The organism is Cerasibacillus quisquiliarum, from assembly GCF_014202495.1.
Lineage (GTDB): Bacteria > Bacillota > Bacilli > Bacillales > Amphibacillaceae > Cerasibacillus > Cerasibacillus quisquiliarum.
Map to the genome: position 1 here is coordinate 57,672 of NZ_JACHHA010000002.1, position 57,671 is coordinate 115,342.

Here is a 57,671-nt window from a genome sequence, read left to right on the forward strand (position 1 = left end):
CACTCAAACGTAGTGGAAATTATGGCGATTATTCAACATTTTTTGTTCCAAGATTCCACATCTGCTTAACTTCCTTAGGTGTAAGCGGTCTATGCTCACCTGGTTGTAGGCCATCTAAAGTTAAAAAGCCATATTTTTCACGTTTGATTTTTAATACGGGATAGCCTATGCCATTCATCATACGACGAATATGACGATTTTTCCCTTCACCTAAAGTGATTTCTAATATAGTTGTCTTTTGTTTTGAATCAACGGATAAGACTTTCCAATGGAGCGCTTTTAATAAGTCTTTTCCATCACGCACCCCTTTTTTCATTTGAAAAAGCTCATGTTTTTGGGGAATACCTTTTACTTTTACTATATAAACCTTTTCAATTCCATGGCGTGGATGCATAACTACGTTAGCAAAATCTCCATCATTCGTTAATAATAATAAGCCTGATGATTGATAATCTAATCGCCCAATAGGAAAAATTCGCTCCTTTATTTCAGGGAAAAAGTCAAGAACAACTTTCCGGTTTTTATCATCTTTCACGCTTGAAATCACTTCACGCGGTTTATAAAACAAAAAATAAACAGGTTCTTCCTTTTCTAATTTTATGCCATTTACTTCAATTTCATCTTTCTTTGATACTTTTGTACCTAATGTTGTTACCGTTACACCATTTACTTTTACTTTACCGTCTACAATTAGCTTTTCTGCTTTTCTCCTTGACGTAACACCGCTTTCGGCGATAGCCTTTTGTAATCTAATTCTTGAATCTGACATATGATCACCACTTTTTCTATACAAAATAAATAGCGCTAACATAAGTTAACGCTGTACGTTCTAAAATATCCATGATACAACGATTACTGAAGCTATTATACCAATCAAATCAGCGAGTAGTCCAACTTTTAGGGCGTAGCGCATTCTTTTTATTCCAACCGCTCCGAAGTATATCGTTAAGATATATAAAGTTGTATCGGTACTTCCTTGCATCGTTGAAGCAAGTCTCCCAATAAATGAATCTGGACCATAGGTTTGGATGAGTTCTGTCATCATCGCTAAGGAAGCAGTTCCTGATACTGGTCGAATGAATCCTAAAGGGACGATTTCAGCTGGAAAACCTAAGCAACTTAAAAGCGGTGTAATGAACTGTATAAAAGCATCTAAAGCACCTGAACTACGTAAAACCGTAATAGCGACTAACATACCTAATAAAAATGGTAAAAGGGAAATGGCAAGCGTTACCCCTTCTTTACCCCCTTCAACAAACAGTTCATATGCTGGCAATTTTTGCCATATGGCTGCTGTTAAGACAACTAAAATAAATAAAGGTATGATAGTAAAACTAATCGACGTTATAACATTCACCGTTATTCCCTCCCGACACTTCTATAATAGAAGAAACGATCTAATAGAAGTGCTGAAATAGTTGAAATAACCGTTGCTATTATGGTTGTCCCAACGATTTCAGTCGGTGCTATAGATTCATATTTCATACGAATAGCAATAACGGTTGTTGGGATTAACGTAAGACCAGATGTGTTTAAGGCAAGAAAAGTAATCATGGATCGTGAGGCTCTATCTTTTAATTGATTTAGCGCTTGCATTTCTTCCATCGCTTTAATTCCCATCGGTGTAGCTGCATTCCCTAGTCCAAATAAATTAGCTGTAATATTTGATAAAATATAACCAATGACTGGATGATCTTTCGGTAATTCTGGAAACAAACGTGCAATAAGTGGACGAAAGAACGATGATAAAGCTTTTAGTATATGGGCTTTTTCAGCAATTTTCATGATTCCTAACCAAAAAATGAGAACACTCATTAATTGAATAACAAGGCCGATTGCTTGATCAGCACTTTCAAAAATCCCTTGAGTGACTTGTTCTAATGTGCCATTAAATAAAGCATAAACGATTCCAATCAATATCATCATAACCCAAATAAGATTTACCATCTTTTTCCCACCTTAATAATTTGTTTGAATATGTTCATCGCATGATTTAAAAACGTATCATCATGTTTATGTTTGAATCCCCATTCATACATTGAAATATGATCATTCCAATCATCTGGTGCATTCAGAGTAACAGCAATCAATTCCATATCTTTTTCTTTAGCACTCGTCACTAATGTTCGTCCTGCTTTTTTTGTAAATCCGGTTTTTCCCCCTGTGCATTTCTCATATAGAGAGGTTAACAATTTATTCTTGTTATACCATGGGTACGTCCGTGTTTGAGCACGATATGTATCCATACCAGAAACAATTCTAAACGTTTCATTTCCCATCGCATATCGCATTAATAGTGCCATATCATATGCCGTTGAATAGTGGTTGTCCGAATGAAGGCCATGGGGATTCTCAAAATGTGTATTCGTCATGCCGATCCAACTTGCCTTTTCATTCATCAAATGAACGAAACCTTCCACACTGCCTCCAATATGTTCACTAATAACAATAGCAGCATCATTTCCAGAACGAAGCATTAATCCATAAACAAGATCTTCTATCGTCATTTTCTCTCCTTGTTCCAAATAAATGGAAGAACCTTCTGTATGTATAGCTCGTCTACTTGCTCTTGCTATTTCATTCATTTTTCCTGACTCAATAGCAATGATAGCTGTCATGATTTTCGTTATACTAGCAATTGGCTTCTTCTCATGGGCATGTTTTTCAAATATAATGTCACCTGTTTCACGCTCCATTAAAATCGCATGTTCAGCTGATAGATTTAAAGGTAAATGGGCATAAACAATGGATGAATAAAATGAAAAAGCTACAACTAAAAGCGGAATAAAACGACACAAAACAGTTGCCCCCTTCGTTATGTCATCTGTATATTTTATGCGCGTTTTATTCGGATATGATATTAAAAAAGCGGATCACTCATAAGAATGATCCGCTTTTCACACTTAATTTATCTTATTCTGATTTGCATCATCCATATTTTTGAAAAATAAATGTGTTTCTTTTTCTATATCTTCCTTCGTCAAGTCTTCAGGTAATGGTGGTAATTCATCTAAAGACGTAAGTCCAAAGTATGTTAGAAAATCCTTCGTTGTAGCAAACAACATTGGTCGTCCAATTGTGTTTTTACGGCCAACTTCCTCTATTAGTCCTCGTGACAATAATGTTTGTACAGGACGATCACTCTTAACGCCTCTTATTTCCTCTATTTCAGTCCTCGTTATCGGTTGCTTATAAGCAATGATAGCTAATGTTTCTAATGCTGCTTGTGACATCTGAGTCGTATGTGGTGTTTCAAGTAATTTTTTATAGTATTCACTGTGCTCTGGCTTTGTCGTTAAATAATAGACCCCTCTAGATTCTGTCAGCATCACGCCACGGTCTGTATGTTCATAATCGTATGCTAATTCATTTAAAATATGCAAAACGGTGGATTCGGTTGTCTCAATGATTTCTGCAATTTGTTTAACAGTTACTCCTTCATCTCCACTCGCAAAAAGTAGTCCTTCAATTACTGCTCTATAACTAGGTATTTCCATAATTTCATTACACCTCTCATAGCAATGCCATCATTTATTATGAATTGGGATAAATATATAAATGAGTGAAATTATCTTCTTGACGACAAAACACTTCATTTTGCTTCATTAATTGCAACAATGCCATAAACGTAATGACAATATGTGATCGTGATGGATATGGAAATAGGTGATCAAATAATATACCATTTCGTGCATGTTTGACAATCATAAGAATCTCTTCCATCCTCTGTTCAATTGGAATATCTTGTTTTTCAACTTTTGTATCAAGTGGACGATTCCATTGCTTACGTTCAAACATATGTTGTAATGCATCTAGCATATCATAGACAGAAGCTTCACCCTCATTTATGGTTGGGCGCTTTTCTTCTATATCAAAACTTTTAGGTGTCCTTGTAAAAGTTTGATTCTGTTCTCTTTCTTTTTCAGATAATACTTTTGCAGCTTCTTTATATTTACGGTATTCAATCAAACGTATAATCAAATCTTCACGTGGGTCTTCTTCGTATGTATCAAGTTCAGGGTCAATTTCTTGCTTTGGTAAGAGCATTTGACTTTTTAATGCTACTAATGTAGCAGCCATAACGAGATATTCACTTGCAATATTCAATTCCAATGTTTGCATCGTATGAACATAGTCCAAGTACTGATCGGCTAGTTCCGCCATTGGAATATCATAAATATCGATTTCGTATTGATTTACTAAATGCAATAATAAATCAAGCGGTCCTTCAAATGTTGACAATTTAACTTTATAAGCGTGACTCATACACCCATACTCCTTTTAAAAATAAAAATTACAAATGCCCATACACGTTTACTTCCATTAACATAATGTATTATGGAAAGACTGAATGTCTCTATTATATCATTGAAACAAAAGGAGGAATATTAAATGAGCGGTGGATACGGATATAACGGGGGTTTCGCACTGATTGTCGTTCTATTTATCCTATTGATTATTGTTGGTGCAGCTTGGTACTAAAACTTCCACTTCAGAATAAAAACCCAGCCCTGTGATGGGCTGGGTTTTATTTTGAATGAGAATCATATTCTAAATCACATTTTTTATAAAAACCATCAATCACTTCTTCAGCACAAATCTGATACTGATTATATTGTTGATGAATTTCACTAATTAACAGTTTGCCAATCCCTTGGTTACGATGTGATGGACTAACTGATAGATGTTGAATCACTGCTTGTTTTTCTTCCTCATTCACTTTAAGACCTATCACACCAATCATATCATCATCATCTTTCCAAAGATAGAGATGCCAATTCGGATCTGTTTCATACTGTTTAATCATATCTTGCAATGTTTTTACATCTTTTACTGTAGGCATAAAAGATAACAAACCCATTGCTATTTTTTCCAAGTTTTTTTTATAACGAATTAACATAGATACCCCTCATTACTAAATGACTTGCTGCAATACGTTATGCGTAAAAACAAAAAAGTTTTACGAAAATCAATAAGTGTGTATCATTTTATCATATTTCTAATTTATAAAACAAAAATGAACCAATAAGCGACACCCCAACCGAGTGCTATGATGAGTAAAATGATAAAAAGTATGATGTTTTTTTTACGTTGGTTCAAATGGATCATCCTCTTCCTAAAAAGCATAACCTAATTACTATTTACATCTATTTGTAACATGTTGTTTTATCGCTTCCATTATGATGTAACCATCAGATTGTTTTTTATTAACTTTATATGGGATGATATTTGTAAGCGCAAGCCAACCATTGAAAAAAAGTAAAAGCAAAATATATTTGCTAGGCATGCTATTATACATAATATAAAATAAAAATACAAAGATAACATTATTGAGAGGACCACAAATCGATATAAAAACGAGTTCCCATGTTTTATACGGGCGATTTCTTTTACTTATCGCTTGACCACTTAGAAAAAAACACAAATGAATCGATATATGCAATTTTTCAGTTGAAAAAGATGCAATTTCCCTTCCATGACCAATTGATAGATGCACATGATTAGAGCCAGTTAAGATTGAACCAATCATGTGGCCAGATTCATGGATTAAAGCACTTAATGGTGCAACAAATAAAATTAAATAGACGACTATATATCCATCCATTGTTCATGTGTACACTTATTCTTCCGTAATTTCTATCTTTGTCATGACATCACCGTTTGTCATCTTTTTTACATACTCCATTCCTGATGTGACTTTTCCAAATACGGTATGTACACCATCTAAATGTGGTTGTTGTTCATGAACAATAAAAAATTGTGAACTTCCAGTGTCTCTTCCTGCGTGTGCCATTGATAAAGAACCTTCAACATGTTTATGTGGGTTGCCATCAGTTTCACACTTAATTGTATATCCTGCATTACCTGTTCCGTTACCAATCGGACATCCACCTTGACTTACAAATCCTGGAATAACACGATGAAATGTTAACCCGTCATAAAAGTTTTCCTTTACCAGTTTAATAAAGTTCTCAACTGTTTTTGGAGCTTCATTAGGATAAAGCTCGAACTCAATTTTATTACCATCTTCCATTAGAATATATCCTTTAGACATATTTATCCACACCTTCTACTTTATAAATTAAACTATTCTCATGGCTCATTTTACCATGTATCACCTTTTATGAAAAGAAAAGGTATCATTTATCCGATATAAGGTAAATCATTCCGTACAACATCTTGATAAGTTTCACGCTTTATGACGAGTCGATGACGCCCATTTTCAACAAAGACGACTGCTGGCTTACTAAAGCGGTTATAATGACTTGCCATCGAATATCCATATGCACCTGTTGAAAAAACAGCTAGTAAATCTCCTGATTCTACATGTGGTAAAGATAAATCCCAAATAAGCATATCACCTGATTCACAACATTTACCTGCTACAGATATCTTCTGAGAAGCTGGGCTGTTCGCTTTATTAGCTAAAATGGCCTCATACTTCGCTCCATATAGAGCTGGCCTTAAATTATCAGTCATTCCGCCATCAACGGAAATATACTTTCGAATATGAGGGATATTCTTTATTGATCCAATTGTATATAACGTTATACCTGCATCGCCAACGATTGAACGACCAGGTTCAATCCATATTTCAGGCATTGGTATTTGAATTTTATTCGCTTGGTCTTCTACAGCTTTTATAAGTGCATTCACATATTGTGAACGGTGAAGTGGTTGGTCTTCTTTCGTATATTGTATACCAAAGCCACCACCTAAATTAATAACTTCTGGTTCATATTGATACATTTTATGCCATTTACTTAATTCGTTAAATAATCGGTTAGTCGCTAAAATAAAACCTTCTGTTTCGAATATTTGCGATCCGATATGACAATGCACACCTTTTAAATTAATGTACGGATGATGTTGGAGTTTTAAAAACGCTGCTTTCGCTTGACCATTTTGTAAATTAAAGCCAAATTTTGAATCCTCGTTACCTGTCATGATATAGTGATGTGTATCCGATTCAATACCAGGTGTGACACGTATTAGAGCATTTACTTTTTTCTTAAATTGACTTAATAACTTATCGAGTAGCTCGATTTCGTAAAAATTGTCAATGACGATACATCCTACACCCGTTTTGATGGCCATTTCTAATTCACTTTCACTTTTATTATTTCCGTGTAGATGAATTCTTTCAGGATCAAATCCTGCTTTTATCGCTGTGTATAATTCTCCTTTTGATACAACATCAACCGATAGACCTTCTTGTTGAATAACTTGTAATATACCAATGGATGAAAAGGCTTTACTCGCATATGCAACTCGTCCTTTAACCTGCTGTTCCTTAAAAGGATCCATAAAATCACGACAATTTTGCCTTACTCTCTCTATATCATAAATATATAGAGGTGTTTCATATTTTTTAGCTAAAAGGGTTGCATCTACCTCTCCAATCATAAGATGGCCGTGTTCATTCACTTTATAATTATGGTGTGTATATAGCATCGTGATTCTCCCCGTTTCATTCAAAATCTTACAAATACATTATCATAACAGAGGGAAAAACAAAAGTAGCTTACTTTTTATTTGATTGTGAAAACTGATTTTTAGGATGAACAATTTCCGGTCTTATGTTTAATAACGGTACTGGTAATCGCATGATGAAATGCCACATACCCCGTAAATCAAATGGAATAAATGGCCACATATATGGTGTCTTAAATGCTTTTAAACGTACAAGATAAATCAACACAAGAAGCGTTCCTATCATAAAGCCAGATACACCAAATAGGGCTGTCGTAATAACTAAAAAGAGCTTAACGATTTTATTTGCAATGCTTAATTCATAGCTTGGTGTTACATAAGATCCAATTGTGCTAATTGCGACATATAAAATAACTTCGGAACTTAATAAACCAACATCAACTGCAATTTGTCCAATCAATACAGCTGCAATTAATCCCATAGCTGTTGCTAAAGGAGTAGGTGTATGAACAGCCGCCATTCGGAGAAACTCAACACCGATATCCGCTAAAATGATTTGTAAAGCAATTGGAACATTCCCTTCTTCTTTTGGTCCTATAAAGCTAAGTTCAGGTGGGAGCAATGATGGTTCCATTGCAAATAATAGCCATAATGGGAGAAGAAAGAGAGATCCTAAAACGGCAAACAGACGAATCCAACGAATAAATGTTCCAGCAGCTGGTGCTTGACGATATTCCTCTGCATGTTCCAAACAGTTAAAATACGTTGTCGGTAAAATAATCACTGTCGGTGATGTATCGACAAAAACGACGACATGACCATCCATTAAATGACGCGCAACAACGTCAGGTCTTTCTGTATAACGCACCATAGGAAATGGGCTCCATTTACCACCTAAAATAAATTCTTCAAGTGTTTTATCCGCCATCGGTATACCATCTGTATCAATTTCATTGATTTTTTGTTTAACGACATCAATAAATGAGTCGTTTGCGATATCTTCAATATAACTGATACAGACATCTGTTTTAGAGCGTTCTCCTATAGCGAACATTTCATTTCTTAAACGTTCATCTTTAATACGACGCCTAGTTAAGCCTGTATTTTCTATAATATTTTCCGTATAACCGTCTCTTGAACCACGAATAACACGTTCTGTATCTGGTTCTTCTGGATTTCTTCCTGGATAATTTCTAACATCAATAATAAAAGCATATTTCTGTCCGTCAATAAAAATAGCGATTAAGCCGGTTAATATCTGATCTACTGCTTCATCCATCGTTTCAACACGTGAAACCTGTTCATGTATTAATCGATTCTCAATAACGTCCACCACATCACGCTTATTATGACGCTCGTCATTATTAAGCGAGACAAGTTCTTCTAATATTCTGCTAATAATTATACTATCAATTAAACCGTTCACAAAGTATAGTTGTAGTTTTTTATTTAATACAATAAAATGTCTGACACCAACGTCAAACGACTTTTCTAGTCCGATACGCTGTTTCATATATTTTTCTACGTCTTTAACATCACGATATATTTTTTTCATGAATTTCTCTCCTGTTTTGATTCATTATGTTTAATCAAAAAATAACCATTGGAATAGTGAGCCAGTTATTTTTCCAAATACGAATGCCATGACGAACCATTTTAGCCAGACTTTTAAATGGAGTCTTCTTAAAAAAATGGGAAATACATTCAGCACTTCAGCTAATGCCGCAATTAAAAGTCCATTAAATACGCCATGAAAACTACCCCATATTATGGATCCAAACAAAGAGTGGTCCCAAGCATTTACCGAAAAAGAAAGATAACCCGCAAATAGAGCACCGATCATAATCGAACTAATATAAAAATGAATTAACGATACCGTTTTTGTTATTTGAGTTAATCTCGGTAAGATTTTCAACATTGTTATTAATGCTACAAAGCCACCACCAACAGCCAAACCACTTGAAAAGCCAATGATAATTTCTAAAAGATTAATCCACATGTTTTTCATGTTTCTTTATATAATCATCAAGTGCATCTTGATATTTAGATATTTCTATTTCAAGTGGACTTGGCTCATTATTAAACCGTTTCTTAAACCAATGATTAAAAAATAGCAGCATACCTACTCCTAAGCCAAGTGAATAAGGAATTTGAATCCATAAAGGGGATTCGGCTACTTTTCCAGTTAACATATAATGAATCTTTTGTTGTGTTTCTTGCATACCGACATCGTAATGAAAATTCATGATGGTCATTGCAGTCCCAATAAATAATATAAACCAGACGATAACAGCTAATAAAATCGATGGAATGTTCTGTCTATGTGATATTTGAACAATTGTTTCACTTACACCGAAAAAATGTACATTTATTTTCGGAAATTCCGTTAATATGCACTTTCGTAAAAAAAATTGATCAATGACTACAACATGATTTTCCCGATTTTTATCATTTGAAATATCATATATTATCAATTCTCCAATATCCTTATCTAAGGGAGTGTTAATAAAAATATCAGCAATTGTACTTAGTTTAAGACTTGTACCACTTTTAACATGAAGCTTCTTTTTCATACGTAGATATACGGTGTGATCCATCAAATGTACCTCTCTTTTTTTATAGTCTCTACTATTATTTGATAAAATAGACATTTTATGAATGACTTTCATATGAGTTCCTTTAAAATACTGAAGCTTTTTTGTATCAGTATTTGTCTATAAACGTTTTTAAACTCTGGCTCTTCTCTGTTGTCTATTTTTTCCTTTAAAGTTTTCAAACGAATATTATTTTATAACAAAGAAAAACCATCCGATTGGATGGTGTTTCTATGTCTTCATCATAGTTTTCATTTCTTTAAGTATCTTTTTTTCTAATCGTGAAACTTGTACTTGTGACACTCCTAAGCGTTTAGCCACTTCAGATTGAGTTTGGTCTTTATAATAACGTAAATATAGAATAAGCCGTTCTCGTTTATCCAAAGTTCGTATGGCTTCTTCTAATATAAGTTTGTCAAACCAATTTTTCTCATCACCTGCTAATTGATCTAATAATGTAATCGGATCACCATCATTTTCAAATACTGTTTCGTGTATAGATTGCGGTGTTTTAAGTGCTTCTTCAGCATGAACGACTTCTTCAGGCGTGATGTCTAATGCTTCAGCAATTTCGTTAATCGTAGGTGTTCGACCAAATTTTTTTGTTAGCATGTCTTTTTTTCTTCGGATTTTATTCGCCATCTCTTTCAGTGAACGGCTAATTTTAACACTTCCATCATCTCGTAAAAAGCGCTGAATCTCACCGATTATCATTGGTACTGCATAAGTTGAAAAACGTACATTATATGATAGATCAAACTTATCGATTGATTTGATTAATCCGATACAGCCGATTTGAAATAGGTCATCTGGGTCATATCCACGGTTCATAAATCGTTGTACAACAGACCACACAAGGCGCGTATTTTTCTCTACTAAATAATCACGTGCTCTCTTATCTCCTTGTTGACTTTTTAATAAATATGCCTTTATCTCTCTATCCGATAATAAACCTTTCTGCCTTACATCCGATTTCTTAACATTGACATTCATTGGCCCCATTCCTATTCATGGACAACTTTCGTTTTTTTTGAGGACAACATTTTGGTCATATGGATAGATGTCCCCTTTCCCACTGATGATTCTATCTCGACAGAATCCATAAAGTTTTCAATGATTGTAAATCCCATACCTGAACGCTCAAGTTCTGGTTTTGATGTGTACATTGGTTCACGAGCCATCTCTATATCTTCAATGCCTTTTCCATAATCTGTAATAATTAAATCAAATTCACCATCATATAATTGACAGGAAATTTCTATTGTATGATTCGGTTCTTCGTTGTATCCGTGAATAATCGAATTCGTAACCACTTCTGATACGACTGTTTTAACTTCCATTAACTCGTCCATTGTTGGATTTAGTTGCGATATAAAGGCTCCCACCGCTACTCGTGCAAAAGATTCATTCTCACTTATACTCGCAATTTCTAAATACATACGATTTCTCATGAAGCCACCCCCAATGTCATTAATGCCTTTAATTCGTTCTCTTCTTGGCGAATAATCTTGAATAATCCCGACATTTCAAATATTTTTCCAATCATTGGGGAAACAGAACAGACAACAAATTCCCCTCCAAGCTGTAGCACTTCTTTATATCGACCTAAAATAACTCCTAAGCCTGAGCTATCCATGAAAGTCACCGCCTCCATATTTAATAGAACGTGCTTAATTGGCTGTGTGTACAGCTTTTCCTTCCAAGTTTCCCGTAAATTTTCTGCTTCATGATGATCAAGTTCACCAGCTAATCTTACAACAAGTACATTTTCTTTAACTGTAAAAGAATAAGATAAACCCATGTCAATCCCCCTTCGCATTAATAGGTATACATACTGTTTCTTTATTCCTATAATTAATTCCTGCTTTTAGACAAAAGAAGTTGTTATTCGCAAAATTAAGCAGTTGATTAACGAGCTTTCGACATATTTCCCAATGTACGTTTCAATAACGTTATAAATGATGCTTCTTTTATGTCTGATGCAACAATTAAAGGGGTTTTTGAAAGTTCTTGATTATTTGCTTTTACGGTTAACACACCGACTTGTTCTCCTTTTTTTAGAGGTAATGATAAATCTTGGTCAATCTCTATATATGTTTTTATATTTTCATATGGTTTCTCCTTCTTATAAATCGTACGAACATTGTGCTCTGTTACAATTTGAATATGTTCTTTTTCTGCTTTCAATAATGGTACAGTCTTTATGACTTCCCCTTTATCAAATAATTGTTCAGTTTCATAATGATTAAACGCATAATCAAGCATTTCTGAAGTTGCATGATTTCGTTTTTTTACTGTATCAGCACCCATTACAACTGTAATCATTCTCATATCATTCTTTTTCGCAGTCGCCGTTAAACAATACTTTGCTTCACTTGTATAACCTGTCTTTAAACCATCGACTCCTGGGTAAAATCTCACGAGTTTATTTGTATTAACGAGCCAGAATTCATTCTTCTTTCCTTTTCGTAGGTAGTCTTCATAGATTGATGTATATGTTGTAATATCATCATACTGTAGTAGTGCTTTAGCTATGATTGCCATATCATGTGCTGTACTATATTGTCCTTTCGCTGGTAATCCAGTAGCATTTTTAAACTGCGTGTTTTTAAGCTGTAATTCAATAGCCTTTTCGTTCATTCTATTCACAAAGTTTTGCTCACTACCACTGATCCGTTCAGCTAAAGCAACACTCGCATCATTCCCTGAAGCAATTGCAACACTTTTAATTAAGTCTTCTACCGACATTTCTTCTCCAGCTTCTAGAAACACTTGTGATCCGCCCATAGATGATGCATTTTCACTGATACGTACCATTTCATTCTTTTTTAAGTTTCCTTTATCTATTTCTTCCATGACGATTAATAATGTCATGATTTTCACCATGCTAGCAGGTGGGAGTTTTTCATTTGCATTCTTTTCAAAAATAATTTTTCCCGTATCCTGTTCCATTAACATGGCTGACTTTGCATCAGCAGCAAGTTCTAATGACTGATTTTCTTCCTGGGCAAATACAGGTGTAATGATAGAAAAAATTAATAATAAACTGATAAACAAATATAATATTGTCCTCATATTCTCTTACCTCCAGCAATCAATATCATATATATCGTTGCCATTTTTTTGCTTTTTTAAACAAAAAAACGCATGTTATACATGCGTCTACGAAATGATATTATGAATTAATCGTGGAGATGTCACATTGTCACCTGAGATTAGGATGCTCTCATAAATCTTAGGCTTTATATCTGATATATCTTCATGATTTGAATGTATAGTAACGAGTGTTTCACCTGCTTTAACAGATTCTCCTATTTTCTTATGTAGAACGATTCCAACCGCTAAGTCAATAACATCGTCCTTCGTCTGTCGACCCGCGCCTAATGACATAGCTATTGTTCCGATATCATCGGCAATGATTTTAGAAACTGTTCCTGATTTTTTCGCTGGGACCTCTATTTTATATTTAGCTTGTGGTAAACGATCAGGGTCATCAACTACTTGTGGATCTCCTCCTTGTGATTCAATAAATAGCTTAAACGTTTGTAAAGCTTTACCATTCTGAAGATTTTCTTCTAGTTTTTTTCTAGCTTCTTTTTCGGTTTGTACCACACCTGATAATACAACCATATAAGTACCTAATGTTAAACAAAGTTCTGTTAAATCTTTTGGCCCGTTTCCTTGTAATGTTTCAATCGCTTCTTTTACTTCAAGTGCATTTCCGACTGCATAACCAAGTGGTTGATTCATATCCGATATGACAGCAATAGTTTTTCGATTTGTTTTATTACCTATTGCTACCATTGATTTAGCCAATTCCTCCGCTTCTGATGCTTGTTTCATGAACGCTCCTTGTCCAGTTTTTACATCTAAAACAATGGCGTCTGAACCGGCTGCTATTTTCTTACTCATTATTGAACTTGCAATAAGCGGAATGGAATTAACTGTAGCTGTGACATCTCTAAGGCTATAAATCTTTTTATCAGCGGGGGTTAAATTACCTGTTTGCCCAATTACAGCCACTTTATTTTGATTCACCCGTTGAATAAATTCATCACGTGTAATTTCAATATGAAACCCTGGGATAGATTCCAGTTTATCTAAAGTTCCTCCCGTATGCCCTAAACCTCTTCCACTCATTTTCGCTACTGGAACTCCTAATGAAGCTACTAAAGGAGCTAAAATCAAGGTCGTCGTATCTCCTACGCCACCTGTTGAATGTTTATCCACTTTGACGCCTTCAATGGCTGATAAATCAATTGTATCCCCTGAGTCTACCATTGCTTTTGTTAAATAAGCTAGTTCTGTCTGATTCATTCCTTGAAAATAAATAGCCATTAAAAGCGCACTTACCTGATAATCAGGGATTGTTCCATTAGTATATCCTGAGATAAAATAACGAATTTCGTCCTCTGATAATATCAATCCATCACGTTTTTTTTCTATAATATCATACATTCTCATATGTGATCACCTTCATTTATTCGGTAAGTGTTTTAATATTTCTTTTACAAATTTGAGAAAATCTTCCTTAACCTTCTCTGTCGTCTCAATGACTTCATCATGTGTTAAAGGTTGATTTAAAATACCTGCTGCCATATTTGATATACATGAAATGCCTAAGACACGAAGTGATGCATGATTAGCTACAATGACTTCTGGTACAGTTGACATGCCTACTGCATCTGCACCTAATGTTCTGAGCATTTTCACTTCAACAGGAGTTTCATAGACGGGACCTTGATTGGCTACATAAACACCTTCTTTAACAAGAAGACCGATTGATTCAGCACAACTTCTTGCGATATCAATATATTGCCGATCATAAGCCGAGGATAAATCAGGGAATCGTGGTCCTAATTGTTCATCATTCGGCCCAATGAGTGGGTTTATCCCCATATTATTTATATGATCTGTTATAATCATCAAGTCTCCTGGGCGAAATGCTTCGTTAATGCCACCTGCGGCATTTGTTACAATAAGAGATTCAATACCTAATTCTTTCATTACTCGTATCGGGAAAGTGACTTGCTGCATCGTATATCCTTCATAATAATGAAAACGCCCTTGCATAGCTACGACATGCTTTCCTTGTAGTGTTCCTATCACAAGGCGACCCTCATGTCCACCTACAGTAGAGCTTGGAAAATGAGGAATATCCTCATAATTAATCATAACTGGTTGTTCAATCTCATCTGCCAAAACACCTAATCCTGAACCTAATACGAGACCTATAGATGGCTTTGTATCTATTTGTTTTTCTATAAATGCACTCGCTTCTTTAATTAAATTTAAGTCCATTTAATCACTCCTCTAATACATATTTTAAAAAGCTTTTCCCGTATTTTGGAAGACTAACATTAAAATTATCAGCAATAGTCGCGCCGATGTCGGCAAATGTTTCTCTAATAGGAAGTGCTTTTCCTTTAGTTATATCACGATGATAAACAATAAGTGGCACGTATTCTCGCGTATGATCTGTCCCATGATGTGTTGGATCATTTCCATGGTCAGCTGTTATGATTAATAAATCATCTGATGTTAATTTATTGAGAACTTTAATGATTTGGCGATCATATGCTTCAAGTGCTTTTCCATACCCGATTGGATCACGACGGTGACCGTATTTCGCATCAAAGTCAACTAAATTTAAAAAACATAATCCATGAAAATCTCGATCAACTGTTTCTATAAGTTTTATCATTCCATCATCATTACTCTTCGTTCTAATCGCTTCTGTAATGCCTTCACCATCATAGATATCTGATATTTTTCCAAGAGCAATGACATCATAATTATTGTCTTTTAATTCATTCATCACAGTACGTCCAAACGGTTTTAATGCATAATCATGACGATTAGCTGTACGTGTAAAATTGCCAATTTCTCCGATAAAAGGTCTAGCAATGACACGTCCCACCATATATTTTTCATCCAATGTTAATTCTCGAGCTATTTCACAAATACGATACAATTCTTCTAAAGGGACAACTTCCTCATGAGCCGCTATTTGCAATACACTATCCGCTGAAGTATATACAATGATGGCACCTGATTCAATATGTTCTTTTCCCAATTCTTCAATAATAGCTGTTCCTGATGCAGGTTTATTACCGATGACTTTTCTTCCTGTCTTTTCCTCCAATTGAGCAATTAATTCGTTCGGAAATCCGTTCGGAAATGTGCGAAACGGTTGCTCAATATGTAAACCCATAATTTCCCAATGACCTGTCATTGTATCTTTACCAACAGATGCTTCTTGCATTTTTGTATAATGAGCTTGTGCTTGTTCGACAGATGCAATTCCTTTTATAGGCCGTATATTGCCAAAACCCAACTTTTCCATATGGGGCATATGTAATCCGCCCATCTCTTCAGCAATATGGCCAATTGTATCTGCACCTTTATCACCATATTGTTCAGCATCTGGAGCTTCACCAAAACCAACTGAATCGAGTACAATGAGAAAGATTCGTTTAAATGTTTTCATAATTGTCAACCTCCTAATATATAATTATAGTTGTATGATGTCAGACAACTATAACACAAAGATTTAAGCACGTGGATGATATTGTTCATACACTTCTTTCATCCGCGTCCTTGTTACATGTGTATAGATTTCTGTTGTTGAAATATCTTCATGACCAAGCATCTCCTGAACAGCCCTTAAATCGGCTCCATTCTCCAATAAATGTGTTGCAAATGAATGGCGTAACATATGTGGTGAGATTCTTTTCTTTATACCAACTTGTTGTGCTAGTTGTTTCATAATTTTCCAAAAGCCTTGTCTTGTTAATGGGCGACCATGATGATTTAGAAATAAGGTGTTTTCAGATTGATTTTGCTTGATTAACTTAGGTCTTGCTTGATCAAGATAATCGTTAACTGCTTGTAAAGCGATATCCCCAACAGGTATAATACGTTCCTTTGATCCTTTACCTATACAACGAACAAAGCCCATCGTTCGATGAAAGTCACTCTGCTTTAATTCGATTAATTCAGTTACACGTAATCCTGTAGCATAAAGCAATTCAATCATCGCTTTATTTCTCATATCTAACGATGTTTTAACGTTAATGGACAAAAGTTTTTCGACTTCAGATGTAGATAACACATTCGGCAATTTACGCGATTTCTTTGGTATATTAATATGTTCACTTATATCTATCTTTACGATACCGTCCTGATATAAAAAGCGATGGAACATCCGTAAAGAGGATATATTTCTCGCTATCGTTGTTGTCGCCTTACCACTTTCTTTTAGTAAATTTAAAAACTGCATCAAATCAAGTCTTGAAACATCAATCCACTTCGATTTCTTTCTTTCCTTCTCTATAAATTCACAATAAGATCTCAAATCTAGCTCATAAGCACTTAATGTATTGGATGCTAGTCCTTTTTCAACTTGTAGATAATGTAAAAAATCATCAATCGCATGTTGTAACATTTGTTTATTCCCCAAATCTAAAGAATAATCGAAAACGATTCATATCATCGTTATGAAACACTTTAATAGCAGGACCTTCAGGTGGTTCATAACGATGGAACTGTTCATATTCTAAATGCATAAAACGGAGTCCAAAATAAAATAGAAGCGTACACGCGATAAAAATAATAAAAACTTTTAATGTGCGCCAAACCATTCTCTTCATCTAGCATACCCACTTTCTTACTTAACTTGTTAAAAGATATGCCAAAATAAAGAGATTTTATACATGTTATGGGTTAAAAGTGAGTATAAACTACTTTGTCATTCGTGATTTTTTCAATTTTGCTTGTTGACACTTTTTACATACTCCATGAAATGTTAAACGATGATCTTGTACTTGAAATCCCCATTCTTCTTCTACTTTCTTTTCAACATCAACTAATAGATTCTCGAATATTTCTTGAATCGATCCACACTCTACACATACGAGATGATGATGAAAATGTTCTAGTCCTTCTTGACGCAAGTCATATCTTGAAACACCATCACCAAAGTTTATCTTCTCAACGATTTGCAATTCTAATAAAAGCTCTAAAGTCCGATAGACGGTTGCCAAGCCTATTTCGGGAGCTTTTTCTTTCACTAATAAATAAATATCTTCTGCACTTAAATGATCCTCTTCACGCTCTAACAAAACTTTAACTGTCGCTTCGCGTTGTGGAGTTAATTTATAGCTTTGTGCATGAAGTTGTTTTTTTATCCGATCTAGACGATGTTCCATGAGCTTCCCTCCTCATATCCCATCTTTATTATATGCACACAAAAAAATCATGTCAAAGTATAATCGATTTTATATAAAACTTATTTTAACAATATGAAGGTCTCTATGCTTTACTTTGATGTATAATAAGTTTTAATCAAAGATTGCATCGCCTCATTTGTAATAAAAGCTTCAATTGTTGCAGCGAGGAACGAAATGACGATTAAAAAAAGAAAAACAACTAAATATTGGGCAAAAGGTCTGAAAATCGGTTGCGAGAATTTTCGTGAGATGAGCTTATTAAATAAGGTTAATGAGAAAATCATCGACAGACTCCCAGCAATTAAATAAATCGGTATGATTAATAGATTTTGTGGTGCAACAGCTATACTTGCAATCAAAAAACCTTTCATACCAAGTTGATTCACAAGAAATCCAACCGTAAACCCAACGACTAATCCTTTTAAAAACAGCAGAATCCAAACAAGTGGTAATCCTATGATGGATAGACCTAGGATAAATATAAAAATGAGATATTTAACATGATAGGCAAAACTACTTTTTAATATATCGATTCGATTTAAAAAATCTTCTGTAGCTAATTGGCCGAAAAATTTTTCTAAATAAAAAAAGAGGTCTTGTTTTTGCACAAAATGCATGCTATTTACGATAAACGCACCGAATATAATGCCAGTTAAAAACAAAATGATTGTAAATACATACGTTGTCGCATGTTCTTTAAAATGAGTCCAAATAGCTTTTTGCGTATACATTGATACCCTCCATTTCTCTAACCTTTTATATGATTAATCTATGAAGGATATCTAGTAAACATGTATGAAACAAGAGATTTATATTTTATTTCTTAACTTGTCCATACTTGCCCCCGCCACCAGGAATAATATCAAGTTTCCCTTCTCGCATTTGAATGATTAGTTTAGCTAAACGTTCAGAAATGACCTGAGTTAATTGCTCGTATGGTACGTAATGGAGAATATTCATTTCTGTATTGAAATAAGTTAATAAACGCTCGTATGTTTTTGGACCTAGCTCTGGGAGAAATTCTAATGGGATTTGATACAAATAAGGTGGACGTTTTAAGCACACGGTATCCGCTTGACCAATTTCTGTTATACGGTCTTTTACCCCTTTAATGATTTTCTTACTGCCACAATGGACACATTGATTAACGCTTGGTTCATTCTGCTGCATACAGTCTTGACAAACTGTCGTATAATATTTGCCAAGCATTGGATTCATACCGAAATTCCTTATCCACTTTCTACCGCCTTCTTGCTTAAGTGCAAGCGAAAACTCTTTAAACGATGGCTCTTTTATAGCGATTTGTTGATATTCTCGAGCTATTTTCTTTAATGAATGGGCATCAGAATTCGTTAAAAACGTATACGCATGAAGTTCTTTTATTTGATCCGCCATCGTTGTATCGGAACTTAGTCCTAGTTCAATACCATCAATTAATTTAGGATCTAATACTTCTTGTAAAGATGTAACCACCCCTTTGCCATATAAGCTTTTAAAAGGCGTAAACACATGTGCTGGAATAAAAAGACCTGCTAACTCTTTCACCTTTTGTTGCAGTTCTTTTGCCGAACCGTAAAAACGTTGTGAGCTTAATGAAATATTGGTCATACGCGTTTTTAACCAATTTGAAAACATTTCCATCGATTTAACAGTAGGAACAAAACATAGGACATGAAGCGGACCTTGACAATTTTTATCATATACTTCGATCTCAGATCCTAATAATACCGTCACTTTTTCAAAACGAATGCCTCCATCCAATAATTCTACTGCAAGATCTGCTTCTAAAAGCTCTTTTAATTCACGTATAACATTTGGCGCATGAGCATCTATTATACCTATTAAATCAATGCCTTTCCGACGACTAGACTCTTTTAATATATTTGTTAACGTTAATTGCTTCGAAGCTGTGATTTTAACAGGTTGATTCATATTATCGCGCCCGATATGGATATGCATATCAGCAAAATATGTTCGTAAAGTCATTTTAATAGCCCCGATGATTCAAGGTATAAAACAGCGTAATTTGTTTTAGCATCATGAATGCGTTCATCTTTTACATATTTTTTCGCTTCATCGAGCGTCAGCTCAATGACTTCGACGAATTCGTCCTCATCGCCTTTGGGTGGATCTTCTAAACGGACAAGATCTTTTGCTAAATAGATGTAAATTAATTCATCTGCAAAACCTGGCGATGTATAAAATGATGTTACCAATGTTAATTCTTTCGTTGTATAACCCGTCTCTTCTTCTAGTTCACGACGAGCTGTCGTAAGAGGCTCTTCGTTTCTCTCTAACTTTCCCGCTGGTATTTCGACCAATGATTTTTCTAGTGGTTTTCGATACTGTTCAACAAAGACGATTTTTTTATCCGGTGTGACAGCAATAACGGCTACTGCTCCTGGATGTTTAATTATTTCACGTTTTGAATATTGGCCATTCGGTAATTCGACATCGTCCACTTGTAATTGGACGACTTTTCCTTGAAATATATGTTCAGTTTTAATTGTTTTTTCTTCAAATTTACGCATCTTGTCACCTCTAACTATAGTTTAACCAATCCACTTAATTGTAACATACACTTGCCTTTTAAATGAACGATTCATAAAATAGAAGGAGTTACCATTTGAGGAGGGTGTTATTTTTGAAAAAGAATCGACTCGGACAATCTGACCTTTATGTTTCTGAACTTACTCTAGGTTGCATGTCACTTGGAACAAATAAAAAACAAGCGCGACAAATTGTTGATACAGCTCTTGATTATGGCATTAACCATCTAGACACAGCAGATTTATATGATTTTGGTGTCAATGAGGAAATTATCGGAGAAATTATTAAAGACAAGCGCGAACAAATCATTTTAACGACAAAAGTAGGTAATCATTTCAATCCTCATAAGAGGGATTGGTTCTGGGATCCTTCTAAAAAATATATTTTAGAAGCGGTCAAAAAGAGTTTAAATAGACTACAAACAGACTATATTGATTTTTACATGTTACATGGTGGAACGATTGATGATCCTATTGATGAAACGATTGATGCTTTTGAGACATTAAAAAGAGAAGGTCTTATTCGTGCATACGGTATTTCCTCAATTCGTCCAAATGTCATTCGTGAGTATGTCAAGCGTGCAAACATTGATGCTGTAATGATGCAGTATAATATATTTGATCGTCGACCTGAAGAAGCGATTCTTTCATTGCTCGAATCAGAAGGTATTAGTGTATTAGCTCGTGGACCTTTAGCTCAAGGAATGCTAACGATGAACGGTAGGAATATAATCTTCGAGAAAGGCAAACAAGGCTACTTAGACTATTCTACTGATGAGCTTTTAACGATATTCGACCAGTTAAATCAATTAAATATAAATTTAAATGAACTTGCATTAACTTATATATTGAAACACCCAGCAGTTAGCAGTGTTGTTTTTGGAGCTAGTTCTTTAAAACAACTTCAAGAAAATATTGCTATTGACTTAACAAATCCAATGAATGATGATTTATACGAATATATTCAAGCATTGACAAAGCCGATTACTTATCAACAACATCGTTAAAATTAACAGGGCATCAATTGCCCTGTTTTCTATGTGGCGTAATGTCCGCCAACTAGTTGACTGCGATATCTAGCTGTTCCATGCTCTGTAAAGGAGACCGCTCGTAGTAAAGCGTCTGAACCATAATCATGTCGAATATCATCCATTACGTAACCGAGTTTCCATTCACGAATGCGATCTCCTGAAAATAATTGCAATTGCAGCTGGTTGTCTTCAACGATCTGATCCAATGAAACTGATATTTTACGAACTGTTTTATGCATATAAAACTGGCGAAATAAATGCATACAAGCTGCATATATTTCCATCGTTATATTTGTAGGTGTTTCTAGAGAGATTGAACGATGAAACCCTCCGCCACCGTCATGTTTACTATAACCAATGCCAAGATGAATCGTTCGCCCTGCTTTTTGATCTTCCCGAGCTCTTCTTGCAACTTCTTCACACATTTCTAAAATAACATGAGCGATTTTTTCTGGATGATGATAATCACGTAATAATATTTGACTTTTTCCATAACTGACTTGTTCTGTTAACAGCGGAGTCCCTAGTTGTGATAAATCAACACCATGCGCGTGATAATATAATTGGTTACCTATGACACCGAAAGCTTTTTCTAATTGAGTTAAAGGATAATGCGCTAAATCACCAATGGTAGAAATCCCCATACGGTTGAGTCGTTTTTCTAACGGACGACCGATTCCCCACATCTTCGACAAAGGCTTAACAGGCCATAATTTTGTCGGAACATCATCATATGTCCAATGAGCAATGCCCATTTCTTTCGCTTCTAAATCAAGACATAATTTTGCCATTAACATATTCGGACCTATTCCAATCGTAGCGGTTAAACCGAATGTATCCTTTAATTCATTGATGATTCGTTTAGCCAATTGATTATAATCTCCAAAAATATGACACGTACCAGAAACATCTAAAAAACTTTCATCTACACTGTACGTATGAATCGCTTCTTGCGGCACGTATTTATTAAATAAGCGCGTAATCTCAACGGATACTTGTAAATATAAATTCATTTGTGCGGGAACGATAATAATTCGATCATCTTGTGGAATCTCGAATAAACGATTGCCGGTCCGAATACCAAATTCATGTTTCAGTGCAGGTGTAGCTGCTAAAACGACACTTCCATCTCGATTTGTATCGGCAACAACAGCTAAATAAGTAGACAATGGATCTAATCCTCTATCTAGAGCTGCACAACTCGCATAGAAGCTTTTCATATCGATACAAAAAATCGTCCGTTTCGGCAATGCTTCGTAATTAAGCATTCTACTCAATCCCCTTTCCTCGCTATCTAAGCTCTATTATAAGAATGTATGTTCTGTTTATCAAGTTGTAATTTCTAACAAAAAGAGGCTGAGACAAAACCTCTGATGATGAAAAAACTATTTTTGTTCACTTTTTCCTTATGTCCCAGTCTCCTTCTCCTAATGATCATGACAGTACATGAACTATCATTAAAGCGAGCTGGGGTTTGTTTAAATAGTAAACTATTATCGACTATTATTCGCTATCGTTTGAAGTTTTGGATGAAATCATGTGGAGTAGAGAGAACTACTCTGCATGGATTTGAAGATTTACGCGTAACCATGCGGAGTGGAGCTATCTACTCTGCATGGATTTGAAGATTTGCGCGTAACCATGCGGAGTGGAACTAACTACTCTACATGGTTTCTAAGATTTGCGCGTAACCATGCGGAGTGGAGCTATCTACTCTGCATGGATTTGAAGATTTGCGCGTAACCATGCGGAGTGGAACTAACTACTCTGCATGGATTTGAAGATTTGCGCGTAACCATGCGGAGTGGGGCTATCTACTCTGCATGGATTTGAAAATTTACGCGTAACCATGCGGAGTGGAACTAACTACTCTACATGGTTTCTAAGATTTGCGCGTAACCATGCGGAGTAGGGAAGTTTTCTTGTTTCCAATTTATACTTTTGTATTTTATCATCTAATAAAAACAAAAGAGCATCTTTTGGTATGGATTTAGAAGTGAAACTTCAAGAAAATGATATCGCATTTGCATTAATGGCGATAAACTTAAGAAAGTATACCGCCAAAATCCGAAACAAAAAAGAAATTGCGGAAACATTTCAATGTTGTTTCCGCAATTTTTCTCATTTAAAACTTGCTTTGTCCCAGTCCCTTTTTGATGTGATACACAAGTACACCGTTCTCTTCACTCACTTTAACCTTATCGTCTGCTTCTAAATAGTCGAGTTGCCCTACTGTTTCAGACATTGTAAATACTAATTGTGTCCTATATTGTGTTGGAAATAGCTTTTGACAAATCTCAAATGGTGTACGTGGTTTTTGTTGAATCATCTTATATACAACAGTAGCTCGTTCCTCTTGTTCATTCAATTGCTTAGTGATATGTGATGAAATATTAGAAAAAATAGGACCGTGCCCAGGTAAAACATTCTTTATACCTAGTGACAAACACTTTCTTAAATTCGCTTGATATTGTAAAAGTGGTTTCGCACGTTCAACTTGGTCAATAGGTTCTAATAATGGATTAGGCGAAATATGGTATAAAAGATGATCACCACCGATAAACGTTCCATGTTTCTTGTTAAAAAATGATAAGTGACTTTGTGCATGCCCTTTTGTATCGATGACTTGCCACTCAGCATGTCCAGGTAAGAAGTCTCCATCTGTAAGCTCATATGTCACTTCACCTGTTCCGATATAATGAATCATCCCACGATAACCATTTAAAGAATCTCGAACATCATCTGGGACACCACAACGTTTAAAAAAGTGTTCATAAAACAATTCGTATTGCTCAAAAAATACCTGATCACGTGTTAACCAAGGATCAATATATGCGTGAGCAGCAATCTGTTGAACCTTTGGTAATTGATCGATTAACCCAATATGATCAGGATGATGGTGTGTTAAAACAACCTGTTCAATATCATGAACACTATAACCGATGCTTTTTAACTGATCATTTAAAGCTTCCCATGCTTCTTTCGTTTTAACTCCTGTATCAATTAATGTAAGTACGTCACCTGTCAACAAGTACATATGTACATCCCCGACTGGAAATGGAGTTGGTACAGTAATCTGATATATGTCCTGTTTGGAAACTACCATATACAACCTCCTAAAATGAATGACCATTCAGCTTCATTATATTCTAGCCTTTTTAAAATCATTTGTCACATAGAATGAATTGACAACTGAGACAAAATAAAACACAATCAAACGAGAGGTGAAAATAATGGGTGGAAAAATATTTGCCCATCGTGGAGCTAGTCAACTTGCTCCTGAAAATACGATGCCGGCTTTTGAACTGGCTTATCAATTAAAAGCAGATGCGATTGAAACAGACGTGCAATTAACAAAAGACCGTATCCCAGTCTTATTTCATGACATTCGTTTAAATCGGACGACGAATCAAAAAGGGTACATTAAAGACTTTACTTATGAGCAGTTAACAAAACTTGATGCTGGCTCATGGTTTTCAAAAAAATATATTGGAACATCCATCGTTTCGTTAGAAGACTTTTTAAAGTGGGTGGAAGATAAACCACTGATGATTAATCTCGAATTGAAAAATCATAAAATAGCTTATAAACATTTAGAAGAAATAGTGCTTGAAATGATTGAATATTTTCAAATGGAAGAAAGGATCATTTTATCAAGTTTTAATCCAGCAAGTGTTCAGCGTTTGGCGAAAATGACACATATTCAAACGGCTTTCCTCACCTCTAAACGGCGAACTGACCTTGTTGAATATGCCCAATCACTTGGTGCAACAGCACTTCATATTCAATATCGCTTACTACGAGGCAATATTGTTGAACAGAGTCGTAATAGAAATATGCCATTAAGAGTTTATACTGTTAACAAACGACGACAGCTTTTAAGATGCTTCCAAAAGAAATGTGATGGTATAATAACAGATGTCCCACATAAAGCACAGCGAATACGAAACCTTTTTCGAATATAATTGGAGGTTTAAACATGAAACTGACATTTTTAGGAACAGGTGCGGGAATGCCTTCTAAAGAACGTAACGTATCGGCAATCGCTCTTTCCCTACTACAAGAATCAAATAGTGTATGGCTATTTGATTGTGGTGAAGGAACCCAACACCAAATTTTACATACATCTATCAAACCACGAAAGGTAAATAAAATTTTTATTACCCATCTCCACGGTGATCATATTTTTGGTTTGCCGGGGTTTTTAAGCAGCCGTTCTTTTCAAGATGGTGATAAATTAACCATTTACGGTCCAAAAGGCATTAAACAATATGTAGAAGCAAGTTTGGCCATAAGTGAAACACATCTTTCTTATCCCCTTCATATTGTCGAATTATTTGAAGGAAAGATATTAGAAACGAAACAATTTAATGTGTATTGCAAAAAACTTGACCATGGAATTCCAAGCTACGGTTTTCGCATCGAAGAAAAGGATCGTCCTGGAAAATTACAAGTAGACAAGCTAAAAGCACTCGGCATTTCCCCAGGTCCAATCTATAAAGAAATTATCGAAAGCGAAACATATACACTACCAAATGGCACAATCATTGAACGGAAACAGGTTCTCGGACCGACACGACCTGGAAGAATCGTATCAATCCTTGGTGATACAATAGCACATGAACAATACCATACATTTATCAAAAATTCTGATGTCCTTGTACATGAAGCAACTTTTAGTAAGGACCATGAAGATTTAGCTAAAAAATATCATCATTCAACAACAAAACAAGCTGCTCAATTAGCAAAACTTGGTACTGTCAAAAAGCTAATTTTGACACATATTTCATCACGTTATCAAGAACAAGACTATGCTCTCCTACTTGATGAAGCAAAACAGATTTTTAAAAACACGGTACTCGCAACAGATTTTTACGAGGAAGAAATCATTCGACGTGACAAATAAAATTAGAGTGGATAAATGACAATTCAGAAGGTGTGATTATCACAACCGATTTATTTTTTAGTCAAGAAACAATAGGCTATTCGTTTAGAAAAAAACTTAAATGATTATGATTAAAACAAAAGTGAAAACGATGTATAATGCATTAAAACGAAAATTTAATAAACTCTCTATGAAACACAGTTTTTTTAAAGGATGTCTCAAGTTTATTAAATAAGCACGTTAACCGATATTTTTCAGTTAAATTAAAGGAGAGCAAATAGCGACCACTAACTAAAAACAAAACGCTTCGATTTACCCTTTCGCTATGCTGGCGAAAAGATCATACAGCTCGTTAAAAAATGATGAAATAAATCTGTTCATTCTGATAAAAAATCATCAAGAAAATCCTTTTGGAAACTTGTTTGTGGTTTCAAGCTTTCATCGGAATTAACAAGTCGTTTGAAAGGATTTTCTCCATATTTTTCAGTTAATTGTTCAATCGTAACGTCAAGCTTTTCTTTTTCTTCTTCTTTCTCGTATGTAAAAAGATCTAGTTGTTTTGCAATATGCTTCTTTTCCTCAATATCTTGTAATGTCACACCTAATAGACGAACTGGACGACGATCCCAATGATTATTTAACAATTCTCTCACAATAGACATGATATGATCCTTATCATCGATATAGTAAGGTAATGTTTTACTACGGGTAATGGTTTGACGATTACTAAATCGAATCATTAATTGTACTGTTCGTCCCACTCTTTCTTTACGCTTTGCACGACGAACGACACTGTCAGCTAAATCAGATAATACACGGATGATGTCTCGTTCATCCGTTGTATCTTGTGGCAAAGTTTGTGAATTTCCGATACTTTTCAATTCATGAACAGCATCTGGATCAACTGGACGTAAATCAACCCCATTCGCACGATTCTTTAAACGCTCTCCGTTAACACCTAACATTTGTTTTAATATATAAACATCTTTATTTGCTAAATCACCAATTGTTTCAATTTGCAATGTACGAAGCTTTTTAGCAGTCTTTGTACCGACACCATACATTTTTTCAATGGGAAGCGGCCAAAGGATTTGCTTAATCTCACGCTTTCTTAAAATCGTTATACCCATCGGCTTCTTCATATCTGAAGCCATTTTTGCAAGAAATTTATTCGGTGCAATTCCGATACTGCATGGTAAATCTAATTCAGTATATATGCGGTTTTGTAAATCTTTAGCTAATTGAACTGGACCACCCGGGTAGTTAGTCTCTGTTACATCTAAATAAGCTTCATCGATAGACACAGGCTCTACCAATGGTGTCACGTCCCTAAGCAAGCTAAATATTTTGCTTGATGCTTTTCGATAGCGAGCAAAATTTGGTTTTTTAACGATTAAATTCGGACATTTTTTACGTGCTTCCCATAGGGGCATTGTTGTATACACACCTTCGTCTCGCGCTTCATAACTACTTGTAACTATTATTCCTTTCCTTTCTTCTGGATTGCCAGCAATAGCTAATGGCTTACCTTTTAACGATGGGTTATATGCCATTTCTACAGAAGCATAAAAACAGTTCATATCAATATGGAAAATAACTCTCCCTTTTTGTGGTTTAAACTGTAACATGTATGACACCTCTATACATTAATAAAAAATCCCAGTATAAAACTAGGATCTTTTATTAAGCCTTATTTGCCACTTCTATAATAATCGCATAGACGAGTTCTGTAATTTTTTCTAAGTTATCAACATGGATTCGTTCATTAACAGTATGAATTTCTTCATATCCGACAGCTAAATTAACCGTTGGAATACCATAACTACTAATGATATTCGCATCACTACCGCCACCGCTTTTTAATAACTTACTTGTTCGACCAATTTTTTTTGCTGCAGAACGAGCCACTTCTACTACTTCTTCACCTGCTGAATGGGAAAACCCAGTATACATCATTTTTATATCAACTTTTGCTTCTCCACCGTAAGATTCTGCTGTAGATTCAAAAATATGTTTCATTATTTCAAGTTGCTTATTTATTTTCTCTGGTACAAGTGAACGTGCTTCAGCAAGAATCTTTACATAATCACAAACGATATTCGTCTGCTTCCCACCTTCAAAACGGCCTATATTTGCTGTTGTGTCTTCATCAATACGTCCTAATGGCATTTTAGCAATTGCCTTTGCGGCTAAAGTAATGGCTGATATACCTTTTTCTGGTGCTACTCCTGCATGTGCTGGTTTTCCCTTAATTTCAACATAAAGCTTCGCTTGTGAAGGGGCTTTAACGATGATATCACCGACATCACCATCACTATCAATCGCATAACCAAATTTAGCATATAATAATTGTTTATCTAATGCTTTTGCACCGACTAAACCAGATTCTTCTCCTACTGTAATAACAAATTGCACATCACCATGCTCTACCTTATTTTCTTTTAATGAGCGAATTGTTTCGAGTATCGCAGCGAGACCTGCTTTATCATCTGCTCCCAGAATCGTTTTACCATCTGATACAATATATTGATCTTTTATTGACGGTCTGACACCTTTGCCCGGAACAACAGTATCCATATGTGATGTAAAATAAATAGGATCTACAGCTTCCTTCGTACCTTTTAATGTACAAATTAAATTACCAGAACCGTGACCTGTCTTTGACTTAGCATCATCTTCAATAACTTCAAGACCTAATTTGGAAAACTTTTCCTTTAATACAGAGGCAATCTCTTGCTCATTACCTGTTTCGGAATCGATTCGTACAAGTTCCATAAATTCTTCTATTAATCGTTGTTTATTTATAGTAATATGATTCATCAAAATCCTCCTAAATGACGGGCAGTATATTGTTAGTGTATCATAATGTCTTCTTTTCTAGTAACTCAAATAAGACACCATGTGCAAATCTTGGATGTATAAAATTTATCCAAGCTTGCTTTGCACCTGTATGTGGCTCATCGTATATTAATTTCCCTTCATTTCTTATAATATGTTCCATACTTTCTTTAATTTGTGATGTTTCAAGAGCTATATGATGTATTCCTTCTCCGTATTTTTCAATGTAATGTGCTATCGTTGAATCATTAGACAATGGCTCGATTAACTCAAGCTGAATATCACCTAATTGCAAGAAAGCAACACGCACATTCTCTTGTTCAACGGTTTCAATCCCTTTTAATGCCAGGCCGAGAACTTCTGTATAAAAAGGAATAACCGAAACAAGATCACGAACTGCTATACCAATATGATCGATACGTTTAATTAACGACTTTATATGCAATCATTTTTCACCTCAGATTCAGAACGAAAAAAGTTTTTTCTCATCTTGTCCAATCAACTATTAAACGATAAAATACTAATAAGATGCTGTTTTAAAGGAGGATACAAACATGTCTAGTAAACAACAAAAATCATATACTAAAAAACCATCTAAACGTGAGCGCCGAAAGAAAGCTATTGTATATTTAATGATTGTAGCTATGGTATTATCTACAATAACCATGGGACTTTCTATTATATTTATATTATAAAAGTATAAAGGAAAGACTGGAACGCTTAGTCATTGTCCAGTCTTTTTCCTCCGTTTAGAAAATGATAGTGAATCGGACTTTTTAAATCGCTTTTTAATCAATAAATAATCCTCAATATCATGTAGTAATCGAAACAAATTGGCACGTGTCGTAAATTCTTCTTGTGTTTCAGGTAATTCTTCATTTAAAAATTGCTCACGCAAGCGCTCCAATTCGTCAAGGTATATGATTGCTGTATTACCAGGATGAACAGCTTCTGATAATTTCTCGAAAAAGTCTGCAATTTGTTCTGAAACACCATCTTGATTAGGTAATTTCGTCACAAGTGGAAGCATCTTTTCAAGAAGTAAAAATTGCTTGCGACGCATGACAAAGTACTCATAGTATGTATGCTCTGAGCGAAGCAAATGATTCTCTCTGTCTAATTCTGCTAAATCTAGTGTTTCTTCAAGTAATTCTTTCGCACTAACAAGTTCTTTCCCGTCCCAATCCATGTTTTTATTACGAATATAAAGAGCGATTTCAAATAAAATAACTTGAAAATAATGCTCAAGTTCTTTTTGTTTTAACTTTAATGACCGGTCTAGACTTGGCATGTACAAATTAACTAATAAACCAACACCAATCCCTACAAAAATAAGCATAAATTGATTGAAAAGAAATGGATAGTCAATATGTTGCGCACTGTAAAGATTAATAATAATGACCGAACTTGTTGTAATCCCTTGTGTCACGTTAAGCATAACTGTTGTCGGTATAAAGAAAGCTAACATGACGCCTAAGACAATCGTATTATATCCAAATATCTCAAAAAAGAAAAATGAAAATAAACTTGCGATAATGGAGGCTAAAAACCGATCCCAAGCACTAACAACAGATTGTTTTCTAGATGGTTGAATACATAGCATCGTTAATATACCTGCTGTTACATGATTTTCTAAACCAAGAAATTGTGCTATAGATATAGCAATTGGTGTTCCTACAGCTGTTTTAATTGTACGATAGCCAATTTTCACAATTAAATCTCCCTTTAAATTTAAATTGCTATAAGATAGATAAAACAAGGCTAACCTATAAGGTAAGCCTTGTTGTCAAATTCATATGGGATTAAACTTCTTCGCAATGCGCATCAAAAATGGCTTGTAACTTCGTCATCACTTCAACAGGGCTGAAACCTTCTATATCATGACGCTCAATCATTGCTAGAATTTCTCCGTCTTTTAAAAAGGCAAATGATGGTGATGATGGTGGATAACCGACAAAATATTCCCGTGCTCTTTCTGTGGCTTCTTTATCTTGCCCAGCAAAAACGGTCACTAAGTGATCTGGACGCTTATCATAATGAATCGCATTAGCAGCAGCAGGACGAGCAATACCACCCGCACAACCACAAACAGAATTAATCATCACTAGAGTTGTCCCTTTACGATTTAGTGCCTCATCGACTTCCTCTGGTGTCGTTAATTCTTCATAACCTGCTTCTTTTATATCTTCACGAGCTGCGTTAACGACATCGTTCATAAACATATTGAAATCCATAATGTAACCCACCTTTATCTAAACTATTAACAATATAAGCTTACCAAGTTTAGAATGAGAATTCAATTTTTAACAATTAATATATTGAAATCGTATCTTTGTTCATGTTTTCCAAAATCTCTTTTATACGAGCTAGGAATTGCCCACATACTAAGCCATCTAAAATGCGATGGTCAAGTGATAAACAGAGATTAACCATATGACGAACAGCAATCATTCCATCCACTACAACAGGTCGTTCGACAATCGATTCAACTTGTAAAATAGCTGCTTGTGGGTGATTAATCACACCCATTGACTGCACACTGCCAAAAGAGCCTGTATTATTTACCGTAAATGTACCACCTTGCATATCATCTGGCGTTAATTTTCCTGTTCTAGCTTTAGTTGCTAATTCATATATCGATTTAGCTATTCCTTTAACACTTTTATCATCCGCATGTTTAATAACAGGAACGAAAAGCTCGTTATCTTTAGCAACTGCAATTGAAAGATTGATATCTTTCTTTTGAATAATCTTATCCCCTGCCCACATACTATTGATTTGTGGAAATTCTTTTAATGCTTGAGCGACAGCTTTAACAAAAAAAGCAAAATATGTGAGATTGAAGCCTTCCTTTTCCTTAAAGCTTTCTTTAACCTCATTGCGATAATTCACTAAATCTGTCACATCGACCTCGACAGTCATCCAAGCATGTGGAATTTCTGTTTTAGAACGGACCATATTATCGGCAATGACTTTTCGTACACCTGTTACAGGTATTTCTTTATCCCCTAGTTGAGCATCTGGTAAGCTAGAAGGAGTTGGCTTTTCTATAGCTGATATAGCTTTTGTTTCTTCTACAACATGTTGTGTTCGTTTCGAATCTGTTGTTTGTGTGATTTTTCCACTTGCAATAATTCTTTCTATATCTTTACGAGTAATTCGACCGCCACGTCCTGATCCTTCAACTTGAAGTAGGTCAATATTATGTTCTTGTGCTAACCTTAAAACAGCTGGGGAATAGCGCTTTTTCATCGATTGTCCACTTTGAGATTTATTATTTGTGAGCGTTTCTTCCTTCGTATCAGCTAATTTTGTATCTGCGACCATTTCTTCTGAATCAATAACTTCAATGGTGCAAATTAATTCACCTACTTTAAGTGTATCACCTTCATTAGCAATCAATTGTTTAATCGTACCTGTAAATGATGACGGTACTTCAGCATTCACCTTATCTGTCATCACTTCAGCGATCGGGTCATATTTATTCACATGGTCTCCAACTTGAACGAGCCACGTATTAATCGTACCTTCTGTGACACTCTCTCCTAATTTAGGCATTGTAATTTCCTTGATTGCCATATAAAAACCTCCTTCTAAAATGTATAGTCTTTAAAATTCAGCTAAATCACGGATAGCTGCTTCTATTTTATCTTCATCGATTACAAAGAATTGCTCCATCGGTTGGGCATATGGCATAGCTGGGACATCTGGTCCAGCTAAACGTTTAATTGGTGCATCTAAGTCAAATAAACAATTTTCAGCAATAATAGCCGATACTTCACTTATAATACTTCCTTCTAGATTATCTTCTGTAACTAATAAAACCTTGCCAGTTTTCTTTGCCGCTTCAATGATCGCCTCTTTATCTAAAGGATACACTGTCCGTAAATCGAGAATATGTGTATCAATTCCTTCTGCCTGTAACTTTTCCGCTGCTTGTAAAGCAAAATGTACGCAAAGACCATACGTGATAACAGTGACATCAGAACCTTCACGCTTAATATCTGCCTTACCAATTGGTAAAACATAATCTTCTTTAGGCACTTCTTCTTTCAATAAGCGATACGCACGTTTATGTTCAAAAAATAATACTGGATCATTATCCCGAATAGCTGCTTTTAACAAACCTTTCACATCGTATGGTGTTGATGGCATCACAATTTTTAAACCCGGCTGATTAGCAAAAATTGCTTCAACAGATTGAGAATGATAAAGACCACCGTGAATACCCCCACCATATGGTGCACGAATGGTAATCGGACATGACCAATCATTATTAGAACGGTAACGGATGCGTGCTGCTTCAGAAATAATTTGGTTTACAGCAGGCATAATAAAATCAGCAAACTGCATTTCTGCAACAGGACGTTTTCCATACATCGCAGCACCAATTCCGACACCTGCAATAGCTGATTCAGAGAGCGGTGTATCTAAGACACGATACTCTCCAAATTGTTCATATAAGCCTTCAGTAGCTTTAAACACTCCACCTTTTTTACCGACGTCTTCCCCGAGAATAAATACATTTTCATCACGAATCATTTCTTCTTTTAAAGCAGTTGTTACTGCTTGAATATATGTCATGACTGTCATAAGTTCTACCCCCTTATTCTTCATAAACGTATTTTAATGCGTGATCTGGATCTGCAAATGGCGCATTTTCAGCATAATCCGTCGCTTTATTCACCTCATCATTTATTTCAGACTCAATTTTGTTTAGTTCTTCTTCTGTTAACACCTCTTCATTCTTTAAATAGTTTGCAAATGTAATAATCGGATCACGTTGTTTTGCTTTCTCAAGCTCCGTCAAATCACGATATTGTCTATCATCATCATCGCTGGAATGTGCTGTAAAACGTGTTGTCAACGCTTCAATTAATGTTGGACCTTCTCCACTTATAGCGCGCTCTCGGGCTTCCTTGACTACTTCATACACTGCTAATGGATCATGTCCATCAACCGAAATACCTGGCATACCATAACCAATCCCGCGGTCGGCTACACTTTTACAAGCTAATTGTTTTTCTAGTGGTACTGAAATGGCGTAACCATTATTTTCAACCATCGTTATAACTGGCAATTTATGGACGCCAGCGAAATTTAATCCTTCATGAAAATCACCTTGGTTCGATGATCCTTCACCTAATGTTACAAATGATACAAAGTCCTTACTCTCCATCTTGGCAGCTAAGGCTACACCGACAGCATGTGGAACTTGCGTGGCCACTGGCGATGAACCTGTTAAAATGCGATTTTTTTTCTGACCAAAGTGACTTGGCATCTGTCTTCCACCAGAATTAGGATCTTCTGCCTTAGCAAAAGCGGCTAACATTAAATCTGTCGCTGTCATTCCAAAAGCTAAAACAACACCTAAATCACGATAGTACGGCGCTACATAATCATGCTTACGATCTAACGCAAATGCAGCCCCAACTTGCGCAGCTTCCTGCCCTTGACATGAAATAACAAACGGTATTTTACCAGCACGATTTAATAACCACATTCTTTCGTCAACTTTTCTAGCTAATAACATTGTTTTATACATTTCAATGACATCATCATTTGTTAATCCTAATGATTTATGATGAGTTTTTGACATGAATATTCCCTCCTTTAAATTTATCCAACTGACCTATCCATGTATTTGTATACCTTCAACTGCTAATGCAGCTTCACCGAAAATTTCCGATAATGATGGATGTGGATGAATCGTTTTTGATATCTCCCAAGCGGTTGCATCAAGCACTTTAGCTAATCCCGCTTCTGAAATCATATCTGTCACGTGCGGACCAACCATATGAATACCTAATACATCTTCCGTTTTTTCGTCGGTAATTATTTTTACAAAACCATTTGTATCACCAAAAACGAGTGCCTTACCAATTGCTTGAAAGGAAAACTTTCCGACCTTTATGGAATATCCAAATTCTCTTGCTTCTTCTTCAGTTAATCCAACACGTGCAACTTCAGGATGTGAATAAACACAACTAGGGACATGGCTATAGTTTATTGGAAAGCTTTGTTTCCCTGCCATATGTTCAACTGCAACAATACCTTCGTGGGATGCGACATGAGCTAATTGCATCCCGCCTATGACATCACCAATAGCATAAATATGTGACTCTCTCGTTTGGTACCATTCATTTGTTTTAATAAAGCCATTTTCAACGATAATTTTTGTATTATTAAGACCGATATTTTCTATATTTGCCTTTCTACCTACAGAAACGAGTAGTTTTTCAGCTTCTAATGAGATTGTTTCATCAGAAGTTTTTGCTTCAATTAATATTCCATTATCTTTCTTTAAAGTTTCAGGTAGTATCTCTGTATTCGTTAATATGTTAACCCCTTTTTTCTTTAATTGACGTGTTACTTCTCGAGCTATGTCACGATCTTCTGTTGGCAAAATTTGCGATAAAAATTCCACAACCGTGACTTCCACCCCGAAATCAGCTAACATTGAAGCCCATTCAATCCCTATAACACCACCGCCTACAATAACTATAGACTTAGGGAGTTCATCCATTTCTAATGCTTCATCCGAAGTTAATACAAACCGTCCATCAACTTCTAGTTGTGGTAATGTCTGTGGACGAGACCCTGTTGCTATCAAAACATTTTTAGGAATTAACATTGTATTTTCCGATCCATCTTCATATTCAACCGAAATGGTACCCGGCATAGGTGAAAAAATACTTGGACCTAGAATTCGACCTATTCCTTTATAGACATCGATTTGGCTTTTTCTCATTAATCCTTGAACGCCTGTGTGCAATCGTTCAATAATTTTACTTTTCCTATCCTGTACCTTTAAAAAATTTAATGTTACATTCGATGTTTCGACACCGAATTCACCTGCTCGTTCTGATTGTCGGTAAACTTCTGCACTTCTTAACAACGCTTTTGATGGGATGCACCCTCGATGTAAACACGTCCCACCTAGCCGATCTTTTTCAACAACAGCAACTTTCATCCCAAGTTGTGATGCACGTATAGCAGCTACATAGCCACCGGTTCCCCCGCCGAGAATAACTAAATCATATTCTTTTGACATTAACTAGCACTCCTATTCATTAAAAGTTTTATGATCTTCTACTTAAAATATGGTGTTCATTTAATAAAAATTGGCTACGTGACTGTTTCTTCATAGCTATACGTTCTTCTGCCATTCGATCTGCGGCAATATATGATGGAATTTGATCACGCTTAGATATTTCGAACACCCGACCTAACGTATGATAAATTGTTTCCACTTTTTTCAAAGCACGCTCTTCATTATAACCTTGCAATTCATCTGCTACATTAATAACTCCACCTGAGTTTATAACATAGTCAGGTGCGTAAACGATTCCCATCTCATGGAGCATATCACCATGTCGTGCTTCTTTTAATTGGTTATTTGCTGATCCAGCTACTACTTTTGCTTTTAAACGTTTTAATGTATCATCATTTATTGTCGCGCCAAGTGCACACGGTGCATAGATATCACAATCAACATCATAAATATCATCGGGATCCACTGCTTCTGCTCCAAATGATTCGACAGCTAATCGAACCGCTTCCTTATTGATATCCGTGACTATAAGTTTAGCTCCTTCATTATTGAGATGTTTACATAAGTTATAAGCTACATTTCCTACACCTTGTACTGCGATTGTTTTACCTTCTAATGAGTCATCCCCAAATGCTTCTTTAGCTGCCGCTTTCATACCTTTATAGACACCATAAGCTGTCACTGGTGAAGGGTTCCCAGAGGAATTAGCACCAGATGTCCCAGTAACATAATCTGTTTCAAGATGAATAAGATCCATATCTTCTTCTGTTGTTCCAACGTCTTCAGCTGTTATATATCGTCCATTTAAACCTTGAATAAAACGGCCAAATGCACGGAACATCTCTGGGTTTTTATCTGTTTTCGGATTACCAATAATGACCGTTTTTCCACCACCTAAATCTAAACCAGCAGCCGCATTTTTATACGTCATACCTCTTGCTAATCGAAGAGCGTCTTCAATCGCTGCTTCCTCTGTTTTGTAAGTCCACATACGTGTTCCACCTAAAGCAGGACCTAATGTTGTATCGTGAATCGCTATAATCGCTTTAAGTCCCGAATGTTTATCTTGACAAAAAACAAGTTGTTCATAATCATATTTTTCCATATCATTAAAAATTTTCACTACATCTCTCTCCCTTTTAAAAATTGGTAATGTAAGCGCTTTTATTTATGTGTAAAGTATTTCTTGTCACCCATTTTTATAAATCTTTGTCTTTATCCAATTCATATTTTTCTATTTTATAGTATAGGTTACGAACTGAAATACCTAATGCTTTAGCTGTTTTTGTCTTATTATAATGATTGACACGGTATGCATGCATGACATATTCTTTTTCAAATTGTTCCATTGCTTCTTCTAATGATTGAGTTGAATTTTTATGGGACTCGATTTTATGATATGAAATCGGATATGTCCAAAGGCTGGGTAAATGATGTTTTTCAATGATTTCTTCATTTGGCTTCATATAAATCATCGCACGACCAATTACATTTTCAAGTTCACGAACATTTCCTGGCCAATCATATTCCATTAATTTGTTTAATGCTTCTTCTGAAATGGATTTTACTTGACGACCATAATTTTGGTTAAGCCTTTTAATCATGTGCTCTACTAAATGCGGTATATCAGATAACCGCTTTATTAAGGGGGGTACATATATTGGAATACGATTTAATTGAAAATAAAGTTCCTCATTAAAATCCTCGATACGAATGGCTTTTTCTAAATTTTTATGGGTTGCCGCAATCATTCGTACATTAACTTTAATCGATTCTGTTCCACCAATTCTAACGATAGTCTGTTCTTGAATAACATGTAGTAGCTTTTTTTGTAAGCGGAGCGACAGCTCACTGATTTCATATAGAAAAAGACTCCCTCCATCAGCTTCTTCAATCAAGCCTTTTTTTCCACCAGGTTGAGCATCTGGAAAAGCATCCCCTACATATCCAAATAGTTCAACTTCTAACACTTTTTCGGACAATGTGGCACAATTAACACGAATAAACGGATAACTATGACGTTTACTTTCGTTATGAATGGCGTGAGCAATGAGCTCTTTACCAGTTCCCGAAGGTCCTCTTAACAATACAGGGACAGGTGCTTTCGCTGCAACTTTTGCTTGTTCTAAAGCTAATTTCATCTCATCAGAATGAGCAATAATATCAGAAAACCGATATGTCGCTTCAAGATTTCGAATACGTTCTTTTGCTTTTTTCAGTTCATCTGTTAGTGTTACGATTTCTGAGACATCATGAATCACACCGACACTACCACGAAGCTTTTGATCGACGATAACAGGTGCAACATTTACGAGAACTTCTTTTTTATTCGGTCCAACTTTTAAACGGACACCACGAACAGGTTGTTTCGTATTTAATACACGCATATGTACACTATCGCCTTCTATAATATCGATTGTTGCTGGTTTACCTATGACATCTACTTCTTGCAAACCCGTTATCCGGGTATATGCTGGATTCACATAGAGACCTTTTCCTTCATGATCGACAACACTAATCGCATCATCAAATGAATATAGAATGGCTTCAAGCATCGTTTTAACTTCTTTTAATTCTTCATGCTGGGTCATTAATTCATCTTGCTTTATTTGGCCTTCAATTTCTTTTCTGAGAATAAAATCATACATAAGCTGTGATAAAGCGTAAGGGATAATAGTTGTGTCCCCTCGTGGCGTGAATGATTGTTGAATTCTATGATCATCAATTGTCATGAAAACATAGTCAAATTTATTTTGTCTACTAATACAGTCTTTCCACAGGTGACAAGATGGTATATTGTGTTCTTTAGCGTAACGCATACCTGGTGCAGTCTGATCATAATCAAAAACTAAAATATCATCTATATACGTTAACGAATGAAGTAATTTTAGAAATGTTGTTCCCATTTGGCCTGCACCAATAATTAATATTTTTTTCATATCAACCTCCTCCTGCAAGGATCTGCACAGTTTCATCATACTTCAATCTGCAATATTTTTCAAATGAATTTTTAGCTTTTTTTAAAACATATCTGTTATACTATATATAGACAAAATGAAAAGGGGCATTAAAGGTGGGCAGAATCATTGCATTTCTATTACTATTAATACCCGGTGTATTATCTGTTATTGGAATTAAGCTCATGCGTGACACATTATTCAATGAGTTTCATCCAATTTTTCTTCATACAAGCATTCAATTTATTGTTGGACTCATTTTACTTGTAGGGGGCTTTATGTTCATCGGTGGTTTTATTGTGCATAGAGACCGAAAGAAAAATCTTATTACAAAAGAGAAAAAGTGATTTTTTAAAACCTTGCATCATGAAAGGTTTTTTTCTAAAAATGTGGTATGATTAAACATAAAAATAATAACCTGGGGAGATTTACAATGAAAGTAGTAAAGTTCGGTGGGACATCTGTAGCTGATGCGAAACAAATTAAAAAAGTCGGAAATATTATAAAGCAGGATGCGGAACGTAAATTTATTGTTGTTTCAGCACCAGGAAAAAGTGTTCAATATCCAAATAAAATAACTGATCAATTGATTGCATTTTATTATGCGGAAAATAAGCAAGATAAAGATTTCTATTTGCAATCTATTCTTGAACGATTTGATCATATGACACGTGAATTAGAGATAGATACGGCAATCGTATCTGAAATTGAAGCGACTATTGAAGCGATTTTACATCATGATAAAGATGAAGAACTAAAATTAGATGAAATAAAAGCAATTGGTGAAGATAGCTCAGCGAAGATTATAAGTTCATATTTACGGAAGATCGGTGTAGATGCGACGTATTTAAATCCAAAAGACGCTGGAATTATCGTCAGTAAAGAACCAGGAAATGCGCAAATATTACCAGAAAGTTACGACAATCTCTATCGACTTCGACATGAAACTGGTCGTTTTGTTATACCTGGTTTCTTCGGCTATACTCATACAAATGAATTGGTTACTTTCTCTCGTGGTGGCTCAGATATAACCGGTTCAATTGTAGCTGCAGGGGTTCGAGCTTCTTTATATGAAAATTTCACTGATGTTGATTCTGTTTATACGGTAAATCCAAATATCGTTCCTCATCCAAAAAAAATTGATATTTTAACATATAAAGAAATGCGTGAATTGTCATATGCTGGTTTTTCCGTTTTTCATGATGAAGCGTTAATGCCTGCTTTTAAATCTCATATCCCTGTAGCCATTAAAAATACGAATAACCCTGACAGTAAAGGTACATATATTGTTAGAAAACGTAAACACCATGAAGAATGTGTTGTTGGTATTGCAAGTGATACAGGATTTAGTAGTCTTTACGTTCGTAAATACTTGATGAACCGGGAAATCGGATTTGGACGAAAATTATTTTCCATCTTAGAAGATGAGGGTGTATCATTTGAACATGCCCCTTCTGGGATTGACGATATGTCAGTAATTATTAGAGACACACAACTGACACAAGAAAAAGAAAAAAACATGATTCAGCGAATTCAAACGGAGTTAAATCCTGATACCGTCCAATTAGAACATGGTTTTGCAATGATTATGATTGTCGGAGAAGGAATGATGAATACGCCTGGGATTGCACATAAAGCGACGACAGCACTTAAACAGGCTGGAGTTAATATTCGGATGATTAATCAAGGTTCATCAGAAGTATCCATGATGTTTGGTATTCTTGAATCTGATATTAATAAAGCAATCATTTCTCTTTATGATATGTTTTTTCAGCAAAAATAAAAAGCGAAGTTCTCAATCGAGGACTTCGCTTTTTTATCATTTATACAACATGATTTTCTAAGCGTAAACGGTCAGCTACCATTGCAATAAACTCTGAATTAGTCGGTTTTGTTTTCGTTGCACTGACTGTATAACCGAATATTTTAGAGATCGATTCAATATTTCCTCTATTCCACGCGACTTCTATCGCATGACGGATTGCACGTTCTACACGAGAAGATGTCGTGTTATATTCCATCGCAATTTTTGGATAAAGTACTTTTGTAATCGAGCCAAGAAGTTCAATATCATTATAAACCATTGAGATTGCCTTTCTTAAATACATATAGCCTTTAATATGAGCGGGGACACCAATTTCATGAATGACTGAGGTGATGTTAGCTTCTAAGTTTTTTATATTATTTTGTTTTCTACCGCTCGCACCATTTATTGAATGTGTTAAGACAGTTGGCTTTCCTATAGTTTGGCGAATTTGATCTGCCAAGTGATCAAGATCAAAGGGCTTTAGTATAAAATAGGATGCACCTAACTCCACCGCCTTTTTCATTACTTCTTCTTGACCAAATGCTGTTAACATGATGACATTTGGCATTTTAGTTGCTTTTGTTTTTAATTCTTGTAAAACAGCGAGACCGTCTAAATGAGGCATAATCAAATCAAGTACTAATACATCTGGCTCGATTTCTTTTAATAAATTAAGACAATCTTTGCCATTATTTGCTACACCAATGATTTCAATATCCCCTTGTGTTACAAAGTAATCCTTTAACATGCGAATTAATTCTTTATTATCATCAACTAAACATACTTTAATTTTAGACACTTTCCCTATTCCCCTTTCAAAAAAGTATAAACTATCTATAATTTGTATTCGACATAAAACAGATTAATCCTTCTTTTTTCTAAAGTTTTTGATGATTATAATGATTTATAAAAGACTTGTGGTCTAAAAGTACCACAAGTCTTTTTATCAACTCGCATGAGCCATTTCATTTCTTAAATCTATTCCTGTTTCCTGCAACATCCATTCAATATGGACACCATATCCTGAAGTCGGATCATTAACGAAAACATGAGTTACCGCTCCAATAATTTTATTGTCCTGTATAATAGGGCTTCCACTCATTCCTTGTACAATACCACCTGTTTTCTCCAATAACTTAGGATCGGTTACTTTAATAACCATGCCTTTTGTCGCAGGGCGTTTTTGAGGAATGGTACTTACCACTTCAACAGAAAATTCTTCTACTTTTTCTCCTTCAACTACAGTTAATATGGTTGCTGGACCGGGTTTTACTTCATCAGGTAAAGCGACTGATAACGGTTTATCATAATGGCCATTTGATATGTTCTTATCTAACTTCCCAAAAATCCCAAATGGACTATTTTTATCAATAGATCCAATTTTATTTTCCTTTATTGAAAACTGAGCTTGCTTTTCACCAGGTTCACCGCTGTTCCCTTTTTCGATAGATGTTACGGAGGAGCGCACAATTGTGCCATGATGGATATCAATTGGTTTTTTCGTATCCATATCAGATATAATATGACCTAAAGCTCCATACTTTTTTGTTGTTGGATCAACAAATGTCATTGTACCAATTCCAGCTGCAGAATCACGAATATATAGTCCTATACGATATTCCTTTTCCTGTTTATCTTTTATCGGGTGTAAAGTTGTATCTAATATCTCATTACCACGTTTCACAGTGACAGATAATGCTGTATCCTTCTTACCAGCTTCATCAACTAATGGCTTAATATCACTCATCTTTTTAATTTCTTGGTTATTAATTTTTAAAATGACATCACCAGTTTGAATATCAGCATCTTCACCCGGTGATTTAGTTCCAGCTTCAGTCGTGACAAGATGATGACCAACAACAAGAACACCACGTGTTTGCAACTGAACGCCAATAGATTGACCGCCTGGAATGACTTTTTTGTTCTCTAATACAGATAAATTGACTTTTTTAATAGGGAATCCATTAACATGATAAATGATTTCATCACTACCAACGAGTTGTTGGTCAAATTCATATTTAGATTTCGTTTGTGTCATTCCACGATCTTTTGCAGTTGCTTTTATTGAATCACTAATCTTTGGAAAAATTAATGGACTGTTTTCCTGCATGATCATCATTTCATTAGGAATAGATAAATACTTTTTAACAGGGGTTATAAAAGGAATGGTAAATAAGCAAACTAAAATCAAATAACCGAATAAAAACCGAATATTTACTTTCAATGTCTCACTCTCCTTCCTTTCAACCCACACCAATTTTTTTATATCTGTATTTATAACTTGACCTTTTCACTTGTTTTTTAAACGCGTTAAAGATAAGTAAAACAGTGTAAGTTTTCCTTTTTTAAAATAAAAAAGAGTTAGCTTATGCTAACCCTTTAATAAATTAAATCTTTCTCGCTTGTGCTAATTCAAGTAATTCAGCTGCATGTTGAATAGTTGTTTTGGTGAGTTCTGAACCCGTTAACATTCGACTTAATTCCTCGATTTTTTCAGCTTTTGTTAATTCTACGACTGTTGTTACTGTACGACCTTCTTTTTTACGTTTTTCTATAAATAAATGTGTATCTGCCATAGCTGCGACTTGCGGTAAATGTGTAATACATAAGACTTGAGAATCATTCGATATATGATGGATTTTATCTGCCATAGCTTGAGCTACACGACCACTCACACCAGTATCCACTTCATCAAAGATCACACTCGTCATTTGTTCTTGTTTAGCAAATATTCCTTTTAAAGCAAGCATAATTCTTGATAATTCACCGCCAGAGGCAATTTTATCTAATTCTTTTAACGGCTCTCCTGGATTAGTGGAAATAAAAAAACGCACAAAATCGTAACCGTTTTCATGTAGGGATGGCTGCTTACCATACGTTCTCTGATGATTGTTTTCAAATGAAACGTGAAATGTTGCATGGTCAAGATATAAATCTTCGAAAGCTTGATGTATGTCATTTGTTAAAGCTTTTGCAGCCTTGATTCGTAACTCATGAAGCTGTTTTGCTTCTAAATACGCATCTTTTTCTAATTCATCTATTTGATAGGCTAACTGTTGTAAATGAGAATCTTTATTGGTAATTTGTTCAATTTCTTCGGAAACCTTTCCCATATATTCTAAAATATCTAATACAGTTGGGCCATATTTTTTCTTTAGGCGATTGATTTCATCTAATCGTGCTTCTATTTCATTTAGTCGGTCAGAATTAAATGATAACTCATCTATGTACTGCCGTAATTCATAGGTCATTTCTTCGATCGTATAGTAAGTATTTGTGATAACTTCTGCTTTATTTTTTATAAATTGATCATAATCGCTTGCTTCTTGTAATGATTGTTGAGCAATATGAAGCCAATCCAAACCTTTATTTTCACCATATAAAGCATTATAAGCTCCAGTTATTGCTTGATATGTCCGCTCAATGTTTACCAATTGTTCCCGTTCTTTTTCTAACTTAAGGTCTTCATCTGGTTGTAATTCAGCTTGTTCAATTTCTTTGTATTGAAATTGAAGTAGGTCTAAGCGATGCGCCATTTTTTGTTCATTTTCACTTAATTCTCGATAACGTTTTTTAAGCTTTAGAAGTTGATTATAGAGAGATAAATATTCTTCTTTTGTTTTTTTAATATTTTCATAATCATAATAATCTAACAACTCTATATGGTAACTTGAATCCATTAAAGATTGTGTTTCGTGTTGAGTATGAATATCAACTAAATACGAACCAATTTCTCTTAATATAGCTAATGTTACGAGCTTTCCATTTATTCGGCATATACTTCTGCCTTTATTTGTAATCGTACGTTCAAGTACAATTTCTCCATCCGACAATGTAATACCATATTGTTCAGCCAGTGAAAAAACAGGATGGTTATCGTCATCAATTATAAATAACCCTTCTAAATCAGCTCTTTTAGTTTTATGTCTTACAAATTCAACAGAACCTCTGCCTCCAACTAATAATTGGATTGCGTCAATAATAATCGATTTCCCTGCACCGGTTTCACCCGTTAAGACAGTCAATCCTTCTTGAAATTGAATCGATATTTCATCAATGATAGTAAAGTTACGAATGGATAACTCAGTAAGCATGAACTTGACACCTCAATTATGTAAAACAATCAAAGATTTTTATTAAAGCATTTCTAAAAAGCGCGTACGTACAAGTTCAGAATCTTCTTCATGACGGCAAATAATTAAACACGTATCATCTCCACAAATAGTTCCCATGATTTCATCCCATTCTAAGTTATCAATCAAAACACCTATCGCATGTGCATTTCCAGGCAAAGTCTTTAAGACGATAAAGTGACTAGCATAATCAATTTTAACGAATACATCCATTAACAAGCGCTTTAGTTTCGCTAAAGGATTAAAGCGTTGATCACCAGGTAAGCTATACTTATATTCACCACTTGATGATGGTACTTTAACAAGATGCATTTCCTTAATATCACGGGAAACAGTTGCCTGTGTCACATCAAATCCCAGCTCTTTTAGACGTGTGACCAATTCATCTTGTGTTTCTATATCATTTTCCATAATTAATTCTCTAATTTTTATATGACGTTGTAATTTACTCATTATCGTCCCACCTAACCAATATTAATAAGCAATTATAGACGGTCATGTGCTTCATTAACAGTTTGTTCTACAGCTCTACGATGTGTTTGATCTGATGGATGTTGTTCTTTTTGCCAACCTAAGTGAAGAAGGAATTCGATATTACCACTGCTCCCAGTAATCGGAGAAAAAGTTAGATCGAACAAATCATATCCTTCAGCTTTTGCGAAATCGATAATTTTATTTAGGACGGCCATATGAATTTTTTTATCACGTATGATCCCCTTTTTACCCACTTGATGCCGACCGGCTTCAAATTGAGGTTTAACTAGAGCAATAATATCACTTTGTTTATTTAATATTTTTTTCAAAACAGGTAAAATAAGTTCTAAAGATATAAATGAGACATCTATTGTTGCGAAGTTTGGCTTTCCGTGTTTAAACAATTCCTCTGTCACATAACGGAAATTAGTTCTTTCCATGACAATCACACGCTCATCATTTCTAAGCTTCCAATCCAATTGATTGTATCCGACATCGATTGCATAACTTAACTTAACGCCTCTTTGTAATGCGCAGTCAGTAAAACCACCTGTCGATGAGCCAATATCAACCATAATTTTGTCTGTTACATCAATAGCAAAATAATCGAGCGCTTTTTCTAACTTTAATCCACCCCGCCCTACATAAGGAAATTCCTTCCCTTTTATGTTTAAAGGAATGCTTTGATCAACTTTCATTCCTGGTTTATCCAAACGCATCTCATTTGAAAACACTTTCCCAGCCATGATAAGTCGTTTAGCCTTTTCTCTCGTTTCGGCTAAATTCCGTTCTACTAACAATACATCTAACCTTTGTTTTGCCATTTGTTTAAGTCCTTTTTATTAATTTTATCAAAATGAATCTTTATCAATATCGTTCGTTTCATTTCAGCGAAGACCTAAATAGCTGTTGCTACAAACCCGCAGTTGAAAAACGCTAAGCTTTTACGTGCCCCTTGTATCCTTAAACAGAGTTATTATCATTTAATCGTTTTTTAAAAAATGTTGTCTTATAAGAAGCTGTTTATGAATTCTACTTAGAATATTTTTATTTTAAATTTCTTTTCGATAAATTCGATCACTTTAGCCGTGCGAAAGATAATTTTAGTTGATGAATGAATGGCATAATATTTTCCGATTGCTTTTCCGCCTACCGTTAAAGCTGCAACTAAGCTTGTCAAGATAACACTTAATACAATGTGAACACCCGATCCGTCTGTATATCCTAACAAATGTGATATTTGAATGACTACAACGGCGGTAGCAGTACCACTAACGATTCCAGATATATCACCAATCACATCATTACAAAAACTAGCGAATTTATCGGCATTGCGGATAATTCGAATTGCTTCTTTTGCTCCTGGGATTTTCTCTGCTGCCATAGCATGAAATGGCTTTTCATCTGCAGCTGTTGCAGCAATACCAAGCATATCAAAAATAACTCCAATAAAAACAATAAATAAAACAACAAGTAATCCTATAAGCCACATAACTTTACTCAATATCGATGATGAAATAACTGAAAAAATAGCCGCTAACACAAATGTGATAACGGCAATTGTTAGACTGAACTTAATTGATCTTTTTATATTTGCATCCATTATATACCTCATATAAATAAGTTTATTGATTATGTACGAAAGGAATGGTCATTTAAATGGTAAAAACTATGGCTTAGGTCCAGTAGGTTTTCCCAGATGAATACCCTATGTTGCCATAAAGGCGGTTCCCCTTTAAATTCATCTTAGCACTGTCGCCAGGTGCTAGACTGGATTACCACTTAGTCCATACTATAATCCCATTTAAATGTCATTAGAACAGTCTAGGAGATTTCCTCAACAGTCTTTAGCTATTCCCTAGCCTCTTTTGCAGTGTTGATTTCATAGAAATTAATTATTAATCAGTGGCCGCTAATTAATAATTAACCGTAACTCTAATCCCCTCAACCACCACTCAAGGCAGGCTACGCTGCATGTAAAGCTTCCCCTCACTCTTTATGCAGGTTCATACCCCATTCCATAAAAGTAACTTGGCTCAGTTACTCTCACAGAGATGGGCCTCCACGGTAATTGGGTCAACGCCCACATGCCTTTGTGGATCGCCCAAAAACCTTAACTTCCAGCATTGACCCAAGGCTGGGCGCCTCAAGCCAACACAAGAAACTTCATCGATATGCCCTTTGGCGAATTTTTAGCCCCGCCTTCAGGAATAGAGGACTGACTAGAATACTGCACCATCCCTTTTTATATGTATATTATATCATATTTCATATATTAAATCTATATTGATTTCATGCTTATGATTACGGTTAACTTCAATGATCTCGAGCGTTAAAATAGTCCACAATTTCTTCTAATAACTTTGTATTTGCTTTTGTCTTTCTTAATGATTCTTTTGCCGTATCCGCATGTTCATTACGTAATGCCATCGCTGCTTCCAATCCTAACAATTTAGGATAGGTGCTTTTATTTAAATCTTCATCGCTTCCTGCAGCTTTACCTAACTTTTTATCATCACCAATGACATCCAGTATATCATCTTGGATTTGAAACAATAAACCTAGGTGATATGCAAATGACTCCAAATCCTTCAACTGATTTTCTGTAGCACCGCCAAGTATCGCTCCGGCTTTTACGGCAAATTTAATTAATTCACCTGTCTTTAGGACGTGTATTTTCTCCAATTGATTCACATCTATTGTTTTATTTTCTGCATCAATATCAAGGATCTGGCCAGCGACCATACCTTTCGGACCACTCGTTTCTGATAATAAACTTATAATCCTAACCTTTTCATCAGCTGTTAAGTGGTTATCATTAGCAATTAAGTAAAAACTATGTGTCAATAAAGCATCACCAGCTAATATAGCAGTTGCTTCATCGAATGCTTTGTGATTTGTTAACTTTCCACGGCGATAATCATCATCATCCATTGCAGGTAAATCATCATGAATTAATGAATAAGTATGAATAAGTTCTAACGCTGTAGGTGTGGAAAACACTCTTTCAAGCTCTGAATCAAACGCTTGATATGTTGCTAATAAAAGTAATGGACGAATACGTTTTCCACCCGCTTCTAAAGAGTAAAGCATGGCCTTTTTTAAACGTGATGGAATATTAAGTCCACTAAAATGAATGTTAAATTGTTCGTCCATAATGATTTGTGTTTGTTTAATAAATTGTTGTAGTGTTCCCACGTTTAATCCTCCTGTACTTCAAAAGGTAATGTTTCCCCTTGTTCATTCATGATTTGGACCATTTTCTCTTGAACATGTGTTAATTTATTTGTACATATTTTTGATAATTCCATACCTTTTTGATAATATTCGAGGGCTTTTTCAATCTCGACATCACCTTGTTCCAATTTTTCTACAATGGATTCGAGTTCTTTCATAGCCATTTCAAAAGTCATCTCTTTTTCCGATGTCATTTTTCTCTTCCTCCTTATTTAATACTTGACATGTTAATAGAGCGTCTGAAATACGGACAGATATTTGATCATTCAGTTCAACTTGTTCACTTTTTTTAATAATTTTATTATCTTTTGTATATGCTACTGAAAAACCTCGTTTTAAAACGCCTAAAGGATTGAGTAACATTAATTTATCAATCATGATATGAAGTGACTCTTTCTTATCTTCCATATACTTCGTCATCAATTTTTGCAAACGATTATTAAGTGTAACGTAATTATTGATTGCTTGTTCAAATTGACGCTTTGGAAAACTTCGTCTCAATCGGTTCTCTAGCTGGATGAAAGATTGTTGAATTTGTTGACTGGATTGTAAATTGAGTTTATTTAACTGCTCGATTAGTTTATCTAATTCTTGTTCTTTTTGTCTCATTAAATGTTCAGGGTATCTGAAAGCATACGCGTTTTTTAACCGATTGAGAACTGTTTGATACTGAGTTATTTGATGATCTAACAATTGATTTAACTGGTTTTTTAAAGCATTCGTTTTCTCTAATAATTGCTTACTTGATGGAACAGCGAGCTCTGCTGCACCTGTTGGTGTAGGTGCTCTTAAGTCTGCAACAAAGTCTGCTAAGGTTGTATCTGTTTCGTGACCAACTGCAGAAATAATTGGTATATTCGAATGAAATATCGCTTTGACGACAACTTCATCATTAAAACTCCATAATTCTTCAATAGAACCACCACCACGTCCGACAATCAGGACATCAAAATCTTTTTGTTTATTCGCTAATTCAATAGCCCGTTTAATAGACTCACTAGCAGTAGGTCCCTGTACAAGTGTTGGAATCAGTGTTATTTGGGCAATTGGATATCGGCGTTTAATCGTCGTTATAATATCTCGTACAGCTGCACCTGTAGGAGAAGTTATCACACCGATATGTTTGGGGTATGGAGGTAAAGGTTTTTTATATTCTTTATTAAAGTATCCTTTTATTTCTAGTTTATTTTTTAATTGCTCATACGCCAGATAAAGTTCGCCAACTCCATCTGGTTCCATACTGTGAATATAAAGTTGGTATTGACCAGCGGCTTCAAAAACACTCACTTCACCTTTTATTAAAACTTGCATCCCATCTTCTGGCATAAATTTTAAAAAACGATTGTTTCCTGCAAACATAACGGCTCGAATACGTGTTTGTTGATCTTTAATTGTCATATACATATGACCACGATTATGATGTTTAAAATTCGATATTTCTCCTTTAAGCCATATCGTACGCAAATGTTTATCCGTGTCTAATTTTCGTTTAATATAACGTGTTAGCGCCGTTACTGTTAAATAACGTTCAATCAATATGGGCCAATCCTTTCGCAGCTTTTATCGTGTTTTTTAAAAGCATCGTAATGGTCATTGGTCCGACACCACGTGGAACTGGTGTAATATATGAGGCTTTGTCACTGACCGATTCAAAATCAACATCACCAGTCAATGACCCATCCTCGAGACGATTGATCCCTACATCAATAACAACGGCGCCTTTTTTAACATAATCAGATGTAATAACACGTGGTTTACCTATAGCAACGACTAAAATATCAGCTTGTGTTGTTAGTTCTTTTAAGTTTTCGGTTCTTGAGTGGCAGTATGTAACGGTTGAATGTTCATTCAATAATAATTGGCCGACAGGTTTTCCAACAATATTACTTCTTCCAATAATAACAGCATGTTTTCCTGCAATGGAAATTTGTTTTGATTTAAGCATCGTTATAATACCATATGGCGTACACGGTAAAAATGTATCTTGATTTGTCATCATACGGCCTATATTCACTGGGTGAAAACCATCAACATCTTTTTCTGGTCGAATCGCCTCAATAACATGTTGCTCCACAATATGATCTGGCAATGGAAGCTGTACTAAAATGCCATGGACCCTCTTATCATCATTTAATTTATGAATCACTTCGAGTAGTTCTTTTTCTGAAATCGACTCTTCTAAATGGATAATTTCAGATGATATACCCACTTCTTGTGAGGCCTTTTTTTTACCTGAAACATATGACTTCGATGCTGGATTATCTCCTACTAAAATAACCGTTAAATGTGGGTTTAACCCTTTTTCTTTTAAATCTAGGACTTCTTTTTTCATCTCTTGTTTTAGCTCTTTTGATAATTCTTTTCCGTTAATAAGTTTTGCTGTCATATTTGTCATACCTTTCATTTCACAATATTAGACAAGACACCATTTACAAATTTTCCAGATTGGTCATCTCCATATTTATTTGCAAGTTCAACCGCTTCATTTATGGTTACTTTTACTGGGATATCCTCAACATAAAGAATTTCATATGTCGCGATACGTAATATTGACCTTTCAACCATAGCAATTCGATTTAATGACCAATTTTTTAAATGTTGTTCGATATGGTGATCAAGATCTGTCTTATGATGTAGAACACCATGTGTAATGTCGCTTAAATACGGATCTTTTGTTTCGTATTTTTCTAATTTAGCTTTCAAATCTTCAGTTTCCATTTCATTCATATCAATTTGAAATAAGATTTGAAATGCTTTTTCTCTCGCTTCACGCCTTTTCATCTCATATGACTCCTTCAAAAATATCTCATATAAATCATATCACGATTCACTTTGCATTGCTATTGTCTATTATGTAGTATTAACAGTAAAATCAAGGCCAAAAGAATCATTTTCTTTGGCCTTGATAAAATATTAATTGGATTCGCTTTTATTCATTTCAATACCGACAACATGAATATTTATTTCTGCTATGTCTAACGCTGTCATTGTCTTAAGAGTTTGTCTAATATTAGTTTGTGCTTTTTGAGCGACTTCTGGAATAGAAACCCCAAATTTTAATTTGACAAATAAATCGATAACAATATTGTCATCACTTAGTTCAACCTTAACACCTTTCTTATGAGACTTCTTACCGAATGCTTCTACTACACCGGTGGCAAAATTACCTTGCATCGCTGCAATACCTTCTACTTCAGAAGCTGCAATACCAGCTATGACCTCAATCACTTCTGGAGCAATTTCAACCTTACCTAAACCTGTATGCTCACCTACATTTACTGAATTATTTTCCTGCATTATCTCACTCCTCTAATCGTTTTGACTGTCAACGATTGGATAGTCTTTTAAGAAATTTGTATTAAAATCACCTTTCATGAAGATATCATGTTCCATTAAAGCATGATGAAATGGAATGGTCGTATAGACACCTTCGATAACAAATTCCTCCAACGCCCGTTTCATTCGCTTTATCGCTTCTTCACGATTTGAACCATAAGTAATTAATTTTGCAATCATCGAGTCATAATGTGGTGGAATTGTATAACCAGAATAAACGGATGAATCAACCCTAACACCTAATCCACCCGGGGGAAGATACATCTCAATTTTTCCAGGTGATGGCATAAATTGTTTAAAAGGATTTTCCGCATTAATACGACATTCAATTGACCAACCATTCAATACGACATCTTCTTGTTTAATACTTAAAGGTTCATTGTTCGCTATTTTAATTTGCTCTTTAATTAAGTCTACACCGGTCACCATTTCAGTAACAGGGTGTTCAACCTGAATACGTGTGTTCATTTCCATAAAATAAAATTGATTTGTTGAACGATCAAATATAAATTCAATTGTACCTGCCCCAACATAGTTAACAGCTTCAGCTGCTTTAATAGCTGCTTCACCCATCTTCTGGCGAATATCTGATGTGATTGCTGGGGATGGTGTTTCCTCTACAAGTTTTTGTAAACGTCGTTGGATTGAACAGTCTCTTTCACCTAAATGTATCACATTTCCATATTGATCTGCTAGTATTTGTATTTCTACATGGCGAAAGTCTTCAATATACTTTTCAAGATATACGCCTGGATTTCCAAAAGCCTTTTCTGCTTCTTTTTGTGTTACTTTTATACCTTTCAAAAGTTCCTTATCATCATACGCAACACGTATACCTCTTCCACCACCACCAGCTGTTGCTTTAATGATAACAGGATAACCTATTTTTTTCGCTACTTGTAACGCTTCGTTTTCATCAACAATGACACCGTCTGAACCTGGAACAATAGGAACATCAGCTTGTCTCATCGTTTCACGTGCGACATCTTTAATGCCCATTTTTTGAATGGCTTCCGGTGAAGGTCCGACAAAAACAATTGAACAAGCTTTACACACTTCAGCAAAATCAACATTTTCAGCTAGAAAACCATAACCTGGATGAATGGCATCTACATTTGTTAAAGTAGCGACACTCATAATATTAGTGATGTTTAAGTAGCTTTCTGTACTTGGATAAGGACCAATACAATACGCTTCATCTGCTAACTGCACATGAAGGGATTCTTGGTCTGCTTCTGAATAAACAGCTACTGTTTTTATTCCAAGTTCTTTACATGCGCGAATGATACGTACTGCAATTTCGCCCCTATTTGCAATTAACAGTTTACTTATCAATTGATTTCGTCCCCTCATTTCGTTTTAACTCTGAATAATGGTTGCCCGTATTCAACAAGTTCACCATTATCAACTAAGATTTCTACAATCTCTCCCGAAACTTCCGCTTCAATTTCGTTAAATAGTTTCATCGCTTCTAATATACATACAATCGTATCTTTTTCAACTTTACTACCTACTTGTACGTATGGAGCACTTTCAGGGCTTGGTGCTGCATAAAATGTTCCGACCATTGGCGAAATAATTTCATGATCGTAATCAACTGATCTTGTGTTTTGACCATCGTTATTCAATTGTCTCTCTGGGTTAGAATCAGATTGTTGCATTGGTTCAACAACGGTTTCGGATTGTTGTACTTGAGGATCACTTGGTTGAACTGGTTGATATACTGTAACACCTTCATTTTTATTATTTCGATGCTTTTTTAGCTTAAGCTCTATCCCATCTGTTTCATATTTAAATTCATCAATTGACGATTCGTCTATCATCTTTATGATTTCACGAAGTTCTTCGAGTTTTAGCATTAGTGACACCTCTCAACAGTAATTTTTTATTATTAGGTATTAATAACTCCTCTTAATATTTTACGCTAACTTCAATGTAAAGTTCAATAGATAACATTATTTTGTTTATTATTTGCTGAGCAAAGGAGTAAGATGTTGCGTCTAATGTTTTGAAACAAGTATAACAGGATTGAATTTTTGATGCGACTTAGAAATAATAAATAGAAAATGATTTAGGAGTACTGCCTAAATCATTTTCTATTTAAGTTCTTATTTTGTTGCCTTCATCTCTTGAAAAATAACATCCACAGTCAAGTCTCCAAACTCATCTCGAACAAGTTGCATAATATGGTCAACTTCTTCTTTAGATAGCGTTTCTTCTTTTATGTGAACTTGTACCTTTTCTCCATCTGATCGAACTAAAACATCTTCATATTCTTTCTCGGCTATAAGCATCTTTTCTAAAATAAACTCTTTTGAAGCCGTTTTCTCTAATTGTTCAATCGTATTTAATGCGTCATTCTTTTCTTCTGATGTGGCATCACTTGAGGCTACAATATCTTTAAGTCGATCTCGCGTCCGACTTCTTTCATCCTCAATATTCATTCGAATTGTTGTAAATACTTCATCTTCACTTCCACTCGTTACATTTACATCAACCCCCTCATCATCACGATCGGATGGTTGCTCGATATCTGATGTCGGATCGTTTTTAAAGGCTAAATCTTCTCTGTCTGGAGATAAAACGTAATAAACACTAAGGACTATAATGAGACTTAACATTGTCAACAACCAAACAGTTTGTTTTTTCAACATGCTATTCCTCCTTAATTTTTTGGCATCACTGATACACGGTGAGTCGGAACATCAAGAACTTTAGAAACAGCTTCAAGAATAGCTTTTTTTACAGATGCATTTTCTACCCCTTTTGCTATGACAATCACTCCACGAACATGTGGTTTTTTTGTTTGTACTTGTAAAGGCGTTTCTTTATCACCTTGTCTGATTACAACAACTTGTGTTTCTTCAGTCGTTTCTTCAATTTGTCGACTACCACCACTTTGATCCTCTTCATCTGTTACTTGATTACCACTGATTAAATTTTTCTCATATATTTTTATATTTGTTGAATCTAAATTGACCATCACTTGAACTTCAGATATACCTTTTATATTTTCAAGAATGGTCTGCAATTGTTTTTCATAGCTCTTCTCTAGTTCGGAATAATCTGATTGCGAAGTTGCATCTGAATACGTTCTAGTGGATGGTGATGTAACTTGATTTTCATCGTTTAATGTGATTAATGTGTCATCTTGTTTTGTGGGAGTCATAAATTGATTGACCATTAATATAAGCAGACCTACAAGTCCAATTAATATCATATAACTTCTTATAGATGGTTTTTCATCCTTTTTTCCTTTCGATAAAAAATCTTTTAATTTCTGTAACAAAACTTACCCCTCCCACATGATTACAATACTTTTATCTGTTATTTGCCAAATTTCTTCTAAACGGTCAGTCATTTCATCAGTATGTGTGAAACTTGCTTTTTCCTTTTGTTCTTTCGTATCTATCTTCACTTCTGACACATCTTGTACCACTCCTTCCTGCTTCTTGTCATGACTTGTTACATAAACAATCACCTCTTGTAAACTTTCGTAAGAGAAGTCTTGTTCATTGGTAAATTGAAAATCAATGGATTCGATCGTGACATCAAATTCTTCTCTTAGTGGTTGTTCGGCAAGTTCTCTTAATTGGACAGCCATTTGTTCTAAAATATATGCATGCTGAGTAGATTCTATTTCTTTTTTTTCATTTTCAATCATTTTTTCTAATTGGATCTCTGAATGATATTGTTCATCTGAGTATATATGTTGAGTAAAGATACGATTCATTGAAGATTTAAGATCAATTTGAAAAACTTGTAAGACAGGCTGAAGAAACAATAAGATTAAAATCAAGCCGACAACAAAACGTATATATTTTTGCAATGTATCTTTAGGGGTTAGAAAGTCAATCATCATGGCTAATAAAATATAAACGATGATTTGGCTCGTCCAATTGATAATATAAGTCATCATGCTCCCCCTTACTTTATAAACATTGTTAAGTTACTAGCTGCAATGATTATCACAATACCTAAAAAGAACATAAATGAAACGACTAGAAGACAGGCGAGAATATAAAAAATAAACTGACTGATTGTCTCTAGGCTTGTAATCACTGGTCCATCTCCGAGCGGTTGAAGAACAGCAGCAGCGACATGATATATAATTGCAATTGCCAAAATTTTTAAAGCTGGAAAGATTGTAATAAAAATAGTGATAACAACACCGACAATCCCGATCGCGTTTTTTAATAATAATGATGCATTTAATATTGTGTCTGTTGCATCTGTAAATGTACGTCCAACGACAGGAATAAAGTTTGCTGTAATATACTTTGCCGTTTTCAATCCAATTCCATCCTGAATCGCACTTGCAGCCCCTTGAACAGACATAACACCTAAAAAGATTGTTAAAAATATACCTAATGCACCTAAAGCTACTGATTTAAATAGTTTAGCTAAATGAGTTACCTTATAGCGATCACTTAAACTACTTACGATCATTAACAATGCCGACAATAGAAGCAAAGGCAAGATAAATTTACCAACTAATAATCCACTACTATTTACAAGAAAAATAATTAACGGATGAAAGAAAGTCACCGCAGCTACATTGCCAAATGTAGTCATAAGCCCTAAAATGAGGGGAATAAGTGCAATCATAAAACTACTCATCATTTCTATTGTCTCTTGAGCATAAGTAAAAACAGTATAAAAACTATTTAAAGCAATAAATAACAAGACTATATACACGATAAAATAAGCTAGTTTACTCACTGTGCTATTTTGAAATGTTGTATGTAATGTTTGTAAAAACACTGAAAAAATAGTCAATAACAATAACGAACTTAGTAATTTTCCATTGATAATAAATTCATGAAGTAAAAATTCAAGGAATCCACTAAAGATTTGCTTTAATGAAAAGCCCTCTTGATTTTTTATATATTCACTTATGCTCGTCTTTTTCAATTCGGGTATATATCCCCCATATTCCTCTCCTATACTTGTCCAATATGATTGAATCTTATCTAATGACATATTGTCTATCATCATATCTTCAAATGACTTTTCAGTTTCTGCTGAAACGGGATGATGAAATATGATGAAACAAAAGGGGATAATGAAAATAATACGGATGATGGCCATTGTAATCATTCCCCTTTCAA

64 protein-coding genes are annotated in these 57,671 nt (G+C 35.0%); 7 read left to right on the forward strand and 57 right to left on the reverse strand.

Annotated elements, in window-relative coordinates:
- Positions 1–28: 28 nt before the first annotated feature.
- The 6 genes from HNQ35_RS02930 to HNQ35_RS02955 all read right to left on the reverse strand — a co-directional run bounded on the left by HNQ35_RS02930 (position 29) and on the right by HNQ35_RS02955 (position 4,266).
- Entirely contained in the window at positions 29–769 is a 741-nt protein-coding gene (locus HNQ35_RS02930; protein ID WP_146938226.1) for a pseudouridine synthase, read from the reverse strand.
- A 60-nt stretch (positions 770–829) separates the two neighbouring features.
- Complete coding sequence (locus tag HNQ35_RS02935) at positions 830–1,357, reverse strand: spore maturation protein (protein ID WP_146938227.1); 528 nt, start codon at positions 1,355–1,357, stop codon at positions 830–832.
- Between the two features lie 2 nt (positions 1,358–1,359).
- A complete protein-coding gene (locus HNQ35_RS02940; RefSeq protein WP_146938228.1) occupies positions 1,360–1,947 on the reverse strand; it encodes a nucleoside recognition domain-containing protein in 588 nt (195 codons plus the stop codon).
- On the reverse strand, positions 1,941–2,798 hold the full coding sequence (locus tag HNQ35_RS02945) for a D-alanyl-D-alanine carboxypeptidase family protein (RefSeq protein ID WP_371862322.1): 858 nt from the start codon (positions 2,796–2,798) through the stop codon (positions 1,941–1,943). The genes HNQ35_RS02940 and HNQ35_RS02945 overlap by 7 nt, the downstream gene beginning before the upstream one ends.
- Positions 2,799–2,903: 105 nt before the next feature.
- Entirely contained in the window at positions 2,904–3,497 is a 594-nt protein-coding gene (scpB, locus tag HNQ35_RS02950) for an SMC-Scp complex subunit ScpB (protein WP_146938229.1), read from the reverse strand.
- A gap of 37 nt (positions 3,498–3,534) precedes the next feature.
- Positions 3,535–4,266 carry a segregation/condensation protein A gene (locus HNQ35_RS02955; RefSeq protein WP_146938230.1) on the reverse strand — a complete coding sequence of 244 codons (732 nt, stop codon included), beginning with the start codon at positions 4,264–4,266 and terminating at the stop codon, positions 3,535–3,537.
- A gap of 126 nt (positions 4,267–4,392) precedes the next feature.
- Between HNQ35_RS02955 and HNQ35_RS02960 the strand changes: the two genes are divergently transcribed.
- Positions 4,393–4,482, forward strand: a complete 90-nt coding sequence (locus HNQ35_RS02960; protein WP_146938231.1) for a YjcZ family sporulation protein — start codon at positions 4,393–4,395, stop codon at positions 4,480–4,482.
- A gap of 46 nt (positions 4,483–4,528) precedes the next feature.
- Here the strand turns inward: HNQ35_RS02960 and HNQ35_RS02965 are convergent, their stop codons facing one another.
- The 20 genes from HNQ35_RS02965 to HNQ35_RS03060 form a co-directional block, all read right to left on the reverse strand.
- Positions 4,529–4,900: a GNAT family N-acetyltransferase gene (locus HNQ35_RS02965; protein WP_146938232.1), complete on the reverse strand. Its 372-nt coding sequence runs from the start codon at positions 4,898–4,900 to the stop codon at positions 4,529–4,531.
- A gap of 237 nt (positions 4,901–5,137) precedes the next feature.
- Entirely contained in the window at positions 5,138–5,605 is a 468-nt protein-coding gene (locus HNQ35_RS02970) for a site-2 protease family protein (protein ID WP_146938233.1), read from the reverse strand.
- 15 nt (positions 5,606–5,620) lie between these two features.
- Complete coding sequence (locus tag HNQ35_RS02975; protein WP_146938234.1) at positions 5,621–6,055, reverse strand: peptidylprolyl isomerase; 435 nt, start codon at positions 6,053–6,055, stop codon at positions 5,621–5,623.
- Between the two features lie 89 nt (positions 6,056–6,144).
- On the reverse strand, positions 6,145–7,455 hold the full coding sequence (lysA, locus tag HNQ35_RS02980) for a diaminopimelate decarboxylase (protein ID WP_146938235.1): 1,311 nt from the start codon (positions 7,453–7,455) through the stop codon (positions 6,145–6,147).
- Positions 7,456–7,525: 70 nt separating this feature from the next.
- Entirely contained in the window at positions 7,526–8,989 is a 1,464-nt protein-coding gene (locus HNQ35_RS02985) for a spore germination protein (RefSeq protein ID WP_146938236.1), read from the reverse strand.
- A 30-nt stretch (positions 8,990–9,019) separates the two neighbouring features.
- A complete protein-coding gene (locus HNQ35_RS02990; RefSeq protein ID WP_146938237.1) occupies positions 9,020–9,433 on the reverse strand; it encodes a stage V sporulation protein AB in 414 nt (137 codons plus the stop codon).
- Positions 9,423–10,031, reverse strand: coding sequence for a stage V sporulation protein AA (locus tag HNQ35_RS02995; RefSeq protein ID WP_146938238.1), 609 nt, complete (start codon positions 10,029–10,031; stop codon positions 9,423–9,425). Before HNQ35_RS02995 ends, HNQ35_RS02990 begins: the two co-directional genes overlap by 11 nt.
- 228 nt (positions 10,032–10,259) lie before the next feature.
- On the reverse strand, positions 10,260–11,021 hold the full coding sequence (sigF, locus tag HNQ35_RS03000; RefSeq protein ID WP_146938239.1) for an RNA polymerase sporulation sigma factor SigF: 762 nt from the start codon (positions 11,019–11,021) through the stop codon (positions 10,260–10,262).
- A gap of 11 nt (positions 11,022–11,032) precedes the next feature.
- A complete protein-coding gene (spoIIAB, locus tag HNQ35_RS03005; protein ID WP_146938240.1) occupies positions 11,033–11,479 on the reverse strand; it encodes an anti-sigma F factor in 447 nt (148 codons plus the stop codon).
- Positions 11,476–11,829: an anti-sigma F factor antagonist gene (gene spoIIAA / locus HNQ35_RS03010; RefSeq protein ID WP_146938241.1), complete on the reverse strand. Its 354-nt coding sequence runs from the start codon at positions 11,827–11,829 to the stop codon at positions 11,476–11,478. The genes spoIIAB and spoIIAA overlap by 4 nt, the downstream gene beginning before the upstream one ends.
- 107 nt (positions 11,830–11,936) lie before the next feature.
- Complete coding sequence (locus HNQ35_RS03015; protein WP_146938242.1) at positions 11,937–13,103, reverse strand: D-alanyl-D-alanine carboxypeptidase family protein; 1,167 nt, start codon at positions 13,101–13,103, stop codon at positions 11,937–11,939.
- 87 nt (positions 13,104–13,190) lie between these two features.
- Positions 13,191–14,492, reverse strand: a complete 1,302-nt coding sequence (locus tag HNQ35_RS03020) for a pyrimidine-nucleoside phosphorylase (RefSeq protein ID WP_146938243.1) — start codon at positions 14,490–14,492, stop codon at positions 13,191–13,193.
- Positions 14,493–14,504: 12 nt separating this feature from the next.
- A complete protein-coding gene (locus HNQ35_RS03025) occupies positions 14,505–15,329 on the reverse strand; it encodes a purine-nucleoside phosphorylase (RefSeq protein WP_146938244.1) in 825 nt (274 codons plus the stop codon).
- A gap of 4 nt (positions 15,330–15,333) precedes the next feature.
- Positions 15,334–16,518, reverse strand: coding sequence for a phosphopentomutase (deoB, locus tag HNQ35_RS03030; protein ID WP_146938245.1), 1,185 nt, complete (start codon positions 16,516–16,518; stop codon positions 15,334–15,336).
- A 63-nt stretch (positions 16,519–16,581) separates the two neighbouring features.
- Positions 16,582–17,475 carry a site-specific tyrosine recombinase XerD gene (gene xerD, locus HNQ35_RS03035; protein ID WP_146938246.1) on the reverse strand — a complete coding sequence of 298 codons (894 nt, stop codon included), beginning with the start codon at positions 17,473–17,475 and terminating at the stop codon, positions 16,582–16,584.
- Between the two features lie 4 nt (positions 17,476–17,479).
- The gene (locus HNQ35_RS03040) at positions 17,480–17,680 is read right to left on the reverse strand and encodes a DUF4227 family protein (protein ID WP_146938247.1); all 201 of its coding nucleotides are present in this window, start codon (positions 17,678–17,680) and stop codon (positions 17,480–17,482) included.
- Positions 17,681–17,770: 90 nt separating this feature from the next.
- Positions 17,771–18,238 carry a ferric iron uptake transcriptional regulator gene (gene fur, locus HNQ35_RS03045; protein WP_146938248.1) on the reverse strand — a complete coding sequence of 156 codons (468 nt, stop codon included), beginning with the start codon at positions 18,236–18,238 and terminating at the stop codon, positions 17,771–17,773.
- Between the two features lie 110 nt (positions 18,239–18,348).
- Entirely contained in the window at positions 18,349–18,990 is a 642-nt protein-coding gene (gene spoIIM / locus HNQ35_RS03050; RefSeq protein ID WP_146938249.1) for a stage II sporulation protein M, read from the reverse strand.
- An 85-nt stretch (positions 18,991–19,075) separates the two neighbouring features.
- Positions 19,076–20,245, reverse strand: coding sequence for an endonuclease Q family protein (locus HNQ35_RS03055; RefSeq protein WP_146938250.1), 1,170 nt, complete (start codon positions 20,243–20,245; stop codon positions 19,076–19,078).
- On the reverse strand, positions 20,242–20,790 hold the full coding sequence (locus HNQ35_RS03060; RefSeq protein WP_146938251.1) for an NUDIX hydrolase: 549 nt from the start codon (positions 20,788–20,790) through the stop codon (positions 20,242–20,244). Before HNQ35_RS03060 ends, HNQ35_RS03055 begins: the two co-directional genes overlap by 4 nt.
- Positions 20,791–20,903: 113 nt before the next feature.
- Between HNQ35_RS03060 and HNQ35_RS03065 the strand changes: the two genes are divergently transcribed.
- Positions 20,904–21,815 carry an aldo/keto reductase gene (locus HNQ35_RS03065; protein WP_146938252.1) on the forward strand — a complete coding sequence of 304 codons (912 nt, stop codon included), beginning with the start codon at positions 20,904–20,906 and terminating at the stop codon, positions 21,813–21,815.
- Between the two features lie 29 nt (positions 21,816–21,844).
- Here the strand turns inward: HNQ35_RS03065 and HNQ35_RS03070 are convergent, their stop codons facing one another.
- Together HNQ35_RS03070 and HNQ35_RS03075 are read right to left on the reverse strand one after the other, a co-directional pair.
- Positions 21,845–23,107, reverse strand: a complete 1,263-nt coding sequence (locus HNQ35_RS03070; protein WP_146938253.1) for a Y-family DNA polymerase — start codon at positions 23,105–23,107, stop codon at positions 21,845–21,847.
- Between the two features lie 857 nt (positions 23,108–23,964).
- Positions 23,965–24,945 (reverse strand): MBL fold metallo-hydrolase, encoded by a 981-nt coding sequence (locus tag HNQ35_RS03075; protein ID WP_146937108.1) that lies wholly within the window; start codon positions 24,943–24,945, stop codon positions 23,965–23,967.
- 127 nt (positions 24,946–25,072) lie between these two features.
- On the opposite strand from HNQ35_RS03075, the gene HNQ35_RS03080 reads away from it, so the two are divergent.
- On the forward strand, positions 25,073–25,804 hold the full coding sequence (locus HNQ35_RS03080; protein WP_146937106.1) for a glycerophosphodiester phosphodiesterase: 732 nt from the start codon (positions 25,073–25,075) through the stop codon (positions 25,802–25,804).
- 14 nt (positions 25,805–25,818) lie between these two features.
- Positions 25,819–26,745 (forward strand): ribonuclease Z, encoded by a 927-nt coding sequence (rnz, locus tag HNQ35_RS03085; protein ID WP_146937104.1) that lies wholly within the window; start codon positions 25,819–25,821, stop codon positions 26,743–26,745.
- A gap of 356 nt (positions 26,746–27,101) precedes the next feature.
- Here rnz and HNQ35_RS03090 read toward each other — a convergent pair whose 3' ends face one another.
- Genes HNQ35_RS03090 through mce form a run of 3 tightly spaced genes read right to left on the reverse strand, consistent with a single transcriptional unit; the run spans position 27,102 to position 30,007 of the window.
- Positions 27,102–28,352, reverse strand: a complete 1,251-nt coding sequence (locus HNQ35_RS03090) for a DNA polymerase IV (protein ID WP_146937102.1) — start codon at positions 28,350–28,352, stop codon at positions 27,102–27,104.
- 55 nt (positions 28,353–28,407) lie between these two features.
- Entirely contained in the window at positions 28,408–29,544 is a 1,137-nt protein-coding gene (locus HNQ35_RS03095; protein ID WP_146937100.1) for a M20/M25/M40 family metallo-hydrolase, read from the reverse strand.
- A gap of 40 nt (positions 29,545–29,584) precedes the next feature.
- Complete coding sequence (gene mce, locus HNQ35_RS03100) at positions 29,585–30,007, reverse strand: methylmalonyl-CoA epimerase (RefSeq protein WP_221261411.1); 423 nt, start codon at positions 30,005–30,007, stop codon at positions 29,585–29,587.
- 109 nt (positions 30,008–30,116) lie between these two features.
- Between mce and prli42 the strand changes: the two genes are divergently transcribed.
- Complete coding sequence (gene prli42 / locus HNQ35_RS03105) at positions 30,117–30,257, forward strand: stressosome-associated protein Prli42 (protein WP_146937098.1); 141 nt, start codon at positions 30,117–30,119, stop codon at positions 30,255–30,257.
- A 29-nt stretch (positions 30,258–30,286) separates the two neighbouring features.
- Here the strand turns inward: prli42 and HNQ35_RS03110 are convergent, their stop codons facing one another.
- The 8 genes from HNQ35_RS03110 to HNQ35_RS03145 all read right to left on the reverse strand — a co-directional run bounded on the left by HNQ35_RS03110 (position 30,287) and on the right by HNQ35_RS03145 (position 39,555).
- Positions 30,287–31,273: an aromatic acid exporter family protein gene (locus tag HNQ35_RS03110; protein WP_174771666.1), complete on the reverse strand. Its 987-nt coding sequence runs from the start codon at positions 31,271–31,273 to the stop codon at positions 30,287–30,289.
- Between the two features lie 91 nt (positions 31,274–31,364).
- On the reverse strand, positions 31,365–31,796 hold the full coding sequence (locus HNQ35_RS03115; RefSeq protein ID WP_146937096.1) for a BrxA/BrxB family bacilliredoxin: 432 nt from the start codon (positions 31,794–31,796) through the stop codon (positions 31,365–31,367).
- A gap of 76 nt (positions 31,797–31,872) precedes the next feature.
- Positions 31,873–33,141, reverse strand: coding sequence for a dihydrolipoamide acetyltransferase family protein (locus HNQ35_RS03120; RefSeq protein ID WP_146937094.1), 1,269 nt, complete (start codon positions 33,139–33,141; stop codon positions 31,873–31,875).
- Between the two features lie 30 nt (positions 33,142–33,171).
- The gene (locus HNQ35_RS03125) at positions 33,172–34,155 is read right to left on the reverse strand and encodes an alpha-ketoacid dehydrogenase subunit beta (RefSeq protein ID WP_146937092.1); all 984 of its coding nucleotides are present in this window, start codon (positions 34,153–34,155) and stop codon (positions 33,172–33,174) included.
- A 13-nt stretch (positions 34,156–34,168) separates the two neighbouring features.
- On the reverse strand, positions 34,169–35,161 hold the full coding sequence (locus HNQ35_RS03130) for a thiamine pyrophosphate-dependent dehydrogenase E1 component subunit alpha (RefSeq protein WP_146937090.1): 993 nt from the start codon (positions 35,159–35,161) through the stop codon (positions 34,169–34,171).
- A 33-nt stretch (positions 35,162–35,194) separates the two neighbouring features.
- Positions 35,195–36,616, reverse strand: a complete 1,422-nt coding sequence (gene lpdA, locus HNQ35_RS03135; RefSeq protein WP_146937088.1) for a dihydrolipoyl dehydrogenase — start codon at positions 36,614–36,616, stop codon at positions 35,195–35,197.
- Between the two features lie 28 nt (positions 36,617–36,644).
- A complete protein-coding gene (gene bcd / locus HNQ35_RS03140; RefSeq protein ID WP_221261418.1) occupies positions 36,645–37,721 on the reverse strand; it encodes a branched-chain amino acid dehydrogenase in 1,077 nt (358 codons plus the stop codon).
- A 94-nt stretch (positions 37,722–37,815) separates the two neighbouring features.
- A complete protein-coding gene (locus HNQ35_RS03145) occupies positions 37,816–39,555 on the reverse strand; it encodes a sigma-54 interaction domain-containing protein (protein ID WP_146937084.1) in 1,740 nt (579 codons plus the stop codon).
- Positions 39,556–39,689: 134 nt separating this feature from the next.
- Between HNQ35_RS03145 and HNQ35_RS03150 the strand changes: the two genes are divergently transcribed.
- Positions 39,690–39,920: a DUF2627 domain-containing protein gene (locus HNQ35_RS03150; RefSeq protein WP_146937082.1), complete on the forward strand. Its 231-nt coding sequence runs from the start codon at positions 39,690–39,692 to the stop codon at positions 39,918–39,920.
- Between the two features lie 86 nt (positions 39,921–40,006).
- Positions 40,007–41,356: an aspartate kinase gene (locus HNQ35_RS03155; protein WP_146937080.1), complete on the forward strand. Its 1,350-nt coding sequence runs from the start codon at positions 40,007–40,009 to the stop codon at positions 41,354–41,356.
- A gap of 40 nt (positions 41,357–41,396) precedes the next feature.
- On the opposite strand, the gene spo0A is transcribed toward HNQ35_RS03155, so the two are convergent.
- From spo0A to spoIIIAE, 18 genes are all read right to left on the reverse strand, one after another.
- Positions 41,397–42,179 carry a sporulation transcription factor Spo0A gene (gene spo0A / locus HNQ35_RS03160; protein ID WP_146937078.1) on the reverse strand — a complete coding sequence of 261 codons (783 nt, stop codon included), beginning with the start codon at positions 42,177–42,179 and terminating at the stop codon, positions 41,397–41,399.
- 147 nt (positions 42,180–42,326) lie between these two features.
- Entirely contained in the window at positions 42,327–43,604 is a 1,278-nt protein-coding gene (gene spoIVB / locus HNQ35_RS03165) for a SpoIVB peptidase (protein ID WP_146937076.1), read from the reverse strand.
- A gap of 163 nt (positions 43,605–43,767) precedes the next feature.
- Positions 43,768–45,474, reverse strand: coding sequence for a DNA repair protein RecN (gene recN / locus HNQ35_RS03170; protein ID WP_146937074.1), 1,707 nt, complete (start codon positions 45,472–45,474; stop codon positions 43,768–43,770).
- A gap of 42 nt (positions 45,475–45,516) precedes the next feature.
- A complete protein-coding gene (ahrC, locus tag HNQ35_RS03175; RefSeq protein ID WP_146937072.1) occupies positions 45,517–45,966 on the reverse strand; it encodes a transcriptional regulator AhrC/ArgR in 450 nt (149 codons plus the stop codon).
- 32 nt (positions 45,967–45,998) lie between these two features.
- Positions 45,999–46,811 carry a TlyA family RNA methyltransferase gene (locus tag HNQ35_RS03180; RefSeq protein ID WP_146937070.1) on the reverse strand — a complete coding sequence of 271 codons (813 nt, stop codon included), beginning with the start codon at positions 46,809–46,811 and terminating at the stop codon, positions 45,999–46,001.
- A gap of 212 nt (positions 46,812–47,023) precedes the next feature.
- Positions 47,024–47,590 (reverse strand): CNNM domain-containing protein, encoded by a 567-nt coding sequence (locus HNQ35_RS03185; RefSeq protein WP_146937068.1) that lies wholly within the window; start codon positions 47,588–47,590, stop codon positions 47,024–47,026.
- A 713-nt stretch (positions 47,591–48,303) separates the two neighbouring features.
- Positions 48,304–49,185 carry a polyprenyl synthetase family protein gene (locus HNQ35_RS03190; RefSeq protein WP_311737139.1) on the reverse strand — a complete coding sequence of 294 codons (882 nt, stop codon included), beginning with the start codon at positions 49,183–49,185 and terminating at the stop codon, positions 48,304–48,306.
- 2 nt (positions 49,186–49,187) lie between these two features.
- On the reverse strand, positions 49,188–49,418 hold the full coding sequence (gene xseB / locus HNQ35_RS03195) for an exodeoxyribonuclease VII small subunit (protein ID WP_146937066.1): 231 nt from the start codon (positions 49,416–49,418) through the stop codon (positions 49,188–49,190).
- The gene (xseA, locus tag HNQ35_RS03200) at positions 49,390–50,760 is read right to left on the reverse strand and encodes an exodeoxyribonuclease VII large subunit (protein ID WP_146937064.1); all 1,371 of its coding nucleotides are present in this window, start codon (positions 50,758–50,760) and stop codon (positions 49,390–49,392) included. Before xseA ends, xseB begins: the two co-directional genes overlap by 29 nt.
- Positions 50,753–51,610 (reverse strand): bifunctional methylenetetrahydrofolate dehydrogenase/methenyltetrahydrofolate cyclohydrolase FolD, encoded by an 858-nt coding sequence (gene folD / locus HNQ35_RS03205; protein ID WP_146937062.1) that lies wholly within the window; start codon positions 51,608–51,610, stop codon positions 50,753–50,755. Before folD ends, xseA begins: the two co-directional genes overlap by 8 nt.
- Before the next feature lie 14 nt (positions 51,611–51,624).
- Positions 51,625–52,005, reverse strand: coding sequence for a transcription antitermination factor NusB (gene nusB, locus HNQ35_RS03210; protein ID WP_146937060.1), 381 nt, complete (start codon positions 52,003–52,005; stop codon positions 51,625–51,627).
- 132 nt (positions 52,006–52,137) lie between these two features.
- Entirely contained in the window at positions 52,138–52,521 is a 384-nt protein-coding gene (locus tag HNQ35_RS03215) for an Asp23/Gls24 family envelope stress response protein (RefSeq protein WP_146937058.1), read from the reverse strand.
- Positions 52,522–52,533: 12 nt separating this feature from the next.
- Positions 52,534–53,895, reverse strand: coding sequence for an acetyl-CoA carboxylase biotin carboxylase subunit (gene accC, locus HNQ35_RS03220; protein ID WP_146937056.1), 1,362 nt, complete (start codon positions 53,893–53,895; stop codon positions 52,534–52,536).
- A gap of 14 nt (positions 53,896–53,909) precedes the next feature.
- On the reverse strand, positions 53,910–54,419 hold the full coding sequence (gene accB / locus HNQ35_RS03225) for an acetyl-CoA carboxylase biotin carboxyl carrier protein (RefSeq protein WP_146937054.1): 510 nt from the start codon (positions 54,417–54,419) through the stop codon (positions 53,910–53,912).
- A gap of 249 nt (positions 54,420–54,668) precedes the next feature.
- Positions 54,669–55,214, reverse strand: coding sequence for a SpoIIIAH-like family protein (locus tag HNQ35_RS03230; RefSeq protein ID WP_146937052.1), 546 nt, complete (start codon positions 55,212–55,214; stop codon positions 54,669–54,671).
- An 11-nt stretch (positions 55,215–55,225) separates the two neighbouring features.
- Positions 55,226–55,849 (reverse strand): stage III sporulation protein AG, encoded by a 624-nt coding sequence (gene spoIIIAG / locus HNQ35_RS03235; protein ID WP_246118068.1) that lies wholly within the window; start codon positions 55,847–55,849, stop codon positions 55,226–55,228.
- A 3-nt stretch (positions 55,850–55,852) separates the two neighbouring features.
- The gene (spoIIIAF, locus tag HNQ35_RS03240; RefSeq protein WP_170226650.1) at positions 55,853–56,476 is read right to left on the reverse strand and encodes a stage III sporulation protein AF; all 624 of its coding nucleotides are present in this window, start codon (positions 56,474–56,476) and stop codon (positions 55,853–55,855) included.
- An 11-nt stretch (positions 56,477–56,487) separates the two neighbouring features.
- A complete protein-coding gene (spoIIIAE, locus tag HNQ35_RS03245) occupies positions 56,488–57,651 on the reverse strand; it encodes a stage III sporulation protein AE (protein ID WP_146937048.1) in 1,164 nt (387 codons plus the stop codon).
- Positions 57,652–57,671: the final 20 nt, after the last annotated feature.

What these genes read in the sequence shown, in the direction of transcription:
- prli42 (WP_146937098.1), top strand. Translation starts at nt 30,117, where the DNA reads ATGTCTAGTAAACAACAAAAATCATATACTAAAAAACCATCTAAACGT.
- HNQ35_RS03145 (WP_146937084.1), bottom strand. Translation starts at nt 39,555, where the DNA reads ATGAAAAAAATATTAATTATTGGTGCAGGCCAAATGGGAACAACATTT.
- spoIIM (WP_146938249.1), bottom strand. Translation starts at nt 18,990, where the DNA reads ATGTATACGCAAAAAGCTATTTGGACTCATTTTAAAGAACATGCGACA.
- lysA (WP_146938235.1), bottom strand. Translation starts at nt 7,455, where the DNA reads ATGCTATATACACACCATAATTATAAAGTGAATGAACACGGCCATCTT.
- deoB (WP_146938245.1), bottom strand. Translation starts at nt 16,518, where the DNA reads ATGAAAACATTTAAACGAATCTTTCTCATTGTACTCGATTCAGTTGGT.
- HNQ35_RS03040 (WP_146938247.1), bottom strand. Translation starts at nt 17,680, where the DNA reads ATGAAGAGAATGGTTTGGCGCACATTAAAAGTTTTTATTATTTTTATC.
- HNQ35_RS03080 (WP_146937106.1), top strand. Translation starts at nt 25,073, where the DNA reads ATGGGTGGAAAAATATTTGCCCATCGTGGAGCTAGTCAACTTGCTCCT.
- nusB (WP_146937060.1), bottom strand. Translation starts at nt 52,005, where the DNA reads ATGAAAAGGCGTGAAGCGAGAGAAAAAGCATTTCAAATCTTATTTCAA.
- HNQ35_RS03015 (WP_146938242.1), bottom strand. Translation starts at nt 13,103, where the DNA reads ATGAGGACAATATTATATTTGTTTATCAGTTTATTATTAATTTTTTCT.
- scpB (WP_146938229.1), bottom strand. Translation starts at nt 3,497, where the DNA reads ATGGAAATACCTAGTTATAGAGCAGTAATTGAAGGACTACTTTTTGCG.
- bcd (WP_221261418.1), bottom strand. Translation starts at nt 37,721, where the DNA reads ATGGAAAAATATGATTATGAACAACTTGTTTTTTGTCAAGATAAACAT.
- HNQ35_RS03120 (WP_146937094.1), bottom strand. Translation starts at nt 33,141, where the DNA reads ATGGCAATCAAGGAAATTACAATGCCTAAATTAGGAGAGAGTGTCACA.
- HNQ35_RS03230 (WP_146937052.1), bottom strand. Translation starts at nt 55,214, where the DNA reads ATGTTGAAAAAACAAACTGTTTGGTTGTTGACAATGTTAAGTCTCATT.
- HNQ35_RS02985 (WP_146938236.1), bottom strand. Translation starts at nt 8,989, where the DNA reads ATGAAAAAAATATATCGTGATGTTAAAGACGTAGAAAAATATATGAAA.
- spoIIIAE (WP_146937048.1), bottom strand. Translation starts at nt 57,651, where the DNA reads ATGGCCATCATCCGTATTATTTTCATTATCCCCTTTTGTTTCATCATA.
- HNQ35_RS02995 (WP_146938238.1), bottom strand. Translation starts at nt 10,031, where the DNA reads ATGGATCACACCGTATATCTACGTATGAAAAAGAAGCTTCATGTTAAA.
- HNQ35_RS02975 (WP_146938234.1), bottom strand. Translation starts at nt 6,055, where the DNA reads ATGTCTAAAGGATATATTCTAATGGAAGATGGTAATAAAATTGAGTTC.
- folD (WP_146937062.1), bottom strand. Translation starts at nt 51,610, where the DNA reads ATGACAGCAAAACTTATTAACGGAAAAGAATTATCAAAAGAGCTAAAA.
- recN (WP_146937074.1), bottom strand. Translation starts at nt 45,474, where the DNA reads ATGCTTACTGAGTTATCCATTCGTAACTTTACTATCATTGATGAAATA.
- HNQ35_RS03055 (WP_146938250.1), bottom strand. Translation starts at nt 20,245, where the DNA reads ATGACTTTACGAACATATTTTGCTGATATGCATATCCATATCGGGCGC.
- HNQ35_RS03115 (WP_146937096.1), bottom strand. Translation starts at nt 31,796, where the DNA reads ATGGATTTCAATATGTTTATGAACGATGTCGTTAACGCAGCTCGTGAA.
- HNQ35_RS03070 (WP_146938253.1), bottom strand. Translation starts at nt 23,107, where the DNA reads ATGCTTAATTACGAAGCATTGCCGAAACGGACGATTTTTTGTATCGAT.
- lpdA (WP_146937088.1), bottom strand. Translation starts at nt 36,616, where the DNA reads ATGTCAAAAGAATATGATTTAGTTATTCTCGGCGGGGGAACCGGTGGC.
- HNQ35_RS02970 (WP_146938233.1), bottom strand. Translation starts at nt 5,605, where the DNA reads ATGGATGGATATATAGTCGTCTATTTAATTTTATTTGTTGCACCATTA.
- rnz (WP_146937104.1), top strand. Translation starts at nt 25,819, where the DNA reads ATGAAACTGACATTTTTAGGAACAGGTGCGGGAATGCCTTCTAAAGAA.
- xseB (WP_146937066.1), bottom strand. Translation starts at nt 49,418, where the DNA reads ATGACATCGGAAAAAGAGATGACTTTTGAAATGGCTATGAAAGAACTC.
- HNQ35_RS03215 (WP_146937058.1), bottom strand. Translation starts at nt 52,521, where the DNA reads ATGCAGGAAAATAATTCAGTAAATGTAGGTGAGCATACAGGTTTAGGT.
- HNQ35_RS03180 (WP_146937070.1), bottom strand. Translation starts at nt 46,811, where the DNA reads ATGGCAAAACAAAGGTTAGATGTATTGTTAGTAGAACGGAATTTAGCC.
- HNQ35_RS03075 (WP_146937108.1), bottom strand. Translation starts at nt 24,945, where the DNA reads ATGGTAGTTTCCAAACAGGACATATATCAGATTACTGTACCAACTCCA.
- HNQ35_RS02960 (WP_146938231.1), top strand. Translation starts at nt 4,393, where the DNA reads ATGAGCGGTGGATACGGATATAACGGGGGTTTCGCACTGATTGTCGTT.
- HNQ35_RS03155 (WP_146937080.1), top strand. Translation starts at nt 40,007, where the DNA reads ATGAAAGTAGTAAAGTTCGGTGGGACATCTGTAGCTGATGCGAAACAA.
- HNQ35_RS02955 (WP_146938230.1), bottom strand. Translation starts at nt 4,266, where the DNA reads ATGAGTCACGCTTATAAAGTTAAATTGTCAACATTTGAAGGACCGCTT.
- ahrC (WP_146937072.1), bottom strand. Translation starts at nt 45,966, where the DNA reads ATGAGTAAATTACAACGTCATATAAAAATTAGAGAATTAATTATGGAA.
- spoIIIAF (WP_170226650.1), bottom strand. Translation starts at nt 56,476, where the DNA reads ATGACTTATATTATCAATTGGACGAGCCAAATCATCGTTTATATTTTA.
- accB (WP_146937054.1), bottom strand. Translation starts at nt 54,419, where the DNA reads ATGCTAAAACTCGAAGAACTTCGTGAAATCATAAAGATGATAGACGAA.
- HNQ35_RS02940 (WP_146938228.1), bottom strand. Translation starts at nt 1,947, where the DNA reads ATGGTAAATCTTATTTGGGTTATGATGATATTGATTGGAATCGTTTAT.
- fur (WP_146938248.1), bottom strand. Translation starts at nt 18,238, where the DNA reads ATGGAACATCGTCTAGATCGGATAAAAAAACAACTTCATGCACAAAGC.
- spoIIAA (WP_146938241.1), bottom strand. Translation starts at nt 11,829, where the DNA reads ATGGGTTTATCTTATTCTTTTACAGTTAAAGAAAATGTACTTGTTGTA.
- HNQ35_RS03125 (WP_146937092.1), bottom strand. Translation starts at nt 34,155, where the DNA reads ATGACAGTCATGACATATATTCAAGCAGTAACAACTGCTTTAAAAGAA.
- HNQ35_RS03090 (WP_146937102.1), bottom strand. Translation starts at nt 28,352, where the DNA reads ATGTTACAGTTTAAACCACAAAAAGGGAGAGTTATTTTCCATATTGAT.
- HNQ35_RS02965 (WP_146938232.1), bottom strand. Translation starts at nt 4,900, where the DNA reads ATGTTAATTCGTTATAAAAAAAACTTGGAAAAAATAGCAATGGGTTTG.
- spoIIAB (WP_146938240.1), bottom strand. Translation starts at nt 11,479, where the DNA reads ATGAGAAATCGTATGTATTTAGAAATTGCGAGTATAAGTGAGAATGAA.
- HNQ35_RS02990 (WP_146938237.1), bottom strand. Translation starts at nt 9,433, where the DNA reads ATGTGGATTAATCTTTTAGAAATTATCATTGGCTTTTCAAGTGGTTTG.
- HNQ35_RS03025 (WP_146938244.1), bottom strand. Translation starts at nt 15,329, where the DNA reads ATGGACTTAAATTTAATTAAAGAAGCGAGTGCATTTATAGAAAAACAA.
- HNQ35_RS02930 (WP_146938226.1), bottom strand. Translation starts at nt 769, where the DNA reads ATGTCAGATTCAAGAATTAGATTACAAAAGGCTATCGCCGAAAGCGGT.
- HNQ35_RS03060 (WP_146938251.1), bottom strand. Translation starts at nt 20,790, where the DNA reads ATGCGTAAATTTGAAGAAAAAACAATTAAAACTGAACATATATTTCAA.
- HNQ35_RS03185 (WP_146937068.1), bottom strand. Translation starts at nt 47,590, where the DNA reads ATGGATGCAAATATAAAAAGATCAATTAAGTTCAGTCTAACAATTGCC.
- HNQ35_RS03095 (WP_146937100.1), bottom strand. Translation starts at nt 29,544, where the DNA reads ATGAATCATATTACTATAAATAAACAACGATTAATAGAAGAATTTATG.
- sigF (WP_146938239.1), bottom strand. Translation starts at nt 11,021, where the DNA reads ATGAATGTCAATGTTAAGAAATCGGATGTAAGGCAGAAAGGTTTATTA.
- HNQ35_RS03130 (WP_146937090.1), bottom strand. Translation starts at nt 35,161, where the DNA reads ATGTCAAAAACTCATCATAAATCATTAGGATTAACAAATGATGATGTC.
- HNQ35_RS03020 (WP_146938243.1), bottom strand. Translation starts at nt 14,492, where the DNA reads ATGAGAATGTATGATATTATAGAAAAAAAACGTGATGGATTGATATTA.
- xerD (WP_146938246.1), bottom strand. Translation starts at nt 17,475, where the DNA reads ATGTTACAACATGCGATTGATGATTTTTTACATTATCTACAAGTTGAA.